Raw genomic sequence first — 57,671 nt, 5'->3', positions numbered from 1 at the left:
GTCAAGAATACCCTGATGCTTCCAAATTCGGCGCTTCGCTATGCTCCCCCGACGGCAGGCCCTCCGCGCAGTCGCGGCATCTTCGGCTTGTTGAGACCACCTCGTATGGGGCCACGGAGTGGTAACCAGGGTGAGACCCTGACTGGATCCAAACGGCGCGTTTGGGTACTGAAAGCAGGCAAACCTGTGGCCGCGATCATCCAGGTAGGGTCCTCCGACGGGCAATTCACGCAGATCGTTTCCGGCGAGCTGAAAGAAAACGACGCCGTGATCACCGACGCCACCTCGCAGGCGAAGTAGGCGAGGTTCACCATGACGAGCCCACCACTAATCGAATTCAAGCAGGTCTCTAAGATCTACGGTCAAGGGGAGGCGGCAATTCGCGCACTCGACCGAGTTGATATGTCGATCCGCGAACATGAATTCGTCGCCATCATGGGCCCCTCCGGTTCCGGCAAGTCGACCGCCATGAACATTCTTGGCTGTCTCGACGTGCCAAGCGGCGGCGATTACATATTCCAGGGCGTATCAACACAGGGCTTCGACCGCAGCCAACTGACGCTGCTGCGCCGTCATATGCTAGGTTTCGTATTCCAGGGATTCAACCTGCTGCCGCGCACCTCGGCTTTGGAAAATGTGGAGCTGCCGCTGATTTATCGTGGCATGCATGCGAGTGAGCGCCACCGGAAAGCTAAGGAGGCACTCGGGCTTGTGGGTCTTTCCGGGCGCGAGCATCACAAGACGCAGGAATTGTCTGGTGGCCAGCAGCAACGCGTCGCCATTGCCCGGGCGATTGTAACCGAACCCTCGCTACTCCTGGCGGACGAACCTACCGGTAATCTCGATACCAAGACCAGCATTGAGATCATGGATTTGATGACGCGTTTGAACCGTGAACAGGGCATTACGATCGTCATGGTCACGCACGAGCCGGACATTGCCGCCTACGCCCAGCGCCTGCTGCGCTTCATCGATGGCAAGCTCGAAACCGAAGTCGAGCACCGCGGGAGAGCGGACCATGTTCTTTGAGACGTTGAAACTCGCGTTGCGAGCGATCAACCGGAATATGCTCCGTTCCTTTCTTACCGTGCTCGGCGTCGTCATTGGCGTCGCGGCTGTCATCGCCTTGGTTACGATTGGCAACGGTACGACCGCCCAGGTCTCTGCCGAGCTTTCACGGCTCGGCACCAACATCCTGTTTGCGCGTCCGGGTCAGTTCGGTCCGGGTCGCGCGAGTTCGGAGGCTCGCCGTTTCACAATCAAGGACGTCGATGCCATTCGTGATCAGGTCAGCGGCCTGCGTGCTGCGGCGCCGCTCAATCAGACGACCGCGACGGTCATCTACGGTGGGCAAAGTCACTCGACGACCGTGATGGGGACGACGAACGATTACTTCATCGCACAGGACTGGGAAATGGCGACCGGCCGCACCTTCGATGCGGCAGAGGAACGCGGACGTCCGCGATGCATCCTGGGCGAGACTGTGCGCTCGCAACTGTTCGGCGCGGCAGATCCCACGGGGCAGCAGATTCGCGTCGGAAAGGTTTCATGCAGCATCATCGGCGTCCTTGCCAAGCGCGGCCAGTCCGGTATGGGCAACGACCAGGACGATGTCGTCGTTATGCCCGTCAAGGTATATCAACGCCGGATTGGCGGCAAAGCGAACGCCAATGTCCAGATGATCGTGATCTCGGCCCGAGACGGCATCTCGACGTCGAAGGTTCAGGACGAAACCGAAAACCTGCTGCGTGAGCGCCGAAGAATCATCCCGGGCCGCGAGGACGACTTCAACGTCAATGACATGACCCAGATCGCTGACGCTATGACGGGCACGACGACGCTGTTGACAAGCTTGCTTGGAGCTGTCGCCGCAATCAGCCTGCTCGTCGGCGGCATCGGAATCATGAACATCATGCTGGTGTCCGTGACTGAGCGTACCCGCGAGATCGGCATACGTCTGGCAATCGGCGCACTCGAAAAGCAGGTGCTGCTACAGTTCCTTGTCGAGGCCGTCGCGCTCTCGGTATTCGGCGGCATCGCCGGGATCCTGCTTGGAGTCGGCCTTGGCTATGGAGCAGTAACACTGCTCAAAGTGCCTTTTGTGGTCAGCCCCACCATGATCGCCGTTGCGTTCATGTTTTCTGCGGCGATCGGAATGGTATTCGGGTACTTCCCGGCCAGGCGTGCAGCACAACTCAATCCGATCGAAGCCCTGAGACATGAATAACCTTCCATGATACCATCTTTTCGATCTACTTCCGGGCCCACATCCAATCGACGGGCATCGTAAGGCAGGGTGGTCGCTATTGCGTTCTTGTCCGACCGGTCCCTCACAGGCAATTCATCCATGTGCCGTTCTGAAAGGCGGGCACGCCCGCGTGGGACGAGCATCGCCCTCAAATGATCCTCGCAGCGTCCAGCTTGCCGTTGGGTGGGGCGCTGATATATCATAGCCTTTTTTACCGTCGCCTTCGCGAGACAAGCATTTTTAAAGTCGGATACGCAAATGCAGAACTCACTGAGCCACCTTGCCTATCTCACGTAGGAACATGCAATCGTGACGCTGACGTTGCAGCCTGGCGCGTTGGTCACCGAGAAGCACCTGATAGACTTGGCCGGCCATGGGCGCACACCTGTGCGCGAAGCAATTCAGAAGTTGGCGTGGCAAGGTTTGATTGTGGTGAAGCCGCGAGTTGGGTTGCAGGTGGCGGAGATTAAGCCAACGGACCATGAGAACGTGATGCAGGTTCGCCGAGAACTCGAGCCGATCGCGGCTGCACTGGCCGCCAACTCTGCCACCTCAGAGCAGCGTAGAGAGTTGGACGAATGCGCACAGGCGATGGAAATGTGCATGATGACAGGCGACCTGGGGGCCTTCTTCGCTGCGGATAAGACCTTTGACGAAATTCTTGAAGAGGCCTGCCCGAACGCATTCATTACGTCGGCGCTTGGACCGGTTCAGACACATTCGCGTCGCCTTTGGTCCGCGTCCACGAGTCCCGGACGGATGGATCAATCCATCTCTCTGCATGTCGCGGTAATGCGAGCCATCCAGCAGGGCAGGTCGAAGGACGCGGGCCAAGCGATGAGTGCACTGATTAAGTATCTCAGTGGCCACAAATGAAGTCGGCCCGCGTGATGGGTCGTTAAACGTTGTCTTTTCGCTGATTTAGCCTACGAATGCCCGTTCGATCACGAACTCGGCGGGCTTGCTGTTTGCGCCTTCGTTGAGGCCAGCCTTTTCCAGCAGGTCCTTGGTATCCTTCAGCATCGCGGAAGAACCGCAGATCATCCCACGATCGATTGCCGGGTCGAGCGGCGGGACGCCGAGGTCGGTAAAGAGCTTGCCAGACGAAATCAGATCGGTGATGCGGCCCTGGTAGTCGAAGTCCTCGCGGGTGACAGTCGCATAATGACGCAGCTTGTCGCCAACGACTTCCTGCAAGAGTTCGTCGTTCTTGATCTCTTCGACCAGATCGAAGCCGTACTTCAGCTCGGCTACGTCGCGGGTTGTATGGGTGAGGATGACCTGCTCGTACTTCTCGTAGGTTTCCGGATCGCGGATCAGGCTCGCAAAGGGTGCGATGCCAGTGCCCGTCGAGAACATGTAAAGGCGACGGCCGGGCGTCAGCGCGTCAAGCACCAGAGTGCCCGTGGGTTTCTTGCGCATCAGAACCTGGTCGCCTGGCTTGATGGCCTGCAGATGCGAGGTCAGCGGGCCGTCCGGAACCTTGATCGAGAAGAACTCAAGCTCTTCTGCCCAGGCGGGGCTTGCGATCGAATAGGCACGAAAGATCGGCTTGCCATCGATCATCAGTCCGATCATGGCGAACTCGCCGGACCGGAACCGGAAACCCTGCGGACGCGTCATGGTAAACCGGAACAGGCGATCCGTGTAATGGGTCACGCTAAGCACGGTTTCGGCATAGACTCCGGCCGGAATTGGGGAGGCGAAGTCTTCGGTCTTTGCAGGGGCGTTCATTTCCGTATCGGATCCCGTATTCGTCGCACAATGTTTCGATGCCAGCGAGATATTACAAATAGGGTTGCGATTAAAGGTATTCCATTCTTTCTCAGGCGACTTGCACGAAATATGCGTGTCGCGGTCAGGATACCGAGGCCTTGCAAGGCCTCGTCGCTTTTGCGCTGGCGAAGCGAAGCAAAGGATGCATATTAAGCAAAAGCCGCGTCTGCCGGGCGCGGACGCCATAGGCTGCTCGGGGAAACATGAAGATTTTCAATTACAAGCGCGTACCTTACGCGGAAATACGCGCATTCTCCGTCCATATTCTGACGGCATCTGGGTCCTTTCTAGCCTTTCTCGGCGTCGTCGCTGCAGCCGAGCACCGTTTCATCGACATGTTCTGGTGGCTCGGACTCGCGCTTCTCGTTGATGGCATCGATGGACCAATTGCCCGCAAGGTCAGCGTCAAGGAAGTGCTGCCAAACTGGTCCGGCGATACGCTCGACAATATCATCGATTATGTGACCTATGTCCTGCTGCCAGCTTTTGCTCTCTATCAGAGCGGCATGATCGGCGAGCCATGGTCGTTCGTGGCGGCAGGCATGATTGTCGTATCGAGCGCAATCTACTATGCCGATACGGGCATGAAGACTGAGGAGTACTTCTTCTCAGGCTTTCCTGTGGTCTGGAACATGATCGTCTTCACATTGTTCGTCATCGATGCCAGCGCGATCACGGCTCTTGCCGTCGTCCTTGTCTCCGTCATCCTCACCTTCTTGCCCATCAATTTTCTGCATCCAGTCCGCGTACAGCGCCTGCGGCCGCTCAATCTCTTCGTCTTTTTCTTGTGGTCGGCGCTCGGAATGTATGCGCTGTTGCTGCATTTCGTCATCCCGCAATGGGCGCTTGTCCTCTTTATGCTCAGCGGTATCTATCTCTACTGCATCGGCGCCGTGCTGCAGTTCTTCCCGACGCTTGGACGACGCGATTAGGAGAAGGCAATGGCAAGAACGCGTGCGGTTTCATTCAGCAAGATCGGCGGACCTGAAGTTCTCGAATACATCGATATCGAGCTGCCGCCTCCCGGCATAGGAGAGGTTCAGATCAAGCACGCGGCCATCGGCTTGAACTTCATCGACATCTACTTCCGAACTGGTATCTATAAAGCGCCGCATCTGCCTTTTGTGACTGGCAAGGAAGCGGCTGGTACGGTTACTGCAGTCGGCCCCGGGGTGGAGGAGTTTAAGGTCGGCGATCGCGTCGCCTATGCCGGTTCGGATGGCGCCTACAGCGTCGAACGAAACATCGAAACGAAGCATCTCGTGAAAGTTCCGGAGGAGATACCCCTGGAAACGGCCGCATCGATGATGCTGAAGGGAATGACTGCGGAGTATCTTCTCAACCGGACCTACAAGGTCGGCCCGGGGAAAATGATCCTGTTTCATGCCGCAGCCGGCGGTGTCGGTCTCATTGCCGGGCAATGGGCAAAGGCGCTCGGCGCAACCGTGATCGGCACCGCGGGCTCAGACAGCAAAGTGCGCTTGGCTCTCGAGCACGGATATGACCATGTCATTAATTACAATACCGAGAACTTCGCAGAACGTGTACGTGAGATCACTGGCGGCGCTGGCGTTCACGTGGTCTATGACTCGATCGGCCGCGACACCTTTCCACAGTCGCTCGACTGCCTGGGACGGTTCGGCATGTTCGTGTCATTTGGTCAGTCTTCGGGGCCGATCGAGAACTTCACACTTGCCATGCTCGCGCAGAGGGGATCGCTCTTTGCGACGCGGCCCACACTTTTCACCTACGTCGCCACACGCGAAGAGCTAACCAATTGTGCAAACGCGTTATTTGATGTTGTTTTGAGCAATAAAGTGCGTATCAATATCAACCAAACATATCCATTGAGTGAGGTCGGGCGGGCCCACATGGATCTGGAGTCCAGAAAAACTACCGGAACTACGCTGCTGATCCCAGAATGACCCGAATGGGCAGTGTCGGCAGAGGGAAATGAGGGGAACGTGTCGTTATCTGATGTGCCGGGTTTCGGTGCGTTATTGTCGGTCCAGCAACTGACGAAGCTCTTCGGCAGCTTTGCTGCCTGCAACCATATCGACCTCGATATCGCCCCTGGCGAAATCCATGCTCTCCTTGGTGAAAACGGTGCCGGAAAGTCGACGCTCGTCAAGATGCTATTCGGCGTGCTCGAACCGACCGAGGGCAATATTTTATGGGAAGGCCGGCCGGTCGAAATTGGTTCACCAGGCGACGCCCGCAAGCTCGGCATCGGCATGGTCTTCCAGCATTTCTCGCTTTTCGAGGCGCTGACCGTCGCAGAAAACATCGCGCTTTCGCTTGATGACACCATCCCAATCGGCAGAATTGCGCAAGAGGCAAGGGCGCTCTCGCGCCTCTATGGTCTCCCCCTCGACCCGCATGCCCATGTTGCCGATCTTTCCGTCGGCGAACGTCAACGTATCGAGATCGTACGCGCACTGCTGCAAAACCCGAAGCTCATCATTCTTGACGAGCCGACTTCGGTGCTGACGCCCCAGGAGGCAGACAAGCTTTTTGAAACGCTCTTCAAGTTGAAGGCGGAGGGCAAGTCGGTCCTCTACATCAGCCATCGGCTTGAGGAAGTTCAGCGCATCTGCGATCGCGCGACCGTTTTGCGCAATGGCAGGGTGACAGGTGCCTGCGATCCACGCCAGGAGACGCCGGCTTCTCTCGCCAGGATGATGGTCGGCAGCGATGTTGCGACTGTTACGCATCCCGACCGTGGCAATAAGGGCGAGGTGCAACTTTCCGTCGCCAATCTTTCCGTTGCCGCACGCACGCCCTTCGCTATGCCCTTGAAGGACGTGTCCATGACTGTCCGTTCCGGCGAGATTCTGGCGATCGCAGGTGTTGCCGGCAACGGTCAGGGCGAACTCTTTGATGCGCTCTCAGGAGAGTATCCGGTCAGTTCACCGGATGCGATCACGATCCGCAAGAAGGCGGTAGGCAGCCAGGGCATCACGGCGCGGCGTCTGCTTGGGGCCGGTTTCGTGCCGGAAGAGCGCCATGGCCACGCCGCCGTCTCGACGATGAAGCTTTCCGACAATCTCGTCCTGGCGCGCAGCCAATCCGACCGCAGGGCCTTTCTCGGCGGCGGTTTTCTCAAGGTCATTCGCCGCGGTGCCGTACGGACCGCGACCAAACGGATCGCCGAGGCAATGGACGTGCGCAAGAGCGGCGAGGACCCTGCAGCAGGCTCGCTTTCCGGCGGAAACCTGCAGAAGTTCATCGTTGGCCGCGAACTCGACCGGCAGCCGGCGGTTCTCGTCGTCAATCAACCGACCTGGGGCGTCGATGCAGGGGCAGCTAGCCGCATTCGCCAGGCGCTTGTGGATCTGGCACGGAACGGCTCGGCGGTCGTCGTCATCAGCCAGGACCTTGATGAAATATTCGAGGTCGCAACGGAGATTGCCGTGATTTCCGAGGGGCGGCTTTCGCAACCCTTCCCGGCAGGAGAACTGTCTCGGGAAAAGATCGGCCTCTTGATGGGCGGGCTGCACGAGAGCAAGACCACCTCGGAGGCGGCCGATGCGCATTGAACTCGAAAAGCGGCCGCAGTCATCCAAACTCTACGGCTTCGTGTCGCCGCTGTTGGCATTGCTGCTGACCTTGATTGCCGGCGCGATCATGTTTGCCATTCTCGGAAAGAACCCGGTCGAAGCCCTCGACGCCTTTTTCCTCGAACCCTTGCTTGAAGTTTGGTCGCTGCACGAACTTGCCGTCAAGGCGGCACCTCTGATCATGATCGGCGTCGGACTGGCGGTCTGTTATCGCTCCAACAACTGGAATATCGGCGCCGAAGGACAATTTACGATCGGCGCGATCACCGGTTCTATTCTGCCGATCGTATTCACGGAGTGGCATTCCCCTGCCGTGCTGCCCTTGATGCTCGTCATGGGCGCGATAGGCGGCGCTGTGTTTGCTGCAATTCCGGCGCTGTTGAAGGCGCATTTCAATACCAACGAGATCTTAACGAGCTTGATGCTCGTCTACATCGCACAGCTTTTCCTTGATTGGCTGATCCGCGGCGCCTGGCGCAATCCCCAAGGCTTCAACTTTCCCGAAAGCGTACCGTTTCCACCGGAGGCCACACTGCCGGCGATCTGGGAAGAATCCGGCCGCGCCCATTGGGCCTTCGTTTTTGCGATCGTCGCTGCGTTGCTCGTCTGGTTCATGCTGAAGTATACGCTAAGAGGCTTCGAGATCGTCGTTCTCGGCCAATCCGAGCGGGCAGGGCGGTTCGCCGGCTTTTCGTCGAAAAAAATGATCTGGTTCAGCTTCCTGTTTTCGGGAGCGCTTGCCGGACTTGCCGGTATCTCCGAGGTGTCCGGATCGATTGGGCATCTGCAGCCTGCGATTTCGCCAGGCTACGGCTTCACAGCGATCATCGTCGCATTTCTCGGGCGTCTCAATCCCCTCGGCATCATTGCGTCAGGCCTGGTGCTCGCTTTGACTTATCTTGGAGGCGAAGCGGCTCAGCTATCGCTTGGTGTATCCGACAAGGTCACCCGCGTCTTCCAGGGCCTGATACTCTTCTTTGTGCTCTCGTGTGACACCCTGATTTATTACAAGATCCGCGTCGTCTGGACGCGGGTCCGAGGAGGCGTTGCGTGAGCATCTTCGAAGCGATTCTGCTGACCGTCATTACAGCGTCCACGCCGCTGGTTATTGCCGCCTTGGGTGAACTCGTCGTCGAGCGGTCCGGTGTTCTCAACCTCGGGGTCGAGGGTATGATGATCATGGGCGCCGTCGCGGCCTTCGCAAGTGCGCAGATGTCGGGTTCCCCTTACATCGGGCTATTGGGGGGAATTGTCGCGGGTGCGCTATTCTCGCTGCTGTTCGGTTTTCTTACCCTCACCCTGGTCGCAAACCAGGTGGCGACCGGACTGGCATTGACGATCCTCGGACTTGGTGTTTCGGGAATGCTTGGGGAAGGCTATGTGAGCGTGCCGGGCGTACGTCTGGAGCCAATCGTCGTTCCTTACCTCGCCGATATTCCCCTGGTCGGATCTGTTCTGTTCAGGCAGGACCTGACATTCTATCTATCACTTGCACTGCTGTTCGGCGTCAGCTGGTTCCTGTTCCGCAGCCGCGTCGGTCTTAAGCTGCGCGCCATCGGCGACAGTCACGGCTCGGCCCATGCCCTTGGCATCGGTGTCATCCGCACGCGCTACCTTGCCGTCATGTTCGGCGGCGCCTGCGCGGGGCTCGCGGGGGCGCAGCTTTCCCTCGTCTATACGCCGCAATGGGTGGAGAACATGTCCTCCGGTCGCGGCTGGATCACGCTTGCGCTCGTGGTCTTCGCATCCTGGCGGCCGTGGCGGGTTTTTGCTGGTGGCTATCTGTTCGGCGCTGTAACGATCCTGCAGCTTCACGCGCAGGCGTTCGGGGTTGGAATTCCGGCCCAGTATTTGTCGATGCTCCCATATGCTGCCACTATTGTGGTTCTTGTCATCATTTCTCATAATCGGCGCACGACGTTGATCAACACGCCCGCGTCGCTGGGAAAGCCATTCGTGCCGGAGCGCTAAACAAAAGAATGAAACGCGCTTCCGGAAATTCCAAACCAACAGGGGTTATCATGAAAAAACTCGCACTTGCATTTGCAGCATCAGCTGCTGCGGTCCTGAGCGTCGGTTCGACCGCGCAGGCTGCTGACAAGACCAAGGTCTGCTTCGTCTACGTTGGATCGCACACGGACGGTGGCTACTCGCAGGCTCATGATCTCGGCCGCCAGCAGATCCAGAAGGAATTCGGGGACAAGATCGATACGCCTTATCTCGAAAACGTGCCGGAAGGCCCCGACGCAGAGCGTGCGATCGAGCGCCTCGCGCGTTCCGGCTGCAAGCTGATCTTCACAACGTCCTTCGGCTTCATGGATGCCACGGTAAAGGTCGCCGCCAAGTTCCCGAACGTGAAGTTTGAACACGGCACTGGCTACAAGTCCGGCCCGAACCTCGCGACCTATAACTCGCGCTTCTACGAAGGCCGTTACATCCTCGGCCAGATCGCGGCGAAGACCTCGAAGAACCACGGGGCCGCCTACATCGCGTCCTTCCCGATCCCGGAAGTGGTGATGGGCATCAACGCCTTCGAACAGGGTGCACGCTCCATCGATCCCGATTTCAAGCTGAAGGTGATCTGGGTGAACACCTGGTTCGATCCAGGCAAGGAAGCCGATGCCGCCAAGGCCATGGTCGACCAAGGCGTTGACGTCCTGACGCAACACACGGATACCACCGCACCGATGCAGGTTGCTGAAGCACGTGGCATTCACGCGTTCGGCCAGGCCTCCGACATGATCGCAGCCGGTCCGAAGGCTCAGCTGACGGCAATCGTCGACACCTGGGGCAACTATTACTCGAAGCGCGTTCACGCTCTTCTCGATGGCACATGGAAATCCGAGCAGAGCTGGGACGGCCTGAAGGATGGTATCCTCAAGATGGCCGACTACACCAACATGCCTGATGATGTGAAAAAAATGGCTCAGGAAACCGAAGCCAAGATCAAGTCCGGCGAATTGCATCCCTTCACCGGCCCGATCAATAAGCAGGATGGCACGCCTTGGCTGAAGGCTGGGGAGAAGGCTGACGATGCAACGCTGCTCGGCATGAACTTCTATGTTGAGGGCGTCGACGACAAGCTGCCGAAGTGATTTCGACGCGCTGTTAGCACATGCGGAAAAGGCGCTCGTTTTGAGCGCCTTTTTTGTTGCGCCGCATATCAGAAAGTGCATTTACAAAAGTAATACTATATGATTTTTTCCTCCTGTGCCGCATGGACGCGGTTTTGGGAGGAAATTATGAAATTGAAGACTGCACTCTTGAGTGCCACGATTTTGGCTGCCTGCATGTTCGGCTCCGCATCGGCTAAAGAGCTGGTCGTTGGTTTTTCGCAGATCGGTTCCGAATCGGGCTGGCGGGCTGCCGAGACCACCGTCACGAAGGAGCAGGCCAAGAAGCGTGGCGTGGACCTGAAGTTTGCTGACGCGCAGCAGAAACAGGAAAACCAGATCAAGGCGATCCGCTCCTTCATCGCCCAGGGTGTCAATGCCATCTTCCTAGCGCCCGTGGTCGAGACCGGTTGGGACGCCGTTCTGAAGGAAGCGAAAGAGGCAGAAATTCCAGTAATCCTGCTCGACCGGACAATCAAGGCGCCTGAAGACCTTTACCTGACGGCTGTCACCTCCGATCAGGTTCATGAAGGCAAGGTTGCCGGCGATTGGCTCGTAAAGACTGTTGGCGACAAGCCTTGCAAAATCGTCGAGCTTCAGGGCACGACCGGTTCTTCCCCTGCAATCGCCCGCAAAAAGGGCTTCGAGGAAGCCATTGCAGGAAAGGCAAACCTCAAGATCGTTCGCAGCCAGACCGGCGACTTTACCCGCACCAAGGGCAAAGAAGTCATGGAAAGCTTCCTGAAGGCTGAAAACGGTGGCAAGGACATCTGCGCCCTCTATGCTCACAACGACGACATGGCCGTCGGCGGCATTCAGGCGATCAAGGAAGCCGGCCTAAAGCCGGGTAAGGATATCCTCGTGGTCTCGATCGATGCCGTGCCTGACATCTTCAAGGCCATGGCTGCGGGAGAGGCAAACGCCACCGTCGAGCTGACGCCGAACATGGCAGGCCCCGCGTTCGACGTGCTCGATGCGTACCTGAAGGACAAGAAGGCTCCGCCGAAGTGGATCCAAACGGAATCGAAGCTCTACACGCCGGCTGATGATCCGATGAAAGTCTACGAATCGAAGAAGAACCTCGGCTACTGATCTTGAGACTAGAACCGCACCGGCTCAACATAAGCCGGTGCGGACCTGCCGAATGCCAGTCGGGACTTCATGTCCGTCCACGGCGCGGCGTTGTCGGTCCATATCGGGAAAAGCCGCCTTCATGATTTACGATTTCGAGAATGTTCTAACCGCTCACGGGATATCGAAATTCTTCCCGGGTGCCATTGCGCTCGACAAGGTCGATTTCGCGCTTCGCAAGGGCGAGGTGCATGCGCTTCTGGGCGAAAACGGCGCCGGAAAATCTACGCTTATCAAATGCATTACTGGTGCCTATCACCGCGACGACGGCAGGCTCGCTCTCGACGGCGCGGAAATCAATCCGTCCGATACACTCGCCGCCCAGAGACTGGGCATTGGCACGGTATATCAGGAGGTCAATCTCCTGCCCAATCTGAGCGTTGCCGAAAACCTGTATCTCGGCCGCCAGCCGAAGCGCTTCGGGATGATCGATGTCCGTGCCATGAACCGGCAGGCGCGGGCGCTGCTTGATCAGTACGGGATGAACGTTGATGTGACCGCGCAGCTCGACCGGTTTTCGGTTGCCGTGCAGCAGGTCGTAGCGATCGCCCGTGCGGTCGACTTGTCCGGTAAAGTTCTCATCCTGGACGAGCCGACTGCAAGCCTCGACACTCAGGAAGTTGCGATGCTCTTCCGCATCATGAACAACTTGAAGGAACGTGGACTTGGCATTGTCTTTATTACTCATTTCCTAGAACAGGTTTACGAAGTAAGTGATCGGATTACGGTACTTAGAAATGGCAGGCTGGTGGGGACCCGCAACACGTCCGAACTGTCTCGCCAGAGCCTCATCTCAATGATGCTCGGTCACGAACTGGCGAATGCAGAGGCAACCGCCCGAGCGCACACGGTTGCTGCGGGCCCGGTCAAATACAAGTTCGAAGGCTACGGCAAGCGCGGCAAAGTGAAGCCGTTCGACCTCGATGTCCGTGTCGGCGAGGTGGTCGGCGTTGCCGGGTTGCTCGGGTCGGGGCGCACGGAGACCGCCGAGTTGCTTTTCGGGATCGAGCAGGCCGACAGCGGCACGGTACAGGTAGACGGCAAGCAGGTTACGCTGTCGAACCCGCGGGTGGCGATCCGCAGTGGCTTCGGGTTCTGTCCGGAGGATCGCAAGACCGACGGGATCATCGGCGATCTTTCCATTCGCGAGAATATTGCTCTTGCGCTGCAGGCGCGCCGAGGCTGGGCCCGGCCCATTTCTCGCGCCGATCAGAACGCCTTGGCGGACCGCTACATCAGCGCCCTCGATATCCGCACGACGGACAGGGAGAAGCCAATACGCCTGCTGTCTGGCGGCAATCAGCAGAAAGCGATCCTTGCGCGCTGGCTGGCTACCAATCCGGACTTCCTGATCCTCGACGAACCGACCCGCGGGATCGACGTCGGCGCACATGCTGAAATTATCCGCTTGATCGAAGATCTCTGCGCGAAAGGCATGTCGCTGATCGTCATTTCTTCGGAATTAGAAGAGCTTATCGCCTATAGCTCACGTATTTTGGTCCTCCGCGATCGCGAACATGTCGCGGAACTGGCGGGCGAGAATGTCAGCACCGCTAGCATCGTCGACGCCATCGCAGCCGCCCAAAAGAAGACGGAGGACGCATGACGTCGTCGCTTAACGCACTCCTGAACCGCCTAGCCCCGCAACTCATTGCTCTTGCGGTCATTGTTGCCTTGAATTTCATGATGTTTCCGCAGTTCTTTAATGTTGTTGTACAGAACGGTCGGCTTTATGGCAGCCTCATAGATGTGCTGAACCGCGGTGCACCGGTCGCCTTGCTGGCAATTGGCATGACGCTGGTAATTGCAACGAAGGGGATCGACCTTTCGGTCGGCGCTGTGATCGCGATCTGCGGCGCCGTTGCCGCATCATCTATCGTGTCCGGTCAATCGCTTGCGGTGACGCTCTTGGTGACGGTCGGGGTCGGGCTGCTTTGCGGCGTCTGGAACGGTTTTCTGGTCGCCGTGCTCAACATCCAGCCAATCATCGCCACACTTGTCCTGATGGTTGCCGGACGTGGGATCGCGCAGCTTATTACCGAGGGGGTCATCATGACCTTCAACGATGAAGGCCTGATCTCGCTCGGCAGCGGCTCCTTCGCGTTTCTTCCGATGCCGGTCATCATATGGTTGTCCATGGGCGCGTTGATAATCCTGCTCGTGAGGCGCACGGCGCTTGGGATGCTCATCGAAGCTACCGGGATTAATCGACGTGCAAGCATGCTTTCCGGTGTGCGAACGCCGGTCCTACTGATGGCCGTCTATATGCTGAGCAGCCTTTGCGCTTCGATCGCCGGTATCATTGTAGCAGCCGATATCAAGGGGGCGGATGCGAACAATGCCGGCCTCTGGCTAGAACTCGATGCCATCCTGGCTGTCGTCGTGGGTGGCAATTCTCTGCTTGGCGGTCGCTTCAGCATCCTCGGCTCGCTGATCGGAGCGATGATTATTCAGGCTGTGAACACCGGCATTTTGCTTTCAGGATTTCCGCCGGAATTCAATCTGATCATCAAGGCAGTGATCGTCATCGTAATCCTCGTCATTCAGTCGCCGACGGTCCAATCGGCCGCAGTGGTTCTAAGCCGGCGATCGAGCAGTGTCGCAGAAGGGCAGATTCAATGAACTCGAAATATCTGCCGCTGCTGGCAACCGTCGTGATCTTCGCTCTTTCCTATGCGATCTGCACAATGCAGTATCCGAATATCCTGTCCACCCGCGTGATCGGCAATCTTTTGACCGACAATGCTTTTCTTGGTATCGCGGCCGTCGGCATGACGTTTGTCATCATCTCTGGCGGCATCGACCTGTCGATCGGCTCGATCATTGCGTTCACTGGCGTTTTCCTAGCTGTCATTTTGCAGAACACGACAATCCATCCGCTCGTCGCGTTTGTATTGGTGCTGATCATCACGACCGCTTTTGGCGCGGCAATGGGCGCAATCATTCACTATCTGGAGATGCCGGCCTTCATCGTGACCCTCGCGGGCATGTTCCTGGCGCGCGGAATGGCGTTCGTGTTGTCAATCGACAGCATTCCGATCAATCACGACTACTACACAACGCTGACAGGCCTCTACTATAAGCTGCCGGGCGGCGGTCGGCTGACGTTGATCGGCGGTGTCATGCTTCTCGTCTTTGCGGCGGGCATATTCCTTGCGCACCGCACGCGCTTCGGTACCAATGTCTACGCGCTCGGCGGCGGCTCGCAAACGGCGCAACTGATGGGCGTTCCCGTTGGGCGCACCACGATCCAGATCTATGCATTATCGGGCTTTCTTGCCGGTCTATCCGGAATCGTTTTTTCGCTCTATACGTCGGCCGGTTATTCTCTGGCAGCAGTCGGCGTCGAACTGGATGCGATCGCGGCAGTCGTCATTGGGGGGACGCTGTTGACCGGAGGGGCGGGATTCGTGGCAGGTACCTTCATCGGTATCCTGATACAGGGCCTCATTCAGACCTACATCACCTTCGACGGGACACTATCGAGCTGGTGGACGAAGATCTTGATTGGCCTTTTGCTTTTTGCGTTCATTCTAATGCAGAAGGTTATTCTCTTCCTTTCCAGTATGAATAAGAGGTATGCCTGAACGGGGAGGTATTCGTTGCGTAACAGATTGCTTGAGACCGGAAAGACAGCGCGCAAATCGCGAACGAGCCACGCACAGGTCGTGGATGAGCTCGGTAGGGCAATTGTTGCCGGAACCTACCCTGTCGGAAGCATTCTGCCGGGCGACGCCGAGCTCGCACAGCGCTTCAAGGTCTCACGCACCGTCCTTAGGGAGACGATGAAGACGCTTGCTGCAAAGGGCATGATCGTCGCCAAGGCCCGCGTCGGCACGCGTGTGACGGAGAAGAATCTCTGGAACATGTTTGACAGTGAAATTATAGCTTGGCATTTCGACAGTGGCGTGACGGAAGAATTCCTGCTGCAGCTTTACGATATCCGGCTGGCCTTCGAGCCTTTTGCCGCCGGCCTTGTCGCGGAGCGGGCAAATGCGGAAGACATTGAACATCTGCGTGCGCTAGCGACTGAGATGGCCGCGCCTGGGCACACCAGCGACAGCCTAGCTCTCGCCGACCTCCACTTTCACCTCGCCATAGCCGACGCCTCCCACAATCCCTTCATGCGAACGCTGGGGAGCCTCATCGAAGCCGCGCTGGTGGGGATGTTCCGTATCAGTACTCCCCCCTCGCAGAACGGCTTCTCAGACATTGCCGACACCCATATGCGTATCGTCGAAGCAATCGTGGCAGGCGATGTCGATGGCGCCCGAAAAGCCATGGAGATCGTGATCATAGACGGCCGTGATCACGTCCGCGATGCCTATGCGGCGATGAGCAAGGCATCCGCCTGATCCATTTTTGATCTTTGTCCCGCCCTGGTCTTGCTGCTATGAGGCAGCAAAGACCGGACGCAACGGATTCTCGGAGCAGACCATGGAACGCACTTGCCTCGCCGTCATTCTTGCTGCGGGTGACAGCACGCGAATGAAGTCGTCGAAATCGAAAGTGCTGCATCCAATCGCAAACCGCCCGATGATCGCCCATGTCGTGGATGCTGTGGCACGGAGCGACATTTCCTCGGTCGCGCTCGTCGTCGGGCGCGACGCCGAGGAAGTGGCAAAGGCTGCGCAGATGGGAAGCGTCAAAATCGAAACCTACCTGCAGGGCGAGCGGCTCGGCACCGGCCATGCGGTCCTTGCAGCGCGCGAGGCCGTTGCCCGTGGATATGACGACATCATCGTCACGTACGGTGATGTTCCGTTGCAGACAGAAGGGCCGCTCAAGGCTGCCCGTCAGGGCCTTGCCGAGGGCAGTGATGTGGTGGTCATTGGTTTTCACACGGAGATGCCGACCGGCTATGGTCGCCTCCTCGTCAAGGATGGCGAACTGATGGCCATCCGCGAGGAAAGGGATGCCACCGATGCCGAGCGTGCCGTGAGGTGGTGCAACAGCGGCTTGATGGCGATCAACGGCCGCAAGGCGCTCGATCTTCTATCCCGCATTGGAAATGCCAATGCGAAGGGTGAATACTACCTGACCGACCTCGTGGAAATCGCCCGTTCCGTCGGTGGTCGGGTCACCGCTGTCGACGCACCTGAAATCGAAATGACCGGCTGTAACAATCGCGCCGAGCTCGCCGTGATCGAGCGCCTCTGGCAAGAACGTCGACGCCACGAAATGATGATCGCCGGCGTGACGATGATCGCACCAGAGACTGTGTTCCTTTCCTACGACACTGCGATTGGGCAGGACGCGCTGATCGAGCCGAACGTGGTGTTCGGTCCGGGTGCGACGATCGACGGCGGCGCTGTCATTCATGCGTTCTCGCACATTGAGGGCGCGCACGTCAGCGCCGGTGCAACCGTTGGCCCGTTCGCCCGGCTGCGTCCCGGAGCCGATCTCGCCAGCGGAGCGAAGGTTGGCAACTTCTGCGAAGTCAAGAACGGAAAGCTTGGCGAGGGTGCCAAGGTCAATCACTTGACCTATATTGGCGACGCAAATATTGGGGCCGGGGCGAATATCGGTGCCGGCACGGTGACCTGCAACTATGACGGCGTCAACAAGCACGAGACGGTGATTGGGGCGAACACCTTTATTGGGTCGAACTCCTCGCTTGTTGCGCCCGTTAGCGTTGGCGACAACGCCTACGTGGGCTCCGGCAGCGTCATTACCGCGGATGTTCCGGCCGATGCACTCGCATTGGGCCGAGCGCGCCAGGAGGTGAAGCCGGGCAGGGCCACCGCGCTGCGCGAACGTGCACTTGCGATCAAGGCTGCCAAGAAGGCAAAGTCATAGACTTCCGCGTAACGTGCGGAAACCGAAAGTGACCGCCGAGGCCATTGAGAAAAAAGACAGAATTGCTACGAGTGGCCTCCGAAACGGATGGCTTTGGGGACATTTATGTGCGGGATTGTTGGAATCGTTGGAAGCAGCCCGGTTGCAGGGCGTCTCGTTGATGCGCTGAAGCGACTCGAGTATCGCGGCTATGACTCGGCGGGTGTCGCCACCATACACAACGGCGAGATGGCGCGCCGTCGCGCCGAGGGAAAGCTCTTCAATCTCGAAAAACGCCTCGACGGCGACCCATTGCCTGGAGCAATCGGTATTGCGCACACGCGCTGGGCCACGCACGGCGTTCCCAACGAGGTCAACGCACACCCGCATTTCGTCGAGGGCGTTGCGGTCGTCCATAACGGCATCATCGAGAACTTCTCCGAACTGCGTGACGAGTTGATTGCCGAGGGCGCAACTTTTGAGACCCAGACGGACACCGAAGTCGTCGCGCATCTCATGGCGAAGTATCTCCGTGACGGTCTCGAGCCGCGCACGGCGATGCTAAAGATGTTGAACCGGGTCACCGGCGCCTATGCCCTTGCGGTGATGCTCAGGAATGATCCCGGCACGATCATGGCGGCGCGCTCCGGCCCGCCGCTTGCCGTGGGTTACGGCTCAGGCGAAATGTTCCTCGGGTCGGATGCGATCGCCCTTTCGCCGTTCACCAACGAAATCACTTACCTCGTCGACGGCGATTGGGCCGTACTGACCCGAGACGGCGCGACAATCCTCGACTTTTCCGGCAACGAGGTGAAGCGCCCGCGACAGATATCGCAGACGACTGCCTATGTGGTGGATAAGGGCAATCACCGCCACTTCATGGAGAAGGAAATCTACGAGCAGCCCGAGGTCATTTCACACGCGCTCAGCCACTATGTCGATTTTGCCAGCAACACGATAAGCGACAGGATCAACGCGATCGATTTCAAGGCGGCCACCAGCCTGGCGATCTCGGCATGCGGAACCGCCTATCTCGCCGGTCTCGTCGGCAAATACTGGTTCGAGCGCTACGCGCGTTTGCCGGTCGAGATCGACGTCGCGTCCGAGTTTCGTTATCGCGAGATGCCGCTGTCGCCCTCGCAAGCCGCGCTCTTCATCTCGCAGTCGGGCGAGACGGCGGACACGCTAGCATCGCTGCGATACTGCAAGGAGAACGGGCTGAAGATCGGTGCGGTTGTCAACGTCAAGGAATCGACGATCGCCCGCGAGTCGGATGCCATCTTCCCTATCATGGCGGGTCCTGAGATCGGCGTTGCCTCCACGAAGGCGTTCACCTGCCAGTTGGCCGTCCTGGCATCGCTGGCACTCGGCGCCGGCAAAGCGAGAGGAACAATCAACGAAGAGCAGGAACGGGAACTGGTTCGCCATCTCGCTGAAATGCCGCGTATCATGAGCCACGTGCTGAACCTCATCCAACCTCAGATGGAGAGCCTGTCGCGCGAGCTTTCGAAATGCCGCGACGTCCTCTATCTCGGCCGTGGCACGAGCTTCCCGCTTGCCATGGAAGGGGCGCTAAAGCTCAAGGAAATCTCCTACATCCATGCCGAGGGTTACGCCGCAGGTGAACTCAAACATGGACCGATTGCGCTGATCGACGAGAACATGCCTGTTATCGTGATCGCGCCGTATGACCGCTTCTTCGACAAGACTGTGTCGAACATGCAGGAAGTTGCCGCGCGCGGTGGGCGCATCATCTTCATTACCGACGAGGCGGGCGCGGCAGCATCGAAGCTGCCGACGATGACGACGATCGTGCTACCGAATGTCAGCGAGATCATCGCGCCGATGGTCTTCTCACTGCCGATCCAGCTGCTTGCCTACCACACGGCGGTATTCATGGGGACGGACGTCGATCAGCCGCGCAATCTGGCCAAGTCGGTCACGGTGGAGTGACCGCTAGTTTGCGCCCTGGAGACTTGTGCGGCTTGGCAATTTCTGGCAGCTTTTCAACAAGGAAAGCATGGGGGAGCTGATTTCCGATAGCCGATCCGCTCAACGGAGTTATCAGCACGCGATGACGGAAAAACTGCCCGGATTGCCGATCGCCACTCGCATCAGGAACAACTTCCTGGCGGGGTTGATCATTTGTGCCCCGGTCGCCATTACCCTATGGCTGACATGGTCGGTCGTGCGATGGGCGGATAGCTGGGTCAAACCGTACCTACCAGCGCGTTATGACCCGGATAACTATCTGAACTTTGCCGTGCCAGGCTCAGGGCTATTGATCGGGCTTGTTGTGATCACGCTTATCGGCTTTCTCGGCAAGAACCTGATCGGCCAGAGTATCGTTCAGTTTAGCGAATCTCTGGTGCGGCGCGTGCCGCTGGTGCGCAGCATTTATCAGAGCGTCAAACAAATTTTTGAGACGGTGCTGAAGGACAAAACAAATTCCTTCAAGAAAGTCGGCCTTATCGAGTATCCGAGCCCTGGGCTCTGGGCGCTCGTCTTCATCTCAACGGATGCCAAAGGCGAGATTGCGTCGAAATTCAAAGCGATGGGGGAGGACATGGTCTGTGTGTTCCTGCCCCCGACGCCGGTTCCGACGGCAGGTTTTCTGATCTTCACACCGCGCGAGAAGATCATTCCGCTCGATATGTCACCGGAGGACGCTGCAAAGCTCTTAATCTCCGGCGGTCTGGTCACACCGGAAGAACTTGCTGGGCGCATGGCAAAAAAGGAGCGCACGCGCAAGCCGCTGCCGGCACCGATCGAAATGTAACTTCCGTACCTCTTCGCCTCCGATGCGGGATTAGGTCTGTTTGTTCAGCCGTGTTGCAAGATGAGGGTGGGTTAAGGATGACACACGCAAATGCTGATCAGACCCGCCACCACCGAAGACCGTTCTTCTATCTGGACAATCATCGAGCCGACGATCCGAGCTGGGGAGACCTATACGCTCGATCGTGACATGAGTGAAACCGATGCCCTCGCTTACTGGCTGGGGCCAGAGAAAGAGACGTTCGTCGTCGAAGACGAAGTTGGCGAGATCCTCGGGACGTATTATCTGCGCGCCAACCAGATGGGGGGTGGCGCACATGTCTGCAATTGCGGCTACATGACCGCACCCGCGGCGACCGGCAAAGGCTTGGCGCGACAAATGCATGAGCACTCGCTCGCCCGAGCGCGCGAGCGTGGTTTCCGGGCGATGCAGTTCAATTTCGTTGTCAGCGCCAACGAACGCGCCGTTCGCCTCTGGCAATCGCTTGGTTTTGAGACGGTCGGCCGCTTGCCCGGCGCCTTCGCGCACCCGACAAAAGGCTATGTTGACGCGCTCATAATGTTCCGGGCGCTGTGAGACGACTTTAACGCTTGCGACTGCGCATCGATCAGCGAAGACGGTGACTGTGCTGGTCGCGTCAAACTGATCCGCCTGGATGATCAGTGCCGGACGAGGTTTGCCGAAGTCGCCTGTGATTGCAGCGGTTACAATGTCACCACGCCTCACGCGTCACCGTCCGAGGTCACGTCGAAAAGAGCGGCATCGTCGAAATCCTGGAAATCGCGATCATCAGCATCGGCATGCCTGACTGACGAGGGCATTCGGCGGCGAAACCGGGGCGACGAGCCAAACCAACCATCTGGTCACGGCGATGCAGATTCCTGCCAATGAAGCGTTTCTCGCTTAATTGGCGAGCCGCTTATTTCCGCAGCCGCGTTCCAGAATGGAAATTCATTCCTTTAGCGCACCACCGTTGTGGAGAATATTGAACAGGAACCGCGGAGATAACCGAGCTCCCCGCGCCCGCAAGCATCGGCGCCGGGAGCGCAGGAGGTGAGTGCAATTGATCGAACGCCAGCTTCATCTCGGCGCGTTCATGCGCCCCGTCAGTCTCCACACCGGCGCTTGGCGCTATCCTGGGTCTTATCCGGACGCCAATTTCAACTTCACCCACATCGTCTCGTTCGCCCAGAAGCTGGAGGCGGCGAAGTTCGACGCCTTCTTCATGGCCGATCATCTTGCCCTGCTCAACATGCCCGAAGAGGCATTGAAGCGCAGTCACACCGTCACTTCGTTCGAGCCCTTCACACTTCTTTCCGCTCTTGCCGCGCTGACGAGCCGTATCGGCCTGGTTGCGACAGCGTCGACGACCTTCGACGAGCCCTATCACGTCGCACGGCGGTTCGCTTCGCTCGATCATATCAGCGCCGGGCGCGCCGGCTGGAACATCGTCACGACCTCCAATCCTGATGCTGCTCTGAATTTCGGTCTCGATGCGCATGTCGCCCATGGTGAGCGCTATGAGCGTGCACGCGAATTCTACGACGTCGTGACCGGCTTGTGGGACAGTTTCGACGATGACGCCTTCATCCGCGACGTCGAAAGCGGTGCTTTCTTCGATCCCGCGAAGATGCATGCTCTGAACCACAAAGGTCCCGAGTTATCCGTGCGTGGGCCGCTCAACATCGCTCGCCCGCCGCAAGGCTGGCCCGTTATCGTTCAGGCTGGTCAATCCGAGCCGGGCCGTCAGCTTGCAGCCGAAACGGCCGAAGTCGTCTTCTGTTCGCCGCGCGACCTTGCCTCTGGAAAGGCGCTCTATGCCGATATCAAGGGCCGGATGAGCAAGGTCGGCCGCGATCCCGATCATCTGAAGATCCTGCCAGCAGCATTCGTGGTGATCGGGGATACGCTCGAGGAGGCAAGGGCGAAGCGCGCCCATCTCGACAGCCTTGTGCATTATGACAGTGCCATTGCGTCGCTATCGATCGCGCTTGGTCACGACGCTTCGAATTTCGACCCCGATCAACCGCTTCCCAATATACCTGAAACCAACGCCAGCAAGACCGGCCGCGAGCAGGTTTTGCGGCTGGCGGAGCAGGAGCGGTTGACCGTTCGCCAGCTCGCACAGCGCTATGGCGGCTATTCGGGGCTGGCTTTCGTCGGAACGCCGCAGCAGATCGCCGACAAAATGGTCGAGTGGCTTTATGAGAAGGGTTCCGACGGGTTTAATGTCGTCTTCCCCTATCTTCCGCAGGGCCTCGATGATGTCGTCGAGCGGCTAATTCCAGAGCTCCAGCGGCGGAGGCTGTTCCGCACCGATTATTCGGGAACAACGCTGCGCGATCATTTCGGGCTGCCCCGGCCGAAGAGCCGCTACGCTTGAGGCGCCCGCGAAGTAGCGGGAACCCGATCCTGTCCGGGCGGCTCGTTTGCCTTGCGCATGTGAGGGAAGGGAATGATCATGGTGCGGTACTGTGATCGGTTTTTTCCCGCATCGGCGGTGGCGTTATGGGCGTTTCCGGGAGGGGCGATATGCCACCATGAGGGCGCCATCGATACTCTCCTGTGAGCGCGCTATGCGCTCTCATTCGAGAGGTGAAGCGTGATAGAGTCCGAGATCGATCTGCCCCCGCTGTCAATTTGCTCCGCAACGATTTCGCCCAGCAGTAAACTGTCAGGCCGGATTCGGCCTCATCCGGCATGCAGGAAGCGGATCGCCTCGTCGCGGCGGAATAGGTAGAGTAGAGTGCGTACGGCCTTGCCACGTTCGCTGGTGAGATCGGGGTCGCGCTCGATTAGATCGGCCGCATCGCGACGGGCGATTTCCAGCAGATCGGCATGTGCCTCAAGGCTCGCGATGCGAAAGCCCGGCGTTCCCGACTGGCGCGTCCCGAGCAATTCGCCTTCGCCCCGCAGCTTCAGATCCTCCTCTGCGATGCGGAAGCCGTCTTCGGTTTCGCGCATGATCGAAAGGCGCGCGTGACCTGTTTCACCAAGCGGCCCCTTGTAGAGGAGGATACAGGTCGAAGCCTCGTCACCGCGCCCAACGCGTCCGCGAAGCTGATGCAGCTGCGCCAAGCCGAAGCGCTCTGCATGCTCGATCACCATGATCGTCGCATCGGGGACGTCGACGCCGACTTCTACGACAGTTGTGGCGACCAAGAGGCGGATTTCGCCGTTCTTGAATGCCATCATCACGGCGTCCTTTTCTGGGCCACTCATGCGACCGTGGATCAGGCCAATGCCTGGACCGAGCGACGAGGCAAGCGTTGCGTGACGCTCCTCTACCGACATCAGATCGCTCTCCTCGGACTCTTCAACGAGCGGGCAAATCCAGTACACCTTCTTGCCCTCCGCCAGGGCGCTCTTCAAACGACCGACGATCTCGCCGATACGTTCGATTGGAACGGTGATCGTCTGGATCGGCTTCCGTCCAGCGGGTTTCTCCGTCAACTTGGAGACATCCATGTCACCGAAGGCAGCCAACACCAAGGTGCGCGGGATCGGCGTTGCCGTCATGACGAGCATATGGGGCGTGACGCCCTTCGCAGTCAGTCGGAGGCGCTGGTGGACGCCGAAGCGGTGCTGTTCGTCGACGACAGCCAGCATAAGGTTGCGGTAGCTGACGCTGTCCTGGAAGAGGGCATGGGTGCCGACGATGATCTGTGCCTGTCCGGATGCGATCCTTTCGAGAATGTCTTCGCGCTCACGACCCTTGGTGCGGCCGGTAAGGACTTCGATTCCAAGGCCCGCGGAAGCGGCAAATTTCGAGATCGTCGCGTGATGTTGACGGGCTAGAATTTCGGTTGGGGCCATGAGAACGGCCTGGCCGCCGCTCTCGATAACCGCCGCCATAGCCATCAGCGCGACCAGCGTCTTGCCGGAGCCGACGTCGCCTTGCAGCAGGCGCAGCATACGGTCCTCGCCAGCCATGTCCTTCAGAATATCTGCGATCGCGGTATTCTGGCTTTTGGTCGGGGAAAACGGCAGCGCCCGCAGGATTTGGCTGCTGAGCTGACCGGTGGCGTGTACGGGTTGGCCGGTAACCTTGCGCAATCGTTGGCGCACCAGGCTCAGAGATAGCTGGCCAGCTAGGAATTCGTCGTAGGCGAGACGACGGCGGGCAGGGGCTTGCGCATCGATATCCGATGGATCGCGCGGTTCGTGCAACCCATGAAAAGCATCTGTTAGCAAGGGCAGACCCTGCTTCTGCGCAAGAGCCGAGTCGATCCATTCCGGCAGTTCCGGCGTACGCGGCAGTGCCGCTTCGATGATCTTGCGCAGTGTCTTCGGCGAAAGACCTGCTGTCAGCGGATAGATCGGCTCAACGAGGGGCAGGTTCTCGGCCTCACTGGCCTTCACGATGTAGTCGGGATGAACCATCGAGGCTCGGCCGTTGAACCAGTCGATCTTGCCGCTGACGGTTACCTCCTCGTCCAACGGCAGCTGTTTTTCCAGCCAAGCCGCTTGGCCGCGAAAGAAGACAAGCGTCAGTTCACCAGTCTCGTCGTGCAACATGACCCTGTAGGGAACGTTGTTTTTGCCCCGCGGCGGAGCCTGATGGCGATCGACGTGCGCCGTGACGGTGACGATTGCGCCTTGCGGGGCGCGGGCGATGCCCGGTTGGTTTCGACGGTCGATCAAGGAATGCGGTGCATGAAACAGCAGATCGACGACGCGCGTATCCTCCGGCGTCTCGCGCCCCAGTAGCTTCACCAGCAACTCGGCGATCTTCGGGCCGACGCCTGGCAGAGCGGAAACTGGCGAAAACAGCGGATCGAGTATGGCGGGGCGCATAGCGGCAAAATGCGATGAACAATGCGGCATTGGCAAGGCTGACAAGCTGCTTTCGAGGGTCTATAGAGGCGCATCAACAGGAAGGTAAAGCCATGACGGGTGTATCACTCTCGAGCGCCGATCTTGATCCGCGCCGCCGCCGAATTCTTTTTCGCTGTTGGCATCGCGGCATACGCGAGATGGATTTGGTGTTCGGACAGTTCGCGGAGAAAGAGATTGCCACACTCTCGGAAGCCGAGCTCGACGAACTCGAAATCATCATGGCCGAAGAGGATAACGATCTCGTGCGATGGATCATGGGAACCTGGCCTGTGCCCGAGCGTTTTCTGACGCCAATGTTCGAGCGCCTTTGCGCCTACAAGCCCGATTTCGAATATCCAGCCGACGCCCTGCCCAGGAATGCCTAATGACCTCAGGTTTTGACGCAAGGAAGCTGTCAGCCATCGCCGAGCCGCTGACAATCGGCAACGTGCCGACAGGTATGGAGGCTCTGTTGCTGGCCGATCTGGCAAGGGCAGGAGAGCCGGTCGCCTATGTCCTGTCCGATGGCCAGCGGATGGGGGACCTCGAGCAGATGCTCGGCTTCGTTGCGCCCGAGATCCCGGTCCTCACCCTGCCGGCGTGGGACTGTCTTCCCTACGACCGCGTTTCACCGAGCGCCGACACATCGGCGCGGCGTCTCGCGGCGCTGGGCGGTCTGATCGCGCACCACAAAAAGCCGCACGCGGCGATCGTGCTGGTGACCGTCAATGCGATGCTGCAGAAAGTCGCGCCGCAACAGATTATCGAAAGCCTTGCCTTCTCGGCCCGTCCCGGAAACACCGTACGTATGGACGATATTGCCGGGCGCCTGGAACGCAACGGCTTCGACCGCGTAGCAACCGTTCGCGAGGTCGGCGAGTACGCCGTACGCGGCGGCATTCTCGACGTCTTCGTGCCTGGCTCCGAGGAACCAGTTCGCCTCGATTTCTTCGGTGATACGCTGGAAAGCATCCGCAGCTTCGATCCGGCAAGTCAACGCACAACAGGGCAGGTCCGCTCCCTAGACCTGAACCCGATGAGCGAAGTGACGCTGACGCCCGACACGATCAGCCGCTTTCGGAAGAATTACCTTTCCTCATTTGGCGCGGCGACACGTGATGATGCGCTTTATCTCGCCATATCGGAGGGGCGGCGCTATCCCGGCATGGAGCATTGGTTGCCGCTCTTCTACGAGAAACTGGAGACGGTCTTTGACTATCTCAAAGGCTTCCGGATGGTTACCGACCATACCGTTCGCCAGGCCGCTGAGGAGCGCTCCAAGCTTGTCTTTGACTATTATGACGCCCGCCTGAATTCCGGACAGGCCGGCAAGGGGCAGATGGCACAGGGAACCCCCTATAAGCCAGTGACGCCCGGCCAGCTCTATCTGGACGGAAAGACCTTCGCCAGCACGCTCGATGCCTTTAACGCAATGCGCATTTCGCCCTTTAACGAGCACGAGGGCGAAGCGCGCCGCGTGATCAATCTCGACGCGCGGCAAGGCGAACGCTGGGCGCGCTCGAATGCCGAGGGTGGGGGCAATGCCGAACGCATCAACGTCTTCGACGCTGTCGTAAGACATATTGCGGACAAGCGCTCCTCTGGTGCGAAGGTGCTCATTACCGCCTGGACGGAAGGCTCACTGGAGCGTCTGTTGCAGGTGCTGAACGAACACGGTCTTGAGCGCGTGAAGCCGGTCGGTGCGCTGAAGGAAATCGACAGCCTTGCTAAAGGCGAGGCGGCGGCTGGAGTGCTCAGTCTCGAATCCGGATTCGAAGTCGGCAATCTCGTCGTCATCGGCGAACAAGACATTCTTGGCGACCGCATGGTGCGGCGTTCAAAGCGGCGCAAGCGCGCTGCCGATTTCATCTCTGAGGTTGCCGGTCTGGACGAGGGTTCGGTCGTCGTCCACGCACAGCATGGTATTGGTCGATTTGTCGGCCTGCGAACAATTGAAGCAGCCGGTGCACCGCACGCTTGCCTTGAGCTGCAGTATGCAGACGAGGCGAAGTTGTTCCTGCCGGTCGAGAACATCGATCTCCTGTCGCGCTATGGGGGCGAGGGGACGGAAGCGCAGCTCGACAAGCTCGGGGGCGGCGCATGGCAGATGCGCAAGGCCAAGCTCAAGAAGCGGCTGCTCGATATGGCGGACGCACTTATCCGCATCGCCGCCGAACGCCTGACGCGTCATGCGCCGGTGCTGACGACGCCGGAAGGCCTCTACGACGAGTTTGCCGCCCGCTTCCCTTACGACGAAACGGAGGATCAGGACAACGCAATTGAAGCTGTACGCTCCGATCTTGGGGCGGGGCGACCGATGGATCGTCTGGTCTGCGGAGACGTCGGCTTCGGCAAAACGGAGGTGGCGCTTCGTGCTGCTTTCGTTGCGGCGATGAACGGCATTCAGGTAGCCGTCGTCGTACCGACCACGCTGCTCGCGCGCCAGCACTTCAAGACCTTCTCCGAACGCTTCCGCGGCTTGCCTGTGCGCATCCAGCAGGCCTCGCGCCTCGTCGGCCCGAAGGAGCTGGCATTGACGAAGAAGGAAGTGGCAGAAGGCAAGACGGATATTGTCGTTGGCACCCATGCACTTCTTGGCGCCGGGATCAAGTTTGCTAACCTCGGACTGCTGATCATCGACGAAGAGCAGCATTTCGGCGTCAAGCACAAAGAACGCCTGAAGGAGCTGAAGAGCGACGTTCATGTGCTCACGCTTTCGGCGACCCCGATCCCACGTACGCTGCAGCTCGCGATGACAGGAGTGCGCGAGCTGTCGCTGATTACGACGCCGCCGGTCGATCGCATGGCGGTTCGCACCTTCATTTCGCCCTTCGATTCGCTCGTGATCCGTGAAACGCTGATGCGCGAGCACTATCGCGGTGGCCAGAGTTTCTATGTATGCCCGCGTCTGGCGGATCTGGAAGACGTGCATGCCTTCCTGCGGTCGGACGTGCCGGAGCTCAAGGTCGCGGTCGCCCACGGTCAGATGCCGGCCGGCGAGCTTGAGGACATCATGAACGCCTTCTACGAGGGCCGCTATGACGTTCTGTTGTCGACCACGATCGTTGAATCGGGCCTTGACGTGCCGACGGCCAACACGCTGATCGTACACCGCGCCGACATGTTCGGCCTGGCGCAGCTCTATCAGTTGCGTGGCCGCGTCGGACGTTCGAAGGTGCGTGCTTTTGCGCTGTTCACGTTGCCGGTCAACAAGGTACTGACGGCGACTGCCGAGCGCCGCCTCAAGGTGCTGCAGTCGCTCGACACGCTCGGGGCCGGCTTCCAGCTTGCCAGCCACGATCTCGACATTCGCGGCGCAGGAAACCTACTCGGAGAAGAGCAATCCGGTCACATCAAGGAGGTCGGTTTCGAACTGTATCAGCAGATGCTGGAAGAGGCCGTTGCCGAGGTGAAGGGCGTCGATGAGATCCAGGATACCGGTTGGTCCCCGCAGATCTCGGTCGGAACGTCCGTCATGATCCCAGATGGCTATGTGCCGGATTTGCACCTGCGCATGGCACTCTATCGCCGCCTTGGGGAAATCACGGAACTGAAGGAGATCGATGCCTTCGGTGCGGAAATGATCGATCGCTTCGGGCCAATGCCGATCGAGGTCCAGCACCTACTAAAGATCGTCTACGTAAAATCCCTTTGTCGCATCGCCAACGTGGAGAAGCTGGATGCAGGCCCGAAAGGCGTGGTCATCCAGTTCCGCAACAAGGAGTTTCCTAATCCCGCGAACCTGGTTGGCTATATCGCCAAACAGGGAACCATGGCGAAGATCCGGCCAGACCAGAGCGTATTCCTCACACGCGACCTGCCGACACCGGAAAAGCGGCTGCAGGGCGCAGCCGTTATCATGACGCAACTCGCGGAAATGGCGAAGGCGTAAGGCGCTCAGTTCATGCCGGCGCGCGCTTCCGCCTTCGCCTTGGCGATGTCACGAAGCGCTCCCGCCAACACATCAGGCGTCTGCGCGCCACTGACGGCATACTGCTGATCGAAGATGAAGAATGGGACACCGTTCACTCCCATCTTCTGCGCGGCCTCGATCTCGGCGATCACCAGGTCCTTATCAGCGTCGGACGCCAGCAGGGAGAAGACGACGGCACGGTCCATGCCGGCCTTCTCCGCAATATCGAGCAGGACGGCATGGTCGCCGACATTGCGGCCTTCCTCGAAATTCGCCTTGAAGAGGGCATTGACGACACGGTCCTGTTTCTCGCGATCCTCTACCATCGCCCAGTGGATCAGGCGATGCGCATCGAGGGTATTCGGGCCGACCTTGATCGCGTCAAAATCGAAGTTGATGCCGACCTCACGACCAAGCTCCCTCAGCATCTTGTGTCCTTGAGCGACGCGCTCGGCACCACCAAGCTTCTGCTCCAACGCCTGCTTCTGGTCGACGCCTTCAGGCGGGTAGTCGGGGTTGAGCCGGTAGGGGCGCCAGTTGATGTCCACTCCGATATCGTCTTGGACTTCGGCGATCGCAAGCTCAAGCCGCGCCTTGCCGAGGTAGCACCACGGGCAGACGACGTCAGAGACAACGTCGATGGTAATACGTTCCATGGGCTTTTCCTTTTTCTACCCGAAATCCAAATCTTCCCGCCATCTAGGCCCCGCGGCGGGCGACTTCAACCAGGCAGGAAAAGGGAACCGCCTATTGCACGCTCTGATCCCACCACGTCGGCAACTGATAGCCGTAGAGCGGGACCGTGTCGGGATGACCGATGCGCTTGCTACGGGCAACCCATTCCTGATCAACGTGATAAAGCGGGAGGACATAGTGCCCCGACAACAGCATTCGATCATGAGAACGCACCGCTGCCGTAAAGTCTTCGGCCGAGCGTGCCATAAGGATGTGCTGGATCAGCGTATCGACGTCAGGATCGGCAACGCCGGCGAAGTTGTCTGTGCCTTCGCGATCCTTGGCCCCGGACGACCATCGTCCCAACTGTTCAATGCCCGGAGACAGAGACGACGTATAGGACTTCACGATGACATCGTAGTCGAAGCTGTTCGTACGGGTCTGATATTGCGAATCGTCGACCGTACGGATCGTCGCTCCAATGCCAAGGAGTTGCAGGGAACGCTGATAGGAGACGGCAAGTTTTTCCTGATCGGCGTTCTGGGTCATGATCTCGAAAGTAAGCGGCCGTCCGCTAGCGTCGCTCATCTTGCCATTCTTGATCGTGTAACCAGCTTCCTTGAGGAGCGCGGCCGCCTGTTTCAGGACATTGCGATCGCGGCCCGATCCGTCCGTCACCGGAAGCTTGTATGTTCCGTCCAGAATCGCCGGATCGATTCGATCCTTGATCGGCCCCAGAAGCTTCAGTTCGCGTTCGTCAGCCGGCACCCCAAAGCTCGACAAATCGGAGTTCTGCCAGAAACTCTGAGTGCGAATATAGGCGTTCGAGTAGAGGTTCTTATTTGCCCATTCGAAATCGAAGATCAGCGACAGTCCCTCGCGAAGCTTCACATTGGCGAAGACCGCTCGCCTGGTATTGAAGACGAAACCAAACATGCCGCTCGGCAACTTCGGCTCGAACGTGTCCTTCACGACGTTGCCCGACGTGGCGGCAGGAAAGCTGTAGGCGCTTGCCCAATGGCCGGGGCTGCCGTCCGGGTAGATGTCGATGTCCCCCTTCTTGAAGGCCTCGAAGAGGGTGGTGTCCTGCAGGAAATACTGGACCGATATCTGATCGTAGTTGTCGAGGCCGACCTTGGCCGGAATGTCCTTGCCCCAGTAATTGGGATCGCGCTCGAACGTGATGCTTTCGCCGGGTTTCAAGGACTTGATCTTGTAGGGGCCGGATCCGATGGGAGGCGTGAGCGACGAACGATCGAATGTGTCCGGATCGGTGGCATGTTTCGGCAAGATCGGCGTCGATCCGGCGAGAATCAGCGGAAATTCCCGATCCGCCTTGTCGTTGAAAGTGAAGCGAACGCCGTGGTCTCCGACCTTCTCCATCTTCTCAACCGCATTCAACCGCGTGCTGAAGGGAACGCGGCCCTTCTCCTTGAGCAGATTGAGCGTGAAAATCACGTCCTCAGGCGTCACCGGCTGACCATCAGACCACTTGGCGGCCGGGTTGAGATTGAACTGGATAAAGGTCCGGTCATCGTTCCATTCAACGGATTCTGCCAGCAGCCCGTAGAGCGTAAAGGGTTCGTCGCGCGAGCGCAGCATCAGCGTTTCGAAGACAAGGTTTCCGTATTCAGGGTCCCACATGCCGCGCGCTGTCGTGCGCATGCTTTTCAGGATGAAGGGATTGAGGCTATCGAAGGTTCCAACGACACCATAACTGATCTTGCCGCCCTTCGTCACATCGGGATTAACATAGGGAAGATGCTTGAAATCGGCGGGCAGGGCCGGTTCACCATGCATCGCGATGCCATGCACGGGCTGTGCGAGGGCTGCGCTGCCAGCCAAGGTGAAAATAACGGGGAGAACGATCCGGAGCATCGTTGAGGTCCTTTCCGGAAACGGCACGATTCGACGCAAGACTATCATGCGGCCACAGCAATTCACCATCCGGCTCGAATTCTTTCGGTTCACCCTTAAAAGGGCAAAGAAACACTGGATATCTAACCCGACGCGATGTAACAGGGGAACCCGAAGTAGGGGGGTCATGCATTTGCCTTATTGTTTTAAGAGGTGGAGTGCGAACAACCCTGTTGGTGAGGATGGCACGTTGTCGTCCCTAAGGGATTTCAGGAGACGGAATTCGTTATGATGTTCAAGGCTGAAAACAAAACGCGGGCAGCCCTGTCCGTTCTGGCAGTGATGCTTGGTGCTGCAGCAGCTCCCGTATCGTCCTTCGCGCAGGACGCAGCGGCGCCTTCCGAAGCACCGGCTACCGCTGGCGGTGCTCCGCGTCTTGGCTGGTACAAGACCTGCAGCAAGCAGGAAGACAATGACGTCTGCGTTGTTCAGAACATCGTCCTCGCAGGCGGTGGCCAGCTCGTCACCGGCGTTGGCCTCATCACCGTCACCGGCAAGATCAACAACAAGAGCCTCCAGGTTTCGGTGCCGCCCGCCCGCCTGATTCCGCCAGGTGTTGCGCTGCAGATCGACGGCGGCAAGGCTCAGAAGATCGACTACCTGATGTGCATGCCCGACCGCTGCGTCGCCCAGATCCCGATGACCGACGCCATGGTCGCCAGCCTGAAGAAAGGCACCGATCTGGTTCTGACCTCGATCAACTTCCGTCGTGCGCCGAACCCGATCAAGATCTCGCTCGAAGGCTTCACCGGCGCGTTTGACGGCGAACCGGTTTCAGCTTCCAAGCTGGCAGAAAGCCAGAAGAGCCTGCAGGACAGCATGCAGAAGAAGGCCGACGAAGCGCGCAAGAAACTTGAAGAAGCTCAGAAGGCTGCCAAGGCTCAGTAGTTCTGGGCCCTTGAAATTCGCGAAGAACCCGGCCTTGCGCCGGGTTTTTTGTTGTTCGTTTGAGGCAAAGAAAAAAACCCGCCACAGGCGGCACGCCTTAGGCGGGGTTTTGAATGCCAGCAGTGGGTTAGTGGGCGAAGCTCATCTTGGGTTTGAACTGCCCCGTCGGTGCCATATCGAAGATCTGGTAGACCTGTTCGTTGCGTAGCGGTACGCCGCTCTCGTCGTTGATCAGGTTCTGTTCCGATACGTAGGCAACGTATTCGTTTTCATCATTCTCGGCCAGCAGATGATAGAAGGGTTGATCCTTGCTGGGGCGCACTTCGGCGGGAATCGAGTTCCACCATTCTTCCGTGTTCGCGAATTCCGGGTCCACATCAAAGATGACGCCGCGGAATGGAAACACCTTGTGCCGAACCACTTCGCCGATACTAAACTTTGCTACTCTTTCTTTCATGGTACGACTTCCTTTCATCACCTAATTTGGTGATTGGTCCCGCTCAAATCAAGATTTGTGCGGGATCTCGTCACATGAGTGTCATATCCGCCTTCGGCAGCCATGACATCGGCAGGCGAAGCCCCAGCCAAAGCCGGGACCTCGTGTTTTGATCAAGCTGAATAGTACATGTCGTACTCGACCGGATGCGGCGTCATCTCGAAGCGCATCACCTCGGCCATCTTCAACTCGATGAAGGAGTCGATCTGATCGTCGTCGAAGACGCCGCCGGCCGTCAGGAATTTGCGGTCCTTGTCGAGGCTTTCCAGCGCCTCGCGCAACGAGCCGCAGACCGTCGGGATCTTCTTCAGTTCCTTCGGAGGCAAGTCGTAGAGGTCCTTATCCATGGCCTTGCCTGGATGGATCTTGTTCTTGATACCGTCGAGGCCGGCCATTAGCATCGCAGCAAAGGCGAGGTAAGGGTTGGCCAGCGGATCCGGGAAACGAACCTCGACGCGCTTCGCCTTCGGGTTGCTGCCGAATGGGATGCGGCACGAGGCAGAGCGGTTGCGAGCCGAGTAGGCGAGCAGAACCGGCGCTTCATAGCCCGGAACAAGACGCTTATAGGAGTTCGTAGACGGATTGGTGAAGGCGTTGATCGCCTTGGCATGCTTGATGATGCCGCCGATGTAATAGAGGCAGGTTTCGGACAGGCCTGCATATTCATCGCCGGCGAAGGTCGGCTTGCCGCCCTTCCAGATCGACTGGTGCACGTGCATGCCCGAGCCGTTGTCGCCGAAGATCGGCTTCGGCATGAAGGTTGCCGTCTTGCCATAGGCGTTAGCGACTTGGTGCACGACGTACTTGTATATCTGCATCTTGTCGGCGTTGCGGACGAGCGTGTCGAACTTGATGCCGAGTTCGTGTTGAGCAGCTGCCACTTCGTGGTGGTGCTTCTCGACGACGACACCCATTTCGGACAGGACGGTAAGCATTTCCGAACGCATGTCCTGGCAGCTGTCGATCGGTGGAACCGGGAAGTAACCGCCCTTGACGCGCGGACGGTGACCAAGGTTGCCGGTTTCATATTCGGTGTCGTCGTTGGACGGGAGTTCCGTGGAGTCAACCTTGAAGCCGGTATTGTAGGGATCAGCCTTGTAGCGAACGTCGTCGAAGACGAAGAATTCGGCTTCTGGACCAACGAAAACGGTGTCGCCGATGCCCGATGCCTTGAGGTAAGCCTCAGCCTTCTTGGCCGTGCCGCGCGGATCGCGGTTGTATGCTTCACCGGAAACCGGATCGAGAATATCGCACAGAATAACCATGGTGGACTGCGCAAAGAAGGGGTCCATGTGAACCGTTTCCGGGTCCGGCATCAGCACCATGTCGGATTCGTTAATGGCCTTCCAGCCAGCGATCGAGGAACCGTCGAACATGACGCCGTCAGCGAACATGTCCTCGTCAACGCAGACGACGTCCATGGTGACGTGCTGCAGCTTGCCCTTTGGATCGGTGAAGCGCAGGTCCACGAACTTGACATCGTTTTCCTTGATTTGCTTAAGAATTTCGCTTGCGGTCGCCATTAAATAGTTCCTTTATTTGAGATGACGATATTTGGCTCGCCGAAAAGGCGATAAAGATTAGATAGCGTCGATGCCGGTTTCGCCGGTGCGGATGCGGATGACTTCTTCCACATTCGACACGAAAATCTTTCCGTCGCCGATGCGTCCGGTTTGGGCGGCCTTGCGGATCGCGTCAATGACGGCGTCCGCGTTTTCGTCCGCGAGAACGACTTCCACTTTCACCTTTGGAAGGAAATCGACGACATATTCCGCGCCACGGTAGAGTTCCGTATGGCCTTTCTGGCGACCGAAGCCCTTCGCTTCTGTAACTGTAATGCCCTGCAGGCCGACTTCCTGAAGGGCTTCCTTCACCTCGTCGAGCTTGAAGGGCTTGATGATCGCTTCGATCTTTTTCATGAGAAAATGACTCTCCGCTTCTCCCGTTAATAACAGGCTCAGACCTGCTTGCCGTCATGATGCAGTTATCGTGCCAGTTGGGAAGCGGATTTTTCAAAAACCGGCCCTCATCACATACAAAAACCTGCAATCTCGGGGATTTATCGATGATTTTCCGCCATGAATCCTCAAAAATCGACGCGGACGATGAGAATCCGGCATATTTTTCGAAATATTTGCCCGCGCTAATAATCTCCCGAATTCGAACCGCAAGCATCTATTTTGTGCATTTGCCTAGTTTTTGATCTTTGCAGCGCGCAACGAACCGGTTGTTATTTAGGCGATTTCTGTTTCAATGCGCCGATGAACGATGGAATCTCCAAGCTGCTCCTCACTCCAGAAGAAATGACAGCAGTCGATGCCAGGGCGGCCGATTCCGGGATCGACAGCTATGCCCTTATGGAGCGAGCGGGAGAGGCGGTCGCAGCCACCTTGTTGCGTCATTTTCCCGCCGTCCTTCGCGCCGCCGTTCTTTGCGGGCCGGGCAACAATGGTGGTGATGGCTATGTCGCGGCACGACACCTAAACGAGAGCGGCGTTGTCGTGGACGTATTCCAGATGGGGGAACCGACGAGGCTCAAGGGAGATGCCGCTCGGGCTAGGGACAATTTCCCGGCCGCCCCACAATCTCTAGAGTCCTATCAGCCGAGGAACGGCGATGTGATCATCGACGCCATCTTTGGGGCTGGTCTTGCCCGGAATGTCCCGGCTGGTGTTCGCGACGTGATCGAACGGGTAAACGGGACAAATGTGCCGGTGATTGCCGTCGATCTACCATCTGGCGTCGACGGTCGCACCGGATCCGTCCGTGGCGCGGCGTTTGTGGCAGATAGGACGGTCACCTTCATGACGAGAAAACCCGGGCATCTCTTGATGCCGGGGCGCGAGCTCTGCGGTGAACTCGAAGTCTTTGACATTGGTATACCCAGTCGCATCATCCACGCCGAGAAAAAACAACAGATCGCCGAGAACGGACCCGAACTTTGGCGCCGGGCGCTACCATCGAACAGGCTTGGAACACATAAATATAAGCGCGGTCACCTCGTCGTCTTCTCCGGTGAAGCGAGCAAGACCGGCGCGGCGCGGATGTCGGCTATGGCGGGGCTGAAAGCAGGGGCAGGGCTTGTCACAATCGCCGCGCCCAAAGACGCCGTCGGGGAGAATGCGGCCCATCTCACGGCGATCATGCTGCACGCGATCGAGGACGAGGCCGCGCTCAGCGATTGGCTACATGACGAGCGGCTGCAGACGTTCGTTCTTGGTCCAGGTTTCGGCGTTGGCGAGAAGGCACGTCGGTTCGTCGCCTTATTGTCCGAGCGACAACTCGTGCTGGATGCGGACGGGCTCTCCTCATTCAAGGATGCGCCTGACGAACTGTTTTCACGGTTTTCCGGCATACCGCGACTGGTGATTACGCCACACGAGGGCGAGTTCAGCCGGGTGTTTCCTGACATCGCGGCCGACACAGCAATTGGCAAGATCGAAAAGGCGCAGGCTGCAGCGGCGCGGGCAAACGCTGCCATCGTCTACAAAGGAGCTGACACCGTCATCGCCTCGCCTGATGGTAGAGCATATATCAACACCAATGCGCCTGTTTGGCTTGCGACTGCAGGATCCGGCGACGTTCTTGCGGGGATCATCGGCGCACTCATGGCCCAGGGTGTTCCTGCGTTCGAGGCAGCGGCGGCCGGCGTCTACATGCATGGAGAAGCCGGCTTGCTCGGCGGCAAAGGCTTGACAGCGGAAGAACTGGCGACGCAGGTCCGTCCGCTCTGACGACGCTATCGCGACACCGCTTCCTGTAGTGCCATGGCCCCAAAAGGTGCATTGACCTTGCCTTCATGAATAATAAAGGCAAAGACCTCCCGCGGCTCGGTGGCGACCTTGCGATCGCCATCGACCAGAGGCAGATCGCCGGGCACCTTGCCATCCGCCCAGGTTTCAAGGCGCCTGGCCCAGGCCTGCAAATCGCCCGGCGAATAACAGGTCTTGATCTCATCCGACCCTTTCTGAAGGCGCGCATAGACGAAGTCGGCCGTCACATCCGCAATCATCGGATAGTCGAAGTGCTCGGCGCAGACAGGCGCGACCCGGTATTTCGCCAGCAACGTCACGAATTCCGGCACCTTGAACGATTCGTGGCGCACCTCGACGACATGCTGCAAAGGCAAGCCATCCTGCTTGGCAGGCAACAACTTGAGGAAGCCTTCGAAATCATCCGGATCGAACTTCTTCGTCGGCGCGAACTGCCATAAGATTGGGCCGAGGTGGGGGCCAAGCTCCGTCAGGCCCTGGGTCAGAAAGCGCTCCATCGACTCACCAGCCTCTGCCAAGACGCGGCGATTGGTGACGAAACGACTGGCCTTGAGCGAAAAGATGAACCCATCCGGTACATCTGCGGCCCACTTGGCGAAGGTTTCAGGCTTCTGCGAGCTGTAATAGGTGCCGTTGATCTCAATGACCTTCAGCTTGCGACTTGCGTAGTGCAATTCATCCTTCTGCTTCAGGTCCCCAGGATAGAAATGATCCCGCCATGCATCAAAGGTCCAGCCGCCGATGCCGACGCGAATGTTGCCGGATTTCGTCATTCCTTCCTCCCATATCTCGGGCCGCCGACTTTTTTTGCCATATCGACGATCACCCATCCGGGCCTACGCGGATTCTCGCGGCGACCCGTTTCCCGAAAGCCAAATCTTCGATAGAGCGCAATATTCCGTTCCATGCGCGCATTCGTGTAGAGACGAATTTCCGGAAGCCTCCATTCGAACGCCGTATCTTCCGCCCATTTCAGAATAGCAAGACCGTGACCTGCCCCCTGAAATCTTGGGGAAACAGCGATGCTGAAAAGCATCATATGGTCTGCGTGCCCCTCAACGACGGCCAGGCCAGCAAGCTCGCCTTGCACTTCTCTCAGGAAGACCTCGCCGCGATTTATGCGCGGTGCATAATCCTCGGTGACAGGGATTGGCGGACGTCCAAAGAGATGCGTGTAGGGAGCATAGGCTTCGGCGGTCAGCGCTTCGATCGCCCGCAGGTCATCGAGCGTAGCCGCTCTCAACATCATTCCGCTGCCGCCACAGCTTTCCGAACAGGGCGCCGCTCAAGCAACTCCTGCAGGAACTGCCCGGTATAGGACCGCTTCTCCTTGACGATCGCTTCCGGCGTGCCGACCGCGACGATCTCCCCGCCACCATCACCGCCTTCCGGGCCGAAATCAAGAATCCAGTCCGCGGTCTTGATGACTTCGAGATTGTGCTCGATGACGACGACCGAGTTGCCTTGATTGACCAGCTCCTGCAGCATTTCCAAGAGCTTGGCGACGTCATGGAAATGAAGGCCAGTCGTCGGCTCGTCCAAGATATAGAGCGTACGTCCCGTCGATTTCTTCGACAGTTCCTTTGCCAGCTTGACGCGCTGGGCTTCACCACCTGACAACGTATTGGCCTGTTGACCGACCTTGATGTAACCAAGGCCGACATCCTTCAGTGCCTGCAACTTGTCCCGGACAGCCGGGACGGCGGCGAAGAAATCGACGCCTTCCTCTACGGTCATATCGAGCACGTCGGCAATGGATTTGTGCTTAAACGTGACGTCCAGGGTCTCTCTGTTGTAACGCTTGCCATGGCAAACATCGCAGGTGACGTAGACGTCAGGGAGAAAATGCATCTCGATCTTGATGACGCCGTCGCCCTGGCAGGCTTCGCAGCGCCCTCCCTTGACGTTGAACGAGAAGCGACCGGGCTGGTAGCCCCGTGCCTTCGCTTCTGGCAAGCCGGCAAACCAATCGCGGATCGGGGTGAACGCGCCCGTATACGTCGCCGGGTTGGAGCGCGGCGTGCGGCCGATCGGCGACTGGTCAATATCGATGACCTTGTCGATGTGCTCGAAACCGTCGATACGATCATGATCAGCCGGAATTTCGCGGGCTCCCATGACGCGCCGGGCGGCGGATTTATACAGCGTCTCGATCAGGAAGGTGGACTTTCCTCCGCCTGATACACCGGTGACCGCCGTAAAGACGCCAAGTGGGATGGAGGCGGTGACGTTCTTCAGATTGTTGCCGCGGGCACCGACGACCTTGATCTCCTTGCCCTTCTTGAGCTTGCGCCGCTCGTTGGGGACCGGAACGCCCAGCTCGCCGGACAGATACTTTCCAGTCAGCGACTTCGGGTTTGCCATGATTTCCTGGGGCGTGCCGTGGGCGATCACCTGCCCACCATGGATGCCGGCTGCCGGGCCGATATCGACGACATCATCGGCCGTCAGGATCGCGTCCTCGTCATGCTCGACTACAATCACCGTGTTGCCGATATCGCGAAGGTGCTTCAGCGTATCGAGCAGGCGAGCGTTGTCGCGTTGGTGCAGACCGATCGAGGGCTCGTCAAGAACATACAACACACCGGTCAAACCAGAACCGATCTGCGACGCCAACCGGATGCGCTGGCTTTCGCCTCCCGACAGGGTGCCGGAGTTTCGCGACAAACTGAGGTAATCCAGACCGACGTCATTGAGGAAGCGCAGGCGGTCGCGGATCTCCTTGAGAATGCGAACAGCTATCTCGTTCTGTTTGGCGCTCAGTGATTGCGGCAGGACCTCGAACCAGTCACGGGCGACGCGGATCGACATATCGGTCACCTGGCCGATATGTAGCCTGTTGATCTTGACGGCAAGCGCCTCTGGCTTCAGGCGATAACCGCCGCAAGACGGGCAGGGGGCAGCCGACATATAGCGCTCGATTTCCTCGCGCGCCCAGGCCGAATCCGTCTCCTTCCAGCGACGTTCGAGATTGGTGATAATGCCCTCAAAATTCTTGTGCGTGGTATATGAGCGCGCACCATCGGCATAATGGAACTCGATTTTCTCGTCGGTGCCATTCAAGATGACATCCCTGGCCTTATCGGACAGATCGTTCCAACGCGCGCCGAGCTTGAAGCCGTAGTGCTTGCCGAGGGCTTCGAGCGTCTGATTGTAATAAGGAGAGGTCGATTTGGCCCAGGGCGCGATCGCGCCGTCGCGCAACGTGCGCTCGGGCTCTGGCACGATCAGGTTGGCGTCGATCTTCTGCTGGGCGCCCAGGCCGTCGCAGGTCGGGCAGGCGCCCGCTGGATTATTGAACGAAAAGAGCCGCGGCTCGATCTCCGGAATGGTGAAACCCGACACCGGGCAGGCGAATTTTTCTGAAAAGAGTACGCGTTCATGCGTTTCGTTGAGCGACTTGTTGGCAGAGCCGCCAGCTGCCGTTTCTTCCGGCGGCAGTGGTTTGTCTGCGAATTCCGCAACGGCTAGGCCGTCGGCAAGCTTGAGCGAAGTCTCGAAGCTGTCGGCAAGGCGCGAAGCCATATCCGGACGGACGACAATGCGGTCAACCACAACATCGATGTCGTGCTTGTACTTCTTGTCGAGAGCCGGAACGTCCGCGATCTCGTAGAACTGGCCGTCGACCTTGACGCGCTGGAAGCCCTTCTTCATCAATTCCGCCAGCTCTTTTTTGTACTCGCCCTTACGTCCGCGCACCAGCGGCGCAAGAATGTAGAGACGCGTTCCCTCTCCGAATTCGAGCACGCGATCGACCATCTGACTGACCGTTTGGCTCTCGATCGGCAGCCCGGTCGCGGGCGAATAGGGCACGCCGACGCGGGCAAAGAGCAGACGCATGTAGTCATAGATTTCGGTCACCGTGCCGACCGTCGAGCGCGGATTGCGCGAAGTCGTCTTCTGCTCGATCGAAATAGCCGGCGACAGGCCGTCTATCTGGTCGACGTCAGGCTTCTGCATCATTTCGAGGAACTGGCGCGCATAGGCAGAAAGGCTTTCGACATAGCGCCGTTGCCCTTCAGCATAGATCGTGTCGAAGGCAAGCGACGACTTGCCGGAGCCCGAAAGGCCGGTCATGACGATGAGTTTGTTTCGCGGCAGATCGAGATCAATGCCCTTTAAATTGTGCTCGCGGGCGCCGCGGATTGAGATCGTCTTCAGTTCGCTCATCGTCTTCTGCTTCTGTGCTGGAACAAGCCCCTTATTTAGTGATGCCGGCTGGCGAGTCGAGGCTGAATATCCATCCGTTGCAAGGTTTTCGATTCGGTTGACAGGATCGTATAGATAAACTAGAACAAATAAAGAACAAAATTCCTTGTGGATGAATTGGCGGTGGACGCCCATCGCCGGCGGTCTATGGTTTAAGATGAACCGATTGGTTCAAGCGCCGCCTGGCAGGGCGGCAGGTAAGGTGAAAGTATGGCTGGCAGCGTAAACAAGGTAATTCTGATCGGGAACGTGGGCGCCGACCCCGAAATCCGGCGGACCCAGGATGGCCGGCCGATCGCCAATCTTCGTATTGCGACGTCCGAGACATGGCGTGACCGCAACTCCGGTGAACGCCGCGAGAAGACGGAATGGCATACGGTCGTGGTCTTCAACGAAGGTCTCTGCAAGGTTGTCGAGCAGTATGTAAAGAAGGGCGCCAAGCTCTACATCGAAGGCGCGTTGCAGACCCGCAAATGGCAGGATCAGAACGGCCAGGACCGCTATTCGACGGAAGTCGTTCTGCAGGGTTTCAACTCGACTCTGACGATGCTCGACGGTCGCGGCGAAGGCGGAGGCGCAAGCTCGGGCTTCGGCGGCGGCCGTGGCAGCAATGCAGGTGGCGATTTCGGCGGTGGTGGTTATGGCGATGATTACGGCGCGCCGTCACAATCGTCAGGGCGCAGCAGCGGCGGTAGCGGGGGGAACTTCTCGCGCGATCTCGACGACGATATCCCGTTCTGATCGAAGGCTATCACCGACGAGCATCGCGTGACGGCGCGCCGACAGGTGCGCTGTCTGTTTTTAGCTGAGAACCACCGCCGACAAAGACCAGGCGATCTGTTGATCGAAATCGTAGTTGTGCCGGATCGTCTCTAGTCAAAGTGGCAGCATTTCCCTCTCCGAAAGGATAGGCGCCGGTGGATTTTCAAACTAACGGGCCGGCGCGATATTCGCGTCATGAGCGAACCGGATGCCCAATTTGGATCGATAACGGCCAGCACAGCGCGCAGGATGGTCACAGACGATCTCCTGGAGTTAGGCCTGGATCTCGACCGCCTAAGCGAAGATGACCTGAGGCAACTCTGGGCCAAATTCAAGTCCATTCGCGAACGGGAACCGCATCCGCGATCAATCGCGATCCAGATCTTCGTCTGGTATGTCGTCGACAGCAGGCTGTTCAATGCAGGCGCGATGCGCAGATCAGGCGCCATCGGCAGGTCAATTGCAACCATGCGGGCGTGGGCCGATGGCGATCCGGCGCTGGCGTCGGTTGTCGACCGTGAAGCCGAGGCGATAAAACGCTTCCTCTACCAAGTGTTCGAGACTGCCGACGCGCCTCGGCGGACAATCGTGGAAGCGCAGACGCGCCTGCTGAAGGCGTAACCGGGCGCGCGGTGAATTCACTTCGGGTTCCAAGCCGATGCTGTCAAAGTGTCGGAAACGACACGGCTTGGCTCACGGGCGAAGCGCCAACAGCCTATCCAACCGGCATCGTCCCAAGCGTGGACTTCAAGCCATCAACGACGAACTGAGTGGCAAGTGCGGCCAGGATGACGCCGAGAAGGCGGGTCAGAATTGCGCGCCCAGTTACGCCGAGGAAGCGATCGAGCCTGTCGGCGACGAGAAGCGAGAGAAACAGCAGCAACAGATTCGATGCAATGACGATGATCAATTGTACGCGCAAAAGGGAGGTCTGCATCGACCCGGCGATCAGGAGGGTCGCCGAAATGGCTCCAGGACCGGCGATCAGCGGAATCGCCAACGGGAAGACCGAAATGTTGTGGATGTGATCGACGGTAATCGCGGTCGTGCTTGTCTTCTCCTTACGGTCCTGTCGCTTCTCGAACACCATTTCAAAGGCGATCCAGAACAAGAGGAGGCCACCGGCAATGCGGAAGGCGCCGATCGAGATGCCGAGTACCCCGAGCACGCTGGCTCCAAACAGCGCGAAGGCAGAAAGAATGGCGAAGGCGATAATCGAGCCGCGCAGCGCCACCTGCTTTCGCTGGCTGCGGCTCATGCCGGTCGTTAGTCCAAGAAAGATCGGCGCAAGGCCAGGCGGATCGATCGTGACAAGGAGCGTCGTGAAAGCGTTGATCAGTTGGTCGGCGCTTGCCATTGTCTCTCCATGAGCCCATATAAACGCTTGGTTTTTGGCGATTGTGATGCGGAGAAATCAATTTGGCAAATGGCGCTCTCCTGATGGCGTAAATAGTTGCCGTTGGGGCAAAAATTGCCCTCATAAGACCGCAAAAGACTGTTCAAAACCTTTGCCAAAATTGGCGCGGGAACAGCCTTTCCGCTATAAATCTTCAAGTAATTCTAGAAGAGATCGTGATCTGTTTTGACTGAGCAAACACCCCCCGGCGGCGGGAAGCTCCCGCCAGGCATCGAGCCCATCTCCATCATGGAGGAAATGCAGCGGTCGTACCTCGATTACGCGATGAGCGTTATCGTCAGCCGCGCCTTGCCTGATGTCCGCGACGGCCTGAAGCCTGTGCACCGGCGCATCCTCTACGGCATGTCCGAACTGGGCATCGACTGGAACAAGAAATACGTCAAATGCGCCCGCGTTACCGGGGATGTGATGGGTAAATACCATCCGCACGGCAACGCAGCGATCTATGACGCGCTGGCGCGCATGGCGCAGGACTGGTCGCTCCGGCTGCCACTGATCGACGGCCAGGGCAACTTCGGCTCCGTCGATGGCGATCCACCGGCAGCCGAACGCTACACCGAGTGCCGCCTGCAGAAGGCCGCACATTCGCTGCTCGACGATCTCGACAAGGAAACGGTCGACTTCCGCGACAACTACGACGGCACACTCTCTGAGCCAGTCGTCGTTCCCGCCAAGTTCCCGAATCTCCTGGTGAACGGCGCCGGCGGCATTGCCGTCGGTATGGCGACCAACATCCCGCCGCATAATTTGTCCGAAGTCATCGACGGCTGTATTGCGCTGATCGACAATCCCGCGATCGAACTGCCTGAAATCATGCAGATCATTCCCGGCCCGGACTTTCCGACCGGCGCCAAAATCCTTGGCCGCGCCGGCATTCGCTCTGCCTATGAGACCGGCCGTGGTTCGGTGATCATGCGCGGTGTTGCCACCATCGAACCGATGCGTGGTGATCGCGAACAGATCATCATCACCGAGATCCCATATCAGGTGAACAAGTCGACGATGATCGAAAAGATGGCCGAACTGGTGCGCGACAAGCGTATCGAGGGCATCTCCGATCTGCGCGACGAATCCGACCGCCAAGGCTACCGTGTCGTCGTCGAGCTGAAGCGCGACGCCAATGCCGACGTCATCCTGAACCAGCTCTACCGCTACACGCCGCTGCAGACCTCCTTCGGCTGCAACATGGTGGCGCTGAACGGCGGCAAGCCGGAACAGCTGACGCTGCTCGACATGCTCCGTGCCTTCGTCTCCTTCCGCGAGGAAGTCGTTAGCCGGAGAACGAAATTTCTGCTGCGCAAGGCGCGAGAACGGGCTCACGTCTTGGTCGGCCTCGCGATTGCTGTTGCCAATATCGACGAAGTCATTCGCGTCATCCGGCAGGCGCCCGATCCGCAGTCTGCCCGTGAAGAACTGATGACGCGCCGCTGGCCGGCGTCCGACGTCGAGAGTCTGATCCGCCTGATCGACGACCCGCGTCACCGCATCAACGAGGACCTTACGTACAACCTCTCGGAAGAGCAGGCACGCGCCATCCTCGAATTGCGCCTGGCCCGTCTGACCGCGCTCGGCCGTGACGAAATCGGCGATGAACTCAATAAGATAGGCGAAGAGATTAAGGATTATCTTGAAATCTTGTCGTCGCGTATTCGCATCCAGACGATCGTCAAGGAGGAGCTTGCCGCCGTTCGCGACGAATTCGGCACGCCGCGCCGCACCGAGATCATGGACGGCGGTCTCGAGATGGATGATGAGGATCTCATCGCCCGCGAAGACATGGTCGTGACCGTCTCGCATCTCGGCTACATCAAGCGCGTGCCGCTGACGACCTATCGTGCACAGCGCCGCGGCGGCAAGGGCCGCTCCGGCATGACCACGCGCGATGAAGATTTTGTTAGCCAGCTATTCGTTCTCAACACGCATACGCCGGTTCTGTTCTTCTCATCGCGCGGGATCGTCTACAAGGAAAAGGTCTATCGCCTGCCGATTGGCACACCGACGGCGCGCGGCAAGGCGCTCATCAACATGCTGCCGCTGGAGCCCGGTGAACGCATAACGACGATCCTGCCGCTGCCGGAGGACGAGGATAGCTGGGACAAGCTCGATGTAATGTTCTCGACCACGCGCGGAACGGTTCGCCGTAACAAGCTTTCCGACTTCGTCCAGGTCAATCGCAATGGCAAGATTGCGATGAAGCTCGAGGAGGAGGGCGACGAAATCCTCTCCGTCGAGACCTGCACGGAGCATGACGATGTGCTTCTGACGACAGCCCTTGGCCAGTGCATCCGCTTCCCGGTCGATGATGTCCGCGTCTTCGCAGGTCGCAACTCGATCGGTGTTCGCGGTATCAATCTCGGCGATGGCGACCGCATCATCTCAATGACGATTGTCGGGCATGTGGACGCTGAGCCATGGGAGCGCGCTGCCTATCTGAAGCGGGCCGCAAGCGAGCGGCGCCTGACGACGGGTGACGCTGAGGAAATCTCGCTGGTTGGCGAGGAGGTGACCGAGGAAGGTCAATTGAGCGACGAACGCTACGAGGAACTGAAGGCACGTGAGCAATACGTCCTGACGGTTTCCGAAAAAGGCTTCGGCAAACGCTCGTCGTCCTATGACTTCCGGATTTCCGGCCGCGGCGGCAAGGGCATTCGTGCTACCGATACGTCCAAGACGACCGAGATCGGCGAACTCGTTGCCGCTTTCCCGGTTAACGACGGCGACCAGATCATGCTGGTATCCGACGGCGGCCAGCTTATCCGCGTGCCGGTGGGGGGCATTCGTATCGCAAGCCGCGCAACGAAGGGAGTTACCATTTTCTCGACGGCCAAGGACGAGAAAGTGGTATCTGTCGAGCGCATCAGCGAGCCGGAAGAAGAGGCCGAAGACATTGCCGAAAATGGCGACGATATTGCCGCGGCCCAGGAAGGCGCACCCGATGCGGAAGCTTGATGTTTTGAAGTTTTGATCTTGAAAACCGGGCAACTGCCCGGTTTTCTTTTTGGCTTCTCGAAGTGTTGATGCCCCGGGGAACGCGCAGTCGAAGGAGGACCAGATTGATCCGGATTCTCGGGATTGAGGACGTTGCGATCTTTAAAGCCATTCGGCTGGAGGCATTACTCACCGAACCGGCAGCGTTCGCCAGTAGCGTCGAAGACTGGGAAGCGCTATCAGACGACGAATGGCGCACGCGATTGGCTGACGGGCCGATATTTGCGGCCTTCAAGGGTAATGATCCGATTGGCATCATGGGGCTGAGCAGACAACGCGCCAGCAAGATAGCGCACCGTGCGACGCTAATCATGGTCTATGTGCGTGGCAGCGAGAGGGCCGGAGGCCACGCCAGGGAGCTCCTCAATGCGACCGTAGCCTTTGCGCGTAAGAGCGGAATCCGGCAGCTGGAACTCGCGGTCAGTGCAGAGAATACGTCCGCCAGACGATTTTATGAGCGCGAAGGCTTCCACGAGGTCGGGCGCTCTGGCGGCTTCATCCATGACAGCAGGGAAATCGACGACGTCATCATGGTACGGCGCATCAACGATCACGAGAATGTCGGATTGCACCGTTAAACGACAGCGACCAGTATTATCTTCAGGTATGAGAAAGGCCGGATGACAGGTCATCCGGCCTTGTGCGGTCAAGACGCATCCCCAGAACAACGACAGTGGCTAGAACCAGCTGTGCTTTCCATCGACCCTCTTTGCCTCTTCGTTTTCATGGCGAAGGGCGGCGATGGTGGATGCCACGGACACGACAAACATAATGCTGATAAGGGCGGTTAGCACTGTTAGTATCGTGAACATGAGCAATCCTCCTGGGCGTTGCGTTCACGTTCCTTAGTACTGGCTCGTTATCGCCGCACGTGCAGACGCATAGGGACCATATACCTTGGACGCATCCACTTTCTGATCATAGAGCGCGACAGTCGCTGCAAGCATACCGGTCATCATTACCATCCAGACAGCATTAATCATGGTAACTTTATTGGGCATATTTTCTTCCTTGTGCGGCAAGTCGCATTACGCTGGTTGAGTGAACGCATGCGTGCGAGAATGGTTCCAGGGCTATTGATCGGTCGTTTACCAAGGCCGATCTGAAGCGACTTTGAATGCGCCGTTCATCTGGCGTTCAGAATTCTTAATCGGTTTAAAAGCCACGTTTCCCGTCGCACGCACGATTGCGTGATGTTTCCGGAGGCTAGGCCGAACCCAGCTTGTATCCTGGATATCCCGTACGTACCCGCAGAGAAATTCGGCAAGCAGCGAGACGACGACAGCGATTGCAACGAGGATGATCAGCATGAGCGTTTCCGGGGAGAACCGATGCCGGAATTGACATCGGCTGTTGACGCTCTCCGTTATAGACATTCCGTCTGAAGCCGCCTTGAATGCCTCATTCATCAGCCGTTCAGCCAAAGGGCAAATAACTTGCGGGCGGACTTCATCCATGACAAAAGGTCGGCGAAACAAATGGCTAGGCCAAATGACGACAGCTTTTTACCCTGGGTCGTTCGACCCGATCACCAACGGACATCTGGATGTTCTTATCCAGGCGCTGAGCGTTGCATCCAAAGTTATCGTCGCGATCGGCATCCATCCTGGCAAAACGCCGCTCTTTTCCTTCGACGAAAAGGCGGATCTCATTCGTCGGTCGCTGGCTGAAGCACTGCCTGAAAAGACGGGCGATATCTCGGTCGTTGCCTTCGACAACCTCGTCGTCGATGCCGCGCGCTCCCATGGAGCGGCGCTTTTGATCCGCGGCCTGAGGGACGGAACAGATCTCGACTATGAAATGCAGATGGCCGGGATGAACCGCCAGATGGCACCCGACATTCAAACGATCTTTCTGCCCGCCGGAACGGCCTCACGGCCCATAACCGCCACATTGGTCCGGCAAATCGCTGCCATGGGAGGCGATGTCAGCGCCTTTGTGCCGGCTGCCGTCTTAAAAGCCCTTCAATCCAAGCGCAAATCCTAGGCGATCACGTCGCCGCAATGGAGCCAACATGAAACTTTTTTCTTTCGCATTTGCAGCCGTGCTTTCTCTTGCCTCGTTTGCTGGCGGCGCATTCGCCCAATCGGGCAACACGCTGACGATCCAGCTCAAGGATGGCCCGGTCGTGATTCAGCTTATGCCTGAAGTCGCTCCGAAGCATGTCGCCCAGATCGAAGCGCTTGCCAAGAAGGGCGCGTATGACAACGTCGCCTTCCATCGCGTCATTGAAGGCTTCATGGCGCAGACCGGCGACGTGAAGTTTGGCAACATGGAAAAGGGTTTCGATGCGAGCCGTGCCGGTACCGGCGGCTCCGATCTGCCTGACCTGCCGGCCGAATTCTCAAAGACGCCTTTCGTTCGTGGTACGGTCGGCATGGCCCGCTCGCAGGATCCGAACTCCGCAAACTCCCAGTTCTTCATCATGTTTGCTGACGGCTCCTTCCTCAACGGCCAGTACACAGTTGTCGGCAAGGTTGTCTCCGGCATGGAGAACGTCGACAAGATCAAGCGCGGCGAGGGCCAGAACGGCGAAGTCAGCAATCCCGACCGGATGATCAAGGTCACCGTCGGAAGCAAGTAAGTTTCAAGACAAGTAGGAGAAGAAGAATGGCCGAGATCAAGGATCCCGAAAACACCATCATCCTGGAAACCACCAAGGGTAAGGTTGTCATCCAGTTGCTGCCGGAAGTGGCCCCGGGGCACGTTGCCCGCATCAAGGAACTCGCTCGCGAGAAGGCGTATGACAACGTGGTCTTCCATCGTGTCATCAACGATTTCATGGCGCAGACCGGCGACGTGAAGTTCGGCAAGAAGGGTGGCGAAAGCTTTAACCCCAGCCGCGCCGGCATGGGCGGTTCCGAAAAGCCGGACCTCAAGGCTGAATTCTCGGCAGTCAGCCATGTTCGAGGCACCTGCTCGATGGCCCGCTCGCAGAACCCGAACTCGGCCAACTCGCAGTTCTTCATCTGCTTTACGGATGCTCCCTGGCTGAACAAGCAGTACTCCGTCTGGGGCCAGGTCATCGAAGGCATGGACAACGTCGACAAGATCAAGAAGGGCGAGCCGGTTGTCGATCCGGACTCGATCGTCTCGATGCGGGTTGCTGCTGACGTCTGATTGTGATTTCTGCTGAAACCCGCCCTTGCGCGAAAGCGTGGGGCGGGTTTCGCTTTGCCCGGATTTGAGTGATGCGCGTAGACCTCTTCGATTTCGACCTGCCTGATGAACGGATTGCGTTGCGGCCTGCCGAGCCGCGCGATAGCGCGCGCCTTCTCGTCGTCGATCCGGCCGGTGCGGTACAGCTATCCGACTATCGGGTCAGCGATCTGCCTGCCTTCCTGAGGGCAGGCGACGCGCTCGTCTTTAACGATACCAAGGTGATCCCGGCGCAACTCGAGGGCGTCCGTCACCGTGACGGCGCCGGCGGTCAGCAGGTTTCGGCGACACTTCATATGCGCATCGGCGCCAGCCGCTGGAAGGCCTTCGCCAAACCCGGCAAGCGCATCAAGATCGGCGATCGTATCTCGTTCGGCCATGACGGCAGCAGTTGCCTGCTCGGCAAACTCGAATGCACCGTCGAGGAAAAGGGCGAGGGCGGGGAGGTCACACTTGCATTCGATCTTTCCGGACCGATCCTCGACGAGGCCATCCATTCGGTCGGACATATTCCGCTGCCGCCCTACATCGCCGCCAAGCGCGCCGAGGATGAGCGCGACCGCGCCGACTACCAGACGATTTATGCCCGCGAGGAGGGTGCCGTCGCCGCCCCGACGGCCGGGCTTCACTTCACGCCGGCGCTTTTCGAAGCCATCGACAAGGCGGGTGTCGAGCGGCATTTCGTAACGCTGCATGTCGGGGCCGGCACCTTCCTGCCTGTGAAGGCCGACGATACCGAAGATCACAAGATGCATCTCGAGAGTGGCTATGTCAGCGCCGAGACGGCGGCGAGCCTCAATGCCGTCAGGGCAAGGGGCGGACGCATCATCTGCGTCGGCACGACTTCACTGCGGCTGATCGAAAGTGCTGCGCAGGAGAACGGCGAGATCCGCGCTTGGGCCGGTGCTACCGGCATCTTCATCACGCCGGGCTACCGCTTCAAGACGGTCGACGTGCTCATGACGAACTTCCATCTGCCTCGCTCGACACTGTTCATGCTCGTTTCGGCCTTCGCAGGCTTCGAGACGATGCAGGTCGCTTACAAGTACGCGATTTCGACGGGCTACCGCTTCTATTCCTATGGCGATTCGAGCCTTCTTTTCCGGAAAGACTAAATGACCGAGAAATTTCAGTTCACTCTCAAGAAGACCGACGCCGGTGCTCGCCTTGGCGAAGTCTCGATGCCGCGCGGCACTATCCGCACGCCGGCCTTCATGCCCGTCGGTACCGTCGGCACCGTCAAGGCGATGTATCTCGACCAAGTTCGTGACACCGGGGCCGATATCATCCTCGGCAATACCTACCATCTCATGCTGCGCCCGACGGCCGAGCGCGTCGCGCGCCTCGGCGGCCTGCACAAGCTGATTCGCTGGGAGCATCCAATCCTGACCGATTCCGGCGGGTTCCAGGTGATGTCGCTTTCTGGCCTCCGCAAGCTCGACGAACAGGGAGTGACGTTCAAGTCGCATGTCGACGGCAGCCTGCATCATATGTCTCCGGAGCGCTCGATCGAGATCCAAGGATTGCTCGATTCAGACATCCAGATGCAGCTCGACGAATGCGTGGCACTTCCTGCGGAACCCCGCGAGATCGAGCGCGCCATGGAGCTTTCGCTGCGCTGGGCGGAGAGATGCAAGGTCGCATTCGGCAATCAGCCCGGCAAGGCAATGTTCGGCATCGTGCAGGGCGGGGATGTGCCCGCGCTGCGCATCCGGTCGGCGGCAGCACTGACCAATCTCGACCTCAAGGGCTATGCCGTTGGTGGTCTCGCTGTCGGCGAACCACAAGACGTCATGCTGAAGATGCTTGAGGAAACGCTGCCGGTCCTACCAACCGAAAAACCGCGATACCTCATGGGCGTCGGCACGCCTGACGACATTTTGAAGTCCGTTGCCCGCGGCATTGATATGTTCGACTGCGTTATGCCGACCCGTTCGGGCCGGCATGGGCTTGCTTTTACACGTCGAGGCAAAGTCAACATCCGCAATGCCCGCCACGCCGAGGATATGCGACCGCTCGACGAGCAGTCGAACTGCCCGGCATCGCGTGACTACTCGCGTGCCTATCTGCACCACCTCGTGCGTGCCAATGAGGCACTCGGCGGCATGCTGCTGTCCTGGCACAATCTCGCCTACTATCAGGAGTTGATGCAGGGCATTCGCAAAGCGATATCCGAGGGCCACTTCGCCAATTTCATGGCGGAGACCATGGAGGAATGGGCGAGGGGCGACCTCGATCCCGTCTGAGCTGCCTCAAGCTTCGGGCAAACTGGCGTAGGCAAAGCGTCTGCGGCGGGACCGCCGCACATATAGACGCTAATCACCGTGACCTCGGCGACCTCCTCACAGGTGGCGCCGTACGGAAAATCGGACGTGCTTTCCGGAGTTGCTTTAGATGCCTTTGCTCTGCGTATTTGGCACGATCTGCACGCCGTTAATCTTGTAGCTTCCATCAGGCTGACGCGCCACCTGGTAGATCGCGGTCCAATCCTTGCCGTCGCGGCCTGATATCAGTACCTCGTGATAGATCATTGCGCCGTTGTCGATCGAGCGGCTTCGGCCGAAGGCATAGTTGCCTGGATGGTAGACCGGCTCGTAGCTCTTCTTGACCATTGCGAAGAAGACATTCTTGTCGGGATAGATCGCCTTAATCGCGGGCGCGGCAAAGGAATAGGCCGTGTCGACATCGTCATTCAGGAACGCCTTGATCTGCGCCTCGATCATCGTGCGCGTCGTGTCGATCGGATCTTCGGCTCGAGCGGTCGCAAATAAAACAAAGGACGCGGCACACAGAATGAAAACTGCGAGAAAGACGCGCATGGCAACGGCTCCGTTGCTGTCCTAGGGAATTGTAGGGCGATCTACGCACAAAGAAAGAGCGCGGATCAGTGGTCGCTCCAATTGGAGTGGCTTACCGGAGCGCCAGTGCGCATCCGCTGCAGCAGACGACGCACCTGGCGCGTGCTCAGATCAAGCACATGCGCCCGCCGACACGCATGAGATGGCAATGCACGTTCTCCCTATGATATGGCCGACATGTGGAAGGCCAGCTGACGCCGCCGGAATCTTTTGCCGGCCGATTTCTTTAGAGGCTAGGTACTAGGGCAGATGACAAATCCAAGCGCGGCGCGGCTGATCCGGCCGCGTTTCCGCGAGCGAACCTTGCGATCGCCTATTTCGCGAAGAAACACGGTATCAAGAAAGAGGCTGCGCTTGAAGTTGTCAAAAAGCATAGCGGGAACCGCGAAGCCGCTGACGCTACAGCAACCGAAAAAATAGCCCCTGCGACAGTGCCTTCTGGCGCCGCGCAAGGACCTTCGGATCGTCCATGATATCCGTCCGGACCGCCACAGGCGCGATGAACCGCAAGTTCGTGCACTGGGCCTGCACTGGGCCGCCGTTCACTTTCATTGGCTCGGCTACACATCCGAAGACCTGTACAGGTGTTGTCACATTGATTTTTCGCCAGTCGATTGCGGTAGTCCGGCAGGATGAACAGCGCGACCCGACCTACAAGAATCGTCGCTTCCCTATTGAAATCCTCGCCCGTGCAATCTGGCTGTATTTCCGGTTCAATGTCAGCCTGCGCGAAGTCGAGGAAATGATGCTGGAGCGCGGTGTGGCAGTCTCGTATGAAACGATCCGCCGATGGTATAGGTCGCACGGTTCCATGATCACAGCGCGGCTGGACCGCAAATCGCCTTCTTCCAGCGACGTGTGGCTCTCGACGAGGCTGTGGCGCGAATCGGAGGTAGAAATTGCTGGCTGTGGCGCACCGTGAATCAAGACGGATATGTCCCGGATAAAATCGTTCAGATTCGCCGCAACACCAAGGCAGCCAAGCGATTTCTGGTCCGTTTGCTGAAGAAAAAGGGCAAGGCGCCCAAGCGCATCATCACCGAAAAGCTGCGATCCTATGGCGCCGCCCGGCGTCAGGTCATGCCCGCCGCCGAGCATCGCTGAACAACAGGGCCGAGAATTCGCAGCGTGAACGACCCGGCAAGGATTTCGGTCGATCGGGTCGCTACAACAATTTGTCTCGATCTTCTCAGCCGTCCGAAACCATTTCGTTCCCGCCAAGTCAAATCGCCCCGCTGTCCAGATCCGATCCTTCCGCCAAGCCGCGACTACCCAATGGAGGATGGCCGCGCTGCAACTCGCCTGAAATCCACCTTGCGGCTCCATGCGTCCCCACGTCAAACAATGTGACAGTACCTCTCCCGGTGAGGCAATATATGGGTCAATTTCTCGCTTCGCTTGACAGCGCGATTGCGCCGATGTCGCGGGGGGCGGAGCCAATGACGATCATGAGCTGTCCAACACCGTGGTTTTTATGCGAAGAGGTCTGACCGAGAATTGAAATGAATGTGGCGTGGCACATTCGTCGAAGAACTGAGAAGGAACCGGTACGTGGCGGAATTTCCAAGCAAGGCAAAAGTTGTCATTATCGGTCTCGGCGGCATCGTCGGCGCCTCGATCGCGCATCACCTGATCGAACGCGGATGGGACGGCATCGTCGGCATCGACAAATCGGGCATCCCAACTGACATCGGCTCGACCGCCCACGCCTCCGACTTCTGTTACACCACCAGCCACGACTATCTCTCGGTCTGGACCACCCAGTATTCGATCGACTTCTACGAGAAGATGGGCCACTACTCCCGCATCGGCGGCCTTGAAGTCGCTCGCACAGGCGATGACCCCTGGATGGAAGAGATCAAGCGCAAGCTCACCTCCGCCAAGGCCTTCGGCACCAACGCCCGCTACGTGTCCCCCGCAGAGATCAAGGAAATGTTCCCGCTGATCGAGGAAGATCAGGTCCAGGGCGGCATGTTCGATCCCGACGCCGGCCTCGTCATCCCACGCTCGCAGACCGTTGCCGGCAAGCTGGTTGATGCAGCCGAGAAGTCCGGCAAGCTCACGATATTCGGCAACACGCCGGCCCAGTCGCTGATCGTCGAAGGCGGCCGCATCAAGGGCGTCGTCACCCATCGCGGCACCATCATGGCCGACCACGTCATCGTCTGCGCCGGCCTCTGGGGCCGCCTGATCGCCGAGATGGTCGGCGAGGACCTGCCCGTCATGCCGGTCGATCACCCGCTGACCTTCTTCGGCCCCTACAACGAGTTCGAAGGCACCGGCAAGGAAATCGGCTTCCCGTTGCTGCGCGACCAGGGCAACTCGGCCTATATGCGCGACACCGGCGACCCGAAGACGACGGAAGGCGGCCAGATCGAGTGGGGCTATTACGAAACCACCAATCCGCGCATGTGCCACCCGCGCGAACTGCTCGAGAAGCATGAAGCTCGCCTCTCGCCCTCGCAGCGCGACCTCGAAATGGAGCAGATCCTCGAGCCGCTCGAAAAGGCCATGGAACTGACGCCGATCCTCGGCGAACTAGGCTATAACGAAAGCCACTCCTTCAACGGCCTGTTGCAGGTCTCCGCCGCCGGCGGCCCTTCCTGCGGCGAGAGCCAGAAGGTGCGCGGCCTCTGGTACTGCGTCGCCATCTGGGTCAAGGACGGCCCGGGCTACGGCAAGCTGATCGCCGACTGGATGACCGACGGCCGCACCGAGATCGACCATAACTCGATCGACTATGCCCGCTTCTACCCGCACCAGCTTACCGAGGAATTCATCGCCGGCCGCTGCTACGAGGCCGCGCAGAAGATCTACTTCCCCGCTGTACACACCCGCGAGCCCTATGCCTCCGGTCGCAACGCCAAGCGCTCGCCCTTCTACGAGCGCGAGAAGGAACTCGGCGGCTACTTCATGGAGCTCGGCGGCTGGGAGCGTGCCCACGGCTACAAGGCCAACGAGCACCTTCTGGAGAAATATGGCGACCGTGTTCCGGTGCGCGAAAACGAATGGGACAACCGCCACTTCTGGCGCGTCTCCAATGCCGAGCACCTGGCGATGAGCGAGGATTGCGGAATCGTCAACCTCAGCCACTTCCACATGGTCGACCTCGAAGGCCCCGATCATGTCGAGCTCTTGGAATGGCTCTGCGTCGCCAAGATCGGTGGTGACGCCAATATCGGCAAGGGGATCTACACCCACTTCCTCGATGACGAGGGCATGGTGCGCGCCGACTTCACCGTCATCCGCATGGCCGACCGTTGCCGCCTGATCAACGGCGCCGATGCCGGCCCGCGCGACTTCCACTACATGAAGCGCGTGGCCGAGGATCGCGGTCTCGACGTCACCATCACCGACGTCTCGGAAAAATTCATCACCATCGGCATCTGGGGTCCGAACGCCCGCGACACGCTGAAGAAGGTCGTGGCCGATCCGGCTGCGCTCGACCCCGAAAACTTCGCCTTCGCGGCCATCAAGCCGGTCGAGATCGCGGGCAAGATGGTCACCGCCTTCCGCATTTCCTATGTCGGCGAGCAGGGCTGGGAACTGCACATGAAATACGAGGACGGCCTCGCCGTCTGGGACGCGCTGCGCGCCACTGGGGTCATGCCGTTCGGCGTCGAGACCTACGCCAACTCGCGCCGCATGGAAAAGTCGCTGCGTCTGCAGAACGCCGACCTGCTCACCCAGTATAACTTGCTGGAAGCCGACCTCGCCCGTCCGAAGGTAAAGGAAGCCGATTTCCGCGGAAAGGCCAAGCACCTGGAATACAAGGCGCGCGAACACCAGCCGGCGATGCTTTGCACGCTCGTCATGACCGAGAACACCGACAGCAAGGGGGTCAAACGCTACCCCGTCGGCTCCATGCCGGTCATGGACCCGGAAACCGGTAAGACGCTTGTCGATAGCGTCGGCCGCATCTCCTACACCACCTCCGTCGCCTACGGTCCGACGGTCGGCAAGAACATCGCGCTCGCCTATCTCCCACATGAATACTGCCAGGTCGGCCGCAAGCTGAATGTCGAGTACTTCACCGAGACCTACCCGGTTGAAGTCATCAGCGTCGGCTACAAGCCGATCTACGACCCGGAAAACCTGAAGCCGCGCACGTGATTGCGATTTCGGGACAAATGATCTGAGGGAAAGGTGCGGCGGTTGGCGCCAATGGCGCCGCCACTGATATCGGCATCGACCGGCGGCAGTCGGATCATCCGTTCAAGGACGAGATCGCGGGGCCATCACTTCCTGCTGCTCGGCCACCGGGTTGAACGCGCCCGAAGTCCGTTCCGAGGGGCACTTGACCCATCTGGGCAAGGTGCCGCTGGTTCAGATCCCTTCAAGACCGCAGATCAGTTGCAATCAAGTGCGGTCATGATCCTTGGTGCTTGATGTCGGTTGAGGCGAGCGGGGAGGGGCTTCCGAATTCCGCCAAACAGCGCACGCTTGTTCCCACGGCGACGCTGCTAGGGCGAGCGCGAAGCCCACTAGATCTACGCCTCGTTTCCATCACTGGAAGCCATAAGCCAAGCGTTGGACGATGCAGAAGGGTGGTCGATTACAGGGCTTGCCGCCCCAGGCAATGCCAAACATGATGCTTGGAAGACGGCGCCGCTGAGGACGGGCCCGTGATGATCGTTCCTCCCGGACACGGAGGGCATCAGTCCGTGGTCATCGAGCAGGACACGCGGCCTGCAACGAGCGAGCCCCACTCGAATGGGCCGTGGACGGCGAGCTGGGAACTACCGCGACCATTAGTATTGGGCGCGGCGCCTTCGTGAACTTTGCCGACGACACAACGTGGTCACGCAGTTCGCCCATGACCCGGAGAGCCACGCTCGATTGGGCAGAAGCAATTCACGGGCGCGTAGCCCGCGAACGCCTTGTTGGACGTCGCAGGCTTCAACCGTGCTGTAGTAGCCGTCGTAGTCCGGCAGTTCACGATCGCGAAACGTGTTGCGCTTGATCTCGCGGTAAATCGTCGAGCGGTGACGGCCAAGCTGACGGGCCATTTCGTTGACGGGAACTTTTGCCGCCACTAGCTGATGTAGGCGTCGTCGGTCGGCGAGAGCAAGCTGCGTATAGCATCGGGACATGCCAAAATCTCCAAAGTGAAGCCGTTGAAATCATTGGCATGTCGCAGTTGAAAATAGAATGTGCCCGGCTACATCAGATGTCAAAGCTGACTAGAGGCGCGACATTGTCAGCCAGTTAGAAACGCGACACTTGCTCTGACGATCAGCCCCCGATCCGGCCGGCTGGGCCGGGTTGCAAGGGAAGGGAGGGGGCGGGTGATAACATACCCCTTCGGCTTTGGCTTTGAGAGTATTCCATCAACCCTTCATTCCGCAGCATCAAGCCGCGACAGTGCCTTCTGACGCCGCGCAAGCACCGCCGGATCGTTCATGAAATCCTG

The 57,671-nt window shown here is 58.7% G+C and carries 48 protein-coding genes and 3 pseudogenes (1 of these 51 running past the window's edge); 35 read left to right on the top strand and 16 right to left on the bottom strand.

The annotated features are described in order from the left end of the window. The 4 genes from BN77_RS13390 to BN77_RS13375 form a co-directional block, all read left to right on the top strand. Nucleotides 1-300: the final stretch of an efflux RND transporter periplasmic adaptor subunit gene (locus BN77_RS13390; protein WP_007532671.1), read on the top strand. It extends 996 nt beyond the left edge of the window; the window shows 300 of its 1,296 coding nt (coding positions 997-1,296); its start codon lies beyond the left edge, outside the window; it ends in the stop codon at nucleotides 298-300. A gap of 12 nt (nucleotides 301-312) precedes the next feature. After that, a complete protein-coding gene (locus BN77_RS13385) occupies nucleotides 313-1,029 on the top strand; it encodes an ABC transporter ATP-binding protein (protein WP_040677161.1) in 717 nt (238 codons plus the stop codon). After that, nucleotides 1,019-2,227 (top strand): ABC transporter permease, encoded by a 1,209-nt coding sequence (locus BN77_RS13380; protein WP_040677159.1) that lies wholly within the window; start codon nucleotides 1,019-1,021, stop codon nucleotides 2,225-2,227. The genes BN77_RS13385 and BN77_RS13380 overlap by 11 nt, the downstream gene beginning before the upstream one ends. Before the next feature lie 327 nt (nucleotides 2,228-2,554). Then, nucleotides 2,555-3,124 (top strand): GntR family transcriptional regulator, encoded by a 570-nt coding sequence (locus BN77_RS13375; protein WP_244426214.1) that lies wholly within the window; start codon nucleotides 2,555-2,557, stop codon nucleotides 3,122-3,124. A 45-nt stretch (nucleotides 3,125-3,169) separates the two neighbouring features. Here the strand turns inward: BN77_RS13375 and BN77_RS13370 are convergent, their stop codons facing one another. Then, on the bottom strand, nucleotides 3,170-3,982 hold the full coding sequence (locus BN77_RS13370) for a ferredoxin--NADP reductase (RefSeq protein WP_007532668.1): 813 nt from the start codon (nucleotides 3,980-3,982) through the stop codon (nucleotides 3,170-3,172). A 245-nt stretch (nucleotides 3,983-4,227) separates the two neighbouring features. Here BN77_RS13370 and pcsA point away from each other — a divergent pair, with 245 nt between their 5' ends. From pcsA to BN77_RS13295, 15 genes are all read left to right on the top strand, one after another. Continuing rightward, nucleotides 4,228-4,956, top strand: coding sequence for a phosphatidylcholine synthase (pcsA, locus tag BN77_RS13365; RefSeq protein WP_007532666.1), 729 nt, complete (start codon nucleotides 4,228-4,230; stop codon nucleotides 4,954-4,956). 9 nt (nucleotides 4,957-4,965) lie between these two features. Next, entirely contained in the window at nucleotides 4,966-5,949 is a 984-nt protein-coding gene (locus tag BN77_RS13360) for a quinone oxidoreductase family protein (protein ID WP_007532665.1), read from the top strand. Nucleotides 5,950-5,988: 39 nt separating this feature from the next. Next, nucleotides 5,989-7,563, top strand: coding sequence for an ABC transporter ATP-binding protein (locus BN77_RS13355; protein WP_007532664.1), 1,575 nt, complete (start codon nucleotides 5,989-5,991; stop codon nucleotides 7,561-7,563). Continuing rightward, nucleotides 7,553-8,638: an ABC transporter permease gene (locus BN77_RS13350; protein WP_007532663.1), complete on the top strand. Its 1,086-nt coding sequence runs from the start codon at nucleotides 7,553-7,555 to the stop codon at nucleotides 8,636-8,638. The genes BN77_RS13355 and BN77_RS13350 overlap by 11 nt, the downstream gene beginning before the upstream one ends. Then, the gene (locus tag BN77_RS13345) at nucleotides 8,635-9,555 is read left to right on the top strand and encodes an ABC transporter permease (protein ID WP_007532662.1); all 921 of its coding nucleotides are present in this window, start codon (nucleotides 8,635-8,637) and stop codon (nucleotides 9,553-9,555) included. The genes BN77_RS13350 and BN77_RS13345 overlap by 4 nt, the downstream gene beginning before the upstream one ends. Nucleotides 9,556-9,605: 50 nt before the next feature. Then, on the top strand, nucleotides 9,606-10,679 hold the full coding sequence (locus BN77_RS13340; protein ID WP_007532660.1) for a BMP family ABC transporter substrate-binding protein: 1,074 nt from the start codon (nucleotides 9,606-9,608) through the stop codon (nucleotides 10,677-10,679). A 147-nt stretch (nucleotides 10,680-10,826) separates the two neighbouring features. Next, nucleotides 10,827-11,789 (top strand): galactofuranose ABC transporter, galactofuranose-binding protein YtfQ, encoded by a 963-nt coding sequence (gene ytfQ, locus BN77_RS13335; RefSeq protein WP_007532658.1) that lies wholly within the window; start codon nucleotides 10,827-10,829, stop codon nucleotides 11,787-11,789. 121 nt (nucleotides 11,790-11,910) lie between these two features. Next, complete coding sequence (gene ytfR, locus BN77_RS13330) at nucleotides 11,911-13,434, top strand: galactofuranose ABC transporter, ATP-binding protein YtfR (RefSeq protein ID WP_007532657.1); 1,524 nt, start codon at nucleotides 11,911-11,913, stop codon at nucleotides 13,432-13,434. After that, entirely contained in the window at nucleotides 13,431-14,450 is a 1,020-nt protein-coding gene (locus BN77_RS13325; RefSeq protein WP_007532656.1) for an ABC transporter permease, read from the top strand. Before ytfR ends, BN77_RS13325 begins: the two co-directional genes overlap by 4 nt. Next, nucleotides 14,447-15,415 (top strand): galactofuranose ABC transporter, permease protein YjfF, encoded by a 969-nt coding sequence (gene yjfF, locus BN77_RS13320; RefSeq protein ID WP_007532654.1) that lies wholly within the window; start codon nucleotides 14,447-14,449, stop codon nucleotides 15,413-15,415. Before BN77_RS13325 ends, yjfF begins: the two co-directional genes overlap by 4 nt. A gap of 15 nt (nucleotides 15,416-15,430) precedes the next feature. Then, nucleotides 15,431-16,183 carry a FadR/GntR family transcriptional regulator gene (locus tag BN77_RS13315; RefSeq protein WP_040677157.1) on the top strand — a complete coding sequence of 251 codons (753 nt, stop codon included), beginning with the start codon at nucleotides 15,431-15,433 and terminating at the stop codon, nucleotides 16,181-16,183. Between the two features lie 82 nt (nucleotides 16,184-16,265). Beyond that, on the top strand, nucleotides 16,266-17,627 hold the full coding sequence (gene glmU / locus BN77_RS13310) for a bifunctional UDP-N-acetylglucosamine diphosphorylase/glucosamine-1-phosphate N-acetyltransferase GlmU (RefSeq protein ID WP_007532650.1): 1,362 nt from the start codon (nucleotides 16,266-16,268) through the stop codon (nucleotides 17,625-17,627). 105 nt (nucleotides 17,628-17,732) lie between these two features. After that, nucleotides 17,733-19,559, top strand: a complete 1,827-nt coding sequence (glmS, locus tag BN77_RS13305) for a glutamine--fructose-6-phosphate transaminase (isomerizing) (protein ID WP_007532648.1) — start codon at nucleotides 17,733-17,735, stop codon at nucleotides 19,557-19,559. 121 nt (nucleotides 19,560-19,680) lie between these two features. Further along, the gene (locus BN77_RS13300; RefSeq protein ID WP_007532646.1) at nucleotides 19,681-20,385 is read left to right on the top strand and encodes a DUF502 domain-containing protein; all 705 of its coding nucleotides are present in this window, start codon (nucleotides 19,681-19,683) and stop codon (nucleotides 20,383-20,385) included. 90 nt (nucleotides 20,386-20,475) lie between these two features. Then, nucleotides 20,476-20,961 carry a GNAT family N-acetyltransferase gene (locus tag BN77_RS13295; protein ID WP_007532644.1) on the top strand — a complete coding sequence of 162 codons (486 nt, stop codon included), beginning with the start codon at nucleotides 20,476-20,478 and terminating at the stop codon, nucleotides 20,959-20,961. A 39-nt stretch (nucleotides 20,962-21,000) separates the two neighbouring features. On the opposite strand, the pseudogene BN77_RS34785 reads toward BN77_RS13295, so the two are convergent. Beyond that, nucleotides 21,001-21,111, bottom strand: a pseudogene (locus BN77_RS34785) (type II toxin-antitoxin system PemK/MazF family toxin); the annotation flags it as partial. Nucleotides 21,112-21,481: 370 nt separating this feature from the next. On the opposite strand from BN77_RS34785, the gene BN77_RS13290 reads away from it, so the two are divergent. Beyond that, the gene (locus BN77_RS13290; protein WP_051177185.1) at nucleotides 21,482-22,768 is read left to right on the top strand and encodes an LLM class flavin-dependent oxidoreductase; all 1,287 of its coding nucleotides are present in this window, start codon (nucleotides 21,482-21,484) and stop codon (nucleotides 22,766-22,768) included. A 308-nt stretch (nucleotides 22,769-23,076) separates the two neighbouring features. Here BN77_RS13290 and recG read toward each other — a convergent pair whose 3' ends face one another. Further along, nucleotides 23,077-25,182 (bottom strand): ATP-dependent DNA helicase RecG, encoded by a 2,106-nt coding sequence (gene recG / locus BN77_RS13285; RefSeq protein WP_007532639.1) that lies wholly within the window; start codon nucleotides 25,180-25,182, stop codon nucleotides 23,077-23,079. Between the two features lie 92 nt (nucleotides 25,183-25,274). Between recG and BN77_RS13280 the strand changes: the two genes are divergently transcribed. Next, nucleotides 25,275-25,589, top strand: a complete 315-nt coding sequence (locus BN77_RS13280; protein ID WP_007532637.1) for an FAD assembly factor SdhE — start codon at nucleotides 25,275-25,277, stop codon at nucleotides 25,587-25,589. Beyond that, complete coding sequence (mfd, locus tag BN77_RS13275) at nucleotides 25,589-29,095, top strand: transcription-repair coupling factor (RefSeq protein ID WP_007532635.1); 3,507 nt, start codon at nucleotides 25,589-25,591, stop codon at nucleotides 29,093-29,095. The genes BN77_RS13280 and mfd overlap by 1 nt, the downstream gene beginning before the upstream one ends. Nucleotides 29,096-29,100: 5 nt before the next feature. Here the strand turns inward: mfd and BN77_RS13270 are convergent, their stop codons facing one another. Together BN77_RS13270 and BN77_RS13265 are read right to left on the bottom strand one after the other, a co-directional pair. Further along, nucleotides 29,101-29,772: a DsbA family oxidoreductase gene (locus BN77_RS13270; RefSeq protein ID WP_007532633.1), complete on the bottom strand. Its 672-nt coding sequence runs from the start codon at nucleotides 29,770-29,772 to the stop codon at nucleotides 29,101-29,103. 91 nt (nucleotides 29,773-29,863) lie between these two features. After that, on the bottom strand, nucleotides 29,864-31,669 hold the full coding sequence (locus BN77_RS13265; RefSeq protein ID WP_007532630.1) for an extracellular solute-binding protein: 1,806 nt from the start codon (nucleotides 31,667-31,669) through the stop codon (nucleotides 29,864-29,866). A gap of 267 nt (nucleotides 31,670-31,936) precedes the next feature. Here BN77_RS13265 and BN77_RS13260 point away from each other — a divergent pair, with 267 nt between their 5' ends. Continuing rightward, nucleotides 31,937-32,596 (top strand): invasion associated locus B family protein, encoded by a 660-nt coding sequence (locus tag BN77_RS13260; RefSeq protein WP_007532629.1) that lies wholly within the window; start codon nucleotides 31,937-31,939, stop codon nucleotides 32,594-32,596. 127 nt (nucleotides 32,597-32,723) lie between these two features. On the opposite strand, the gene hspQ is transcribed toward BN77_RS13260, so the two are convergent. The 3 genes from hspQ to BN77_RS13245 form a co-directional block, all read right to left on the bottom strand. Beyond that, nucleotides 32,724-33,053: a heat shock protein HspQ gene (hspQ, locus tag BN77_RS13255; protein WP_007532625.1), complete on the bottom strand. Its 330-nt coding sequence runs from the start codon at nucleotides 33,051-33,053 to the stop codon at nucleotides 32,724-32,726. A 152-nt stretch (nucleotides 33,054-33,205) separates the two neighbouring features. Continuing rightward, entirely contained in the window at nucleotides 33,206-34,615 is a 1,410-nt protein-coding gene (gene glnA / locus BN77_RS13250; RefSeq protein WP_007532621.1) for a type I glutamate--ammonia ligase, read from the bottom strand. 57 nt (nucleotides 34,616-34,672) lie between these two features. Next, entirely contained in the window at nucleotides 34,673-35,011 is a 339-nt protein-coding gene (locus BN77_RS13245) for a P-II family nitrogen regulator (protein WP_007532619.1), read from the bottom strand. Nucleotides 35,012-35,353: 342 nt separating this feature from the next. Here BN77_RS13245 and BN77_RS13240 point away from each other — a divergent pair, with 342 nt between their 5' ends. Beyond that, on the top strand, nucleotides 35,354-36,826 hold the full coding sequence (locus BN77_RS13240) for a bifunctional ADP-dependent NAD(P)H-hydrate dehydratase/NAD(P)H-hydrate epimerase (RefSeq protein ID WP_007532617.1): 1,473 nt from the start codon (nucleotides 35,354-35,356) through the stop codon (nucleotides 36,824-36,826). A 5-nt stretch (nucleotides 36,827-36,831) separates the two neighbouring features. Here BN77_RS13240 and BN77_RS13235 read toward each other — a convergent pair whose 3' ends face one another. The 3 genes from BN77_RS13235 to uvrA are packed head-to-tail and all read right to left on the bottom strand — an operon-like array spanning nucleotide 36,832 to nucleotide 41,035. Beyond that, a complete protein-coding gene (locus BN77_RS13235; RefSeq protein WP_007532615.1) occupies nucleotides 36,832-37,638 on the bottom strand; it encodes a DUF72 domain-containing protein in 807 nt (268 codons plus the stop codon). Next, nucleotides 37,635-38,114: a GNAT family N-acetyltransferase gene (locus BN77_RS13230; protein ID WP_040677155.1), complete on the bottom strand. Its 480-nt coding sequence runs from the start codon at nucleotides 38,112-38,114 to the stop codon at nucleotides 37,635-37,637. Before BN77_RS13230 ends, BN77_RS13235 begins: the two co-directional genes overlap by 4 nt. Further along, nucleotides 38,111-41,035: an excinuclease ABC subunit UvrA gene (uvrA, locus tag BN77_RS13225; RefSeq protein WP_007532610.1), complete on the bottom strand. Its 2,925-nt coding sequence runs from the start codon at nucleotides 41,033-41,035 to the stop codon at nucleotides 38,111-38,113. The genes BN77_RS13230 and uvrA overlap by 4 nt, the downstream gene beginning before the upstream one ends. 249 nt (nucleotides 41,036-41,284) lie before the next feature. Between uvrA and BN77_RS13220 the strand changes: the two genes are divergently transcribed. Both BN77_RS13220 and BN77_RS13215 read left to right on the top strand, forming a co-directional pair. Then, nucleotides 41,285-41,815 (top strand): single-stranded DNA-binding protein, encoded by a 531-nt coding sequence (locus tag BN77_RS13220; protein WP_007532608.1) that lies wholly within the window; start codon nucleotides 41,285-41,287, stop codon nucleotides 41,813-41,815. Between the two features lie 216 nt (nucleotides 41,816-42,031). Further along, nucleotides 42,032-42,457, top strand: coding sequence for a hypothetical protein (locus tag BN77_RS13215; protein WP_007532606.1), 426 nt, complete (start codon nucleotides 42,032-42,034; stop codon nucleotides 42,455-42,457). A gap of 94 nt (nucleotides 42,458-42,551) precedes the next feature. Here the strand turns inward: BN77_RS13215 and BN77_RS13210 are convergent, their stop codons facing one another. Next, nucleotides 42,552-43,193 (bottom strand): MarC family protein, encoded by a 642-nt coding sequence (locus BN77_RS13210; protein ID WP_007532604.1) that lies wholly within the window; start codon nucleotides 43,191-43,193, stop codon nucleotides 42,552-42,554. A gap of 225 nt (nucleotides 43,194-43,418) precedes the next feature. On the opposite strand from BN77_RS13210, the gene gyrA reads away from it, so the two are divergent. Together gyrA and BN77_RS13200 are read left to right on the top strand one after the other, a co-directional pair. Continuing rightward, entirely contained in the window at nucleotides 43,419-46,202 is a 2,784-nt protein-coding gene (gene gyrA, locus BN77_RS13205) for a DNA gyrase subunit A (RefSeq protein ID WP_081593547.1), read from the top strand. 68 nt (nucleotides 46,203-46,270) lie between these two features. Next, nucleotides 46,271-46,819 (top strand): GNAT family N-acetyltransferase, encoded by a 549-nt coding sequence (locus BN77_RS13200; protein ID WP_051177134.1) that lies wholly within the window; start codon nucleotides 46,271-46,273, stop codon nucleotides 46,817-46,819. Between the two features lie 99 nt (nucleotides 46,820-46,918). Here the strand turns inward: BN77_RS13200 and BN77_RS35540 are convergent, their stop codons facing one another. Both BN77_RS35540 and BN77_RS34130 read right to left on the bottom strand, forming a co-directional pair. Continuing rightward, on the bottom strand, nucleotides 46,919-47,053 hold the full coding sequence (locus BN77_RS35540; RefSeq protein WP_268871399.1) for a hypothetical protein: 135 nt from the start codon (nucleotides 47,051-47,053) through the stop codon (nucleotides 46,919-46,921). Between the two features lie 33 nt (nucleotides 47,054-47,086). After that, complete coding sequence (locus BN77_RS34130; RefSeq protein ID WP_007532597.1) at nucleotides 47,087-47,242, bottom strand: hypothetical protein; 156 nt, start codon at nucleotides 47,240-47,242, stop codon at nucleotides 47,087-47,089. 490 nt (nucleotides 47,243-47,732) lie between these two features. Between BN77_RS34130 and coaD the strand changes: the two genes are divergently transcribed. The 5 genes from coaD (at nucleotide 47,733) to tgt (ending at nucleotide 51,646) form a co-directional block, all read left to right on the top strand. Then, nucleotides 47,733-48,227: a pantetheine-phosphate adenylyltransferase gene (gene coaD, locus BN77_RS13190; protein ID WP_007532593.1), complete on the top strand. Its 495-nt coding sequence runs from the start codon at nucleotides 47,733-47,735 to the stop codon at nucleotides 48,225-48,227. A 28-nt stretch (nucleotides 48,228-48,255) separates the two neighbouring features. After that, nucleotides 48,256-48,825 (top strand): peptidylprolyl isomerase, encoded by a 570-nt coding sequence (locus BN77_RS13185; protein WP_007532591.1) that lies wholly within the window; start codon nucleotides 48,256-48,258, stop codon nucleotides 48,823-48,825. A 26-nt stretch (nucleotides 48,826-48,851) separates the two neighbouring features. Then, nucleotides 48,852-49,361 carry a peptidylprolyl isomerase gene (locus tag BN77_RS13180; RefSeq protein WP_007532589.1) on the top strand — a complete coding sequence of 170 codons (510 nt, stop codon included), beginning with the start codon at nucleotides 48,852-48,854 and terminating at the stop codon, nucleotides 49,359-49,361. Between the two features lie 71 nt (nucleotides 49,362-49,432). After that, nucleotides 49,433-50,515 carry a tRNA preQ1(34) S-adenosylmethionine ribosyltransferase-isomerase QueA gene (gene queA / locus BN77_RS13175; RefSeq protein WP_007532587.1) on the top strand — a complete coding sequence of 361 codons (1,083 nt, stop codon included), beginning with the start codon at nucleotides 49,433-49,435 and terminating at the stop codon, nucleotides 50,513-50,515. Beyond that, entirely contained in the window at nucleotides 50,516-51,646 is a 1,131-nt protein-coding gene (gene tgt / locus BN77_RS13170) for a tRNA guanosine(34) transglycosylase Tgt (RefSeq protein WP_007532585.1), read from the top strand. A gap of 144 nt (nucleotides 51,647-51,790) precedes the next feature. Here tgt and BN77_RS13165 read toward each other — a convergent pair whose 3' ends face one another. Further along, complete coding sequence (locus tag BN77_RS13165) at nucleotides 51,791-52,219, bottom strand: DUF4864 domain-containing protein (protein ID WP_007532582.1); 429 nt, start codon at nucleotides 52,217-52,219, stop codon at nucleotides 51,791-51,793. Between the two features lie 652 nt (nucleotides 52,220-52,871). Here BN77_RS13165 and BN77_RS31410 point away from each other — a divergent pair. Together BN77_RS31410 and BN77_RS13150 are read left to right on the top strand one after the other, a co-directional pair. Continuing rightward, a pseudogene (locus tag BN77_RS31410) lies at nucleotides 52,872-53,564 on the top strand (IS6 family transposase). Between the two features lie 245 nt (nucleotides 53,565-53,809). Then, entirely contained in the window at nucleotides 53,810-56,371 is a 2,562-nt protein-coding gene (locus BN77_RS13150; protein ID WP_007532574.1) for a GcvT family protein, read from the top strand. Nucleotides 56,372-57,108: 737 nt separating this feature from the next. Here BN77_RS13150 and BN77_RS13145 read toward each other — a convergent pair. After that, nucleotides 57,109-57,351, bottom strand: a pseudogene (locus tag BN77_RS13145) (helix-turn-helix domain-containing protein); the annotation flags it as partial. Nucleotides 57,352-57,671: the final 320 nt, after the last annotated feature.

Origin of the sequence: Rhizobium mesoamericanum STM3625 (genome assembly GCF_000312665.1) — a bacterium.
Lineage (GTDB): Bacteria > Pseudomonadota > Alphaproteobacteria > Rhizobiales > Rhizobiaceae > Rhizobium > Rhizobium mesoamericanum.
Note: the sequence above shows the minus strand (reverse complement) of the source record. Positions and strands in the feature narration are given on the sequence as shown.

Coding starts and splice junctions, on each gene's coding strand:
- BN77_RS13350 (WP_007532663.1), top strand. CDS start 7,553: ATGCGCATTGAACTCGAAAAGCGGCCGCAGTCATCCAAACTCTACGGC.
- BN77_RS13385 (WP_040677161.1), top strand. CDS start 313: ATGACGAGCCCACCACTAATCGAATTCAAGCAGGTCTCTAAGATCTAC.
- uvrA (WP_007532610.1), bottom strand. CDS start 41,035: ATGAGCGAACTGAAGACGATCTCAATCCGCGGCGCCCGCGAGCACAAT.
- ytfQ (WP_007532658.1), top strand. CDS start 10,827: ATGAAATTGAAGACTGCACTCTTGAGTGCCACGATTTTGGCTGCCTGC.
- BN77_RS13340 (WP_007532660.1), top strand. CDS start 9,606: ATGAAAAAACTCGCACTTGCATTTGCAGCATCAGCTGCTGCGGTCCTG.
- ytfR (WP_007532657.1), top strand. CDS start 11,911: ATGATTTACGATTTCGAGAATGTTCTAACCGCTCACGGGATATCGAAA.
- glnA (WP_007532621.1), bottom strand. CDS start 34,615: ATGGCGACCGCAAGCGAAATTCTTAAGCAAATCAAGGAAAACGATGTC.
- BN77_RS13325 (WP_007532656.1), top strand. CDS start 13,431: ATGACGTCGTCGCTTAACGCACTCCTGAACCGCCTAGCCCCGCAACTC.
- BN77_RS13270 (WP_007532633.1), bottom strand. CDS start 29,772: ATGGAACGTATTACCATCGACGTTGTCTCTGACGTCGTCTGCCCGTGG.
- tgt (WP_007532585.1), top strand. CDS start 50,516: ATGACCGAGAAATTTCAGTTCACTCTCAAGAAGACCGACGCCGGTGCT.
- BN77_RS13180 (WP_007532589.1), top strand. CDS start 48,852: ATGGCCGAGATCAAGGATCCCGAAAACACCATCATCCTGGAAACCACC.
- glmS (WP_007532648.1), top strand. CDS start 17,733: ATGTGCGGGATTGTTGGAATCGTTGGAAGCAGCCCGGTTGCAGGGCGT.
- BN77_RS13380 (WP_040677159.1), top strand. CDS start 1,019: ATGTTCTTTGAGACGTTGAAACTCGCGTTGCGAGCGATCAACCGGAAT.
- BN77_RS13300 (WP_007532646.1), top strand. CDS start 19,681: ATGACGGAAAAACTGCCCGGATTGCCGATCGCCACTCGCATCAGGAAC.
- BN77_RS13165 (WP_007532582.1), bottom strand. CDS start 52,219: ATGCGCGTCTTTCTCGCAGTTTTCATTCTGTGTGCCGCGTCCTTTGTT.
- BN77_RS13200 (WP_051177134.1), top strand. CDS start 46,271: ATGCCCCGGGGAACGCGCAGTCGAAGGAGGACCAGATTGATCCGGATT.
- coaD (WP_007532593.1), top strand. CDS start 47,733: ATGACGACAGCTTTTTACCCTGGGTCGTTCGACCCGATCACCAACGGA.
- recG (WP_007532639.1), bottom strand. CDS start 25,182: ATGCGCCCCGCCATACTCGATCCGCTGTTTTCGCCAGTTTCCGCTCTG.
- BN77_RS13220 (WP_007532608.1), top strand. CDS start 41,285: ATGGCTGGCAGCGTAAACAAGGTAATTCTGATCGGGAACGTGGGCGCC.
- BN77_RS13280 (WP_007532637.1), top strand. CDS start 25,275: ATGACGGGTGTATCACTCTCGAGCGCCGATCTTGATCCGCGCCGCCGC.
- hspQ (WP_007532625.1), bottom strand. CDS start 33,053: ATGAAAGAAAGAGTAGCAAAGTTTAGTATCGGCGAAGTGGTTCGGCAC.
- BN77_RS35540 (WP_268871399.1), bottom strand. CDS start 47,053: ATGTTCACGATACTAACAGTGCTAACCGCCCTTATCAGCATTATGTTT.
- BN77_RS34130 (WP_007532597.1), bottom strand. CDS start 47,242: ATGCCCAATAAAGTTACCATGATTAATGCTGTCTGGATGGTAATGATG.
- BN77_RS13215 (WP_007532606.1), top strand. CDS start 42,032: ATGAGCGAACCGGATGCCCAATTTGGATCGATAACGGCCAGCACAGCG.
- mfd (WP_007532635.1), top strand. CDS start 25,589: ATGACCTCAGGTTTTGACGCAAGGAAGCTGTCAGCCATCGCCGAGCCG.
- BN77_RS13265 (WP_007532630.1), bottom strand. CDS start 31,669: ATGCTCCGGATCGTTCTCCCCGTTATTTTCACCTTGGCTGGCAGCGCA.
- BN77_RS13230 (WP_040677155.1), bottom strand. CDS start 38,114: ATGATGTTGAGAGCGGCTACGCTCGATGACCTGCGGGCGATCGAAGCG.
- BN77_RS13290 (WP_051177185.1), top strand. CDS start 21,482: ATGCGCCCCGTCAGTCTCCACACCGGCGCTTGGCGCTATCCTGGGTCT.
- BN77_RS13240 (WP_007532617.1), top strand. CDS start 35,354: ATGAACGATGGAATCTCCAAGCTGCTCCTCACTCCAGAAGAAATGACA.
- BN77_RS13360 (WP_007532665.1), top strand. CDS start 4,966: ATGGCAAGAACGCGTGCGGTTTCATTCAGCAAGATCGGCGGACCTGAA.
- BN77_RS13370 (WP_007532668.1), bottom strand. CDS start 3,982: ATGAACGCCCCTGCAAAGACCGAAGACTTCGCCTCCCCAATTCCGGCC.
- BN77_RS13185 (WP_007532591.1), top strand. CDS start 48,256: ATGAAACTTTTTTCTTTCGCATTTGCAGCCGTGCTTTCTCTTGCCTCG.
- glmU (WP_007532650.1), top strand. CDS start 16,266: ATGGAACGCACTTGCCTCGCCGTCATTCTTGCTGCGGGTGACAGCACG.
- BN77_RS13245 (WP_007532619.1), bottom strand. CDS start 35,011: ATGAAAAAGATCGAAGCGATCATCAAGCCCTTCAAGCTCGACGAGGTG.
- pcsA (WP_007532666.1), top strand. CDS start 4,228: ATGAAGATTTTCAATTACAAGCGCGTACCTTACGCGGAAATACGCGCA.
- queA (WP_007532587.1), top strand. CDS start 49,433: ATGCGCGTAGACCTCTTCGATTTCGACCTGCCTGATGAACGGATTGCG.
- yjfF (WP_007532654.1), top strand. CDS start 14,447: ATGAACTCGAAATATCTGCCGCTGCTGGCAACCGTCGTGATCTTCGCT.
- BN77_RS13210 (WP_007532604.1), bottom strand. CDS start 43,193: ATGGCAAGCGCCGACCAACTGATCAACGCTTTCACGACGCTCCTTGTC.
- BN77_RS13295 (WP_007532644.1), top strand. CDS start 20,476: ATGCTGATCAGACCCGCCACCACCGAAGACCGTTCTTCTATCTGGACA.
- BN77_RS13235 (WP_007532615.1), bottom strand. CDS start 37,638: ATGACGAAATCCGGCAACATTCGCGTCGGCATCGGCGGCTGGACCTTT.
- BN77_RS13260 (WP_007532629.1), top strand. CDS start 31,937: ATGATGTTCAAGGCTGAAAACAAAACGCGGGCAGCCCTGTCCGTTCTG.